This is a genomic window from Cupriavidus sp. MPR-AND1C, from assembly GCF_058809705.1.
Map to the genome: position 1 here is coordinate 1 of NZ_JBXASU010000011.1, position 54,690 is coordinate 54,690.

Below are 54,690 nucleotides of genomic sequence, written 5' to 3' on the forward strand. Positions count from 1 at the left end.
AAGGGGAGGCAGGGGGCGCGGGGGTGAGTTGTTCGCCCTTGCGGCGGCGCGCAAGCATGGACATGAAAAGTCTCGGGTCGCCCGGCCTCCAGTGGCGGATCGTTAACACAAAAAGTACACATATTTTTGTGCTAAATTATGTGCTTTATTACGGGTAATAAACGGACTGCAAGCCTGTCCATGCAGTCTGATTGGAACCCGCTACACCAGGCAACCCAAAGATATGACTGTCACACGCGCCATCTACGCTACCGCGACCGTAAGCATCACGGACCTTCGCCGCAACCCCGGTGCCATCATTGAGGAGGCCGGTAACGAACCCGTGGCAGTCCTCAATCACAATCGCCCGGCCGCATACCTGGTTCCCGCCCAGGCTTTCGAAGCACTCATGGACAGGCTCGAGGACATCGAGCTTGCAGAAATCGTTCGGCAGCGTCGCGGCGGGAAGTCCGTAAAGGTGTCGCTGGATGAGTTATGAGCTCGCCTTTCACGAAGACGCTTTGAAGGAATGGAAGAGACTCGATGCGTCGATCAAGGATCAGTTTCGAAAACAGCTCGAGAAACGTCTGGCCGAACCCCGGGTGCAGTCTGCCAAGCTCAGCGGCAAGGACATGAAAGACGTCTACAAGATCAAGCTGCGCGATGCCGGGTACCGGCTGGTGTACGAGGTCAACGATCGTACCGTCACTGTGCTAGTGCTCGCTGTTGGACGACGGGACAAGAGTGAGGCGTATCGCCGGGCCGGTGTGAGGCGATAGCGGTCACCTTGTTTATGCCCGGCCTATGGTTCGCATTTTCCATCTCGCGTGGCAACTGCATCATCCTGCCGGCTCGTGCTCCACAAGATGCACGCCAGCAACAACACCTGCACCACCAGCCGGATACCCAGCAGGCTCGGCGGAATCTTCGGGAATAGCTCGGGGTGCTGCCACATGTAGACATTGGCAGGCGTGACCGCAAGCGTCAGCAGTGCCAGGCCGTATCCCGCCGCTCGCCGGGTGGGCAGCCACAGCACCCCCATCGCGCCCGGTTGCCAGTGTGGCCCAGCAGCCCAGCAGCCCGGCGGGCCTCCCAATTCGAGATTGCTCTCCAACCTTCATCGTTTTGTCATCCGCACCACCCAGAATGCGCTCACTGTTGATGCAAGGAGTGTGGGATGACGCATGCGATTGAAGTGCGCGGCCTGTCCAAGTCGTTCCAGGCGGGACGCAAGGCGCTGGATGACGTGAGCCTTGCCGTTGCCCCTGGTGAAATGGTGGCGCTGCTGGGTGCCTCGGGCTCGGGCAAGTCCACGTTGCTGCGCCACGTGGCGGGGTTTGTCGCTGCCGATGCGGGCGGCGCTGGCGAGGTGCGGGTCAATGGCCGGGCCATCCAGCAAGGCGGCCGGCTGGCGCGTGATGTGCGCGCGGCAAGGGCAGAGATCGGTTTTGTGTTCCAGCAGTTCAACCTCGTGGGCCGCCTGCCGGTGATCACGAACGTGCTGACCGGCATGCTGCCGCGCGTGCCGCTGTGGCGCAGCCTGATCCGCTTGTTCCGTGTCGGCGAGATCGACGCAGGGCTCGAAGCGCTTGCCCAGGTTGGTATAGACGACTATGCCTTTCGGCGGGCCTCCACCCTGTCGGGCGGCCAGCAGCAGCGCGCGGCCATTGCCCGTACGTTGGTGCAGAACGCGCGGGTGATCCTGGCCGACGAGCCGATCGCTTCGCTGGATCCCGAATCCGCGCGGCGCGTGATGGAGTTGCTGGCGCAGATCAACCGGGCACGCCGCGTGGCGGTGGTGGTGTCGCTGCACCAGGTGGATGTGGCGATGCGCTATTGCCCGCGCGTGGTCGCGCTGCGCCACGGCAAGGTGGTCTACGACGGCCCGTCCGCCGCGCTCACCCCCGCCATGCTGCGCGAGCTGTATGGCACGCAAGCCGCCGAGCTGTTGCCCGATGGCGCGGGGCTGGAAGTTGCCGCGCCCGCCATGCCGCATGGCGGCCTGGCGGCGGCCTGATTGACCCCGGATTTCCTCGCAATGTTTCCCGCAAACACCCCCAACAAGGCTTTTCCTCGGAGTTCCCTCATGCTGCGCAGAACCCTTTTTGCCCTGATCGTCTCGAGCGCCGCTGGCGCGCTCTCGCTGCCCGCCTTTGCCCAGGAAGGCAAGGTCCTCAACATGGGCTTTATCTCGACGGAAACCTCGTCCAACCTGAAGTCCGCCTGGCAGCCGGTGGTCGATGACCTGAGCAAGCAGTTGGGCGTGCAGGTCAAGCCGTTCTTTGCCTCCGACTATGCTGGCATCATCGAAGCCATGCGCTTCAACAAGGTGCAGATCGCCTGGTTCGGCAACAAGTCCGCCATCGAAGCGGTGGACCGCGCCAGCGGCGAGGTGTTCGCCTCGGTGATCGACAAGGACGGCAACCCGGGCTACTGGTCGCTCCTGATCGTCAACAAGGACAGCAACCTCAAGACGCTGGATGACGTGCTCAAGCAAGGCAAGTCGCTGAGCTACGGCGCGGGCGATCCGAACTCCACCTCGGGCACCGCCGTGCCGGGCCACTACCTGTGGGGCGCCCACAAGATCGAGCCGAAGACCTTCTTCAAGACGGTGCGCGTGAGCAATCACGAAACCAACCTGCTGTCGGTGCTGAACAAACAGGTCGACGTGGCGGTCAACAACACCGAGAACATGGAGCGCTACCGCATCAACACCGGCAAGAACGCCTATGACCAGGTACGCGTGCTGTGGAAGTCGCCGCTGATCCCGGCGGATCCGCTGGTCTACCGCAAGGACCTGCCGGCCGATGTCAAGGCCAAGGTGCAGACCTTCTTCGTGAACTACGGCAAGGGTGCCGATGCCGCGCGCGAGAAGGAGAACCTCGCCAAGCTGACCTACCAGGGATTCCGCGCGTCCAACGACAACCAGCTGGTGCCGATCCGCCAGATCGAGCTGGCCCGTGAGAAGGCCAAGATCGAGTCCGACACCACGATGGCCGCGCCGGACAAGGAAAAGCGCCTTGCCGACCTGAGCAGCAAGCTGGCTGCGCTGGACAAGATCGCCGCCAGCGCGCAGTAACGCGCCCATCGTCGGCCCGCCCCAAAGCCGGGGCGGGCCGCGCACCGTCGCCTCACCTTAGCCTTAGCCTTAGCCCGAGTATCCATGCATTCTTCCGCCAACTCCACCATGATCCCAGCCACTCCGCCTCGTGCCGTCCGTGCGCCGCGTGCCAGCCTGCCTGTCATGTTCGTCTGGGCGGTGGTGCTCGCCTTGCTGGCCATGTCGTGGCAGGGCGCCGACATGCGTCCGCTCGACCTGTGGAGGGATTCCGGCAACATGGCGAAATTCGCTGCCGACTTCTTCCCGCCCAGTTTCCGTGACTGGCGCATCTACCTGGACGAGATGCTGGTGACCGTGCAGATCGCGATCTGGGGCACCTTCCTGTCCATCGTGTTTGCCGTGCCGCTGGGGCTGGCGTGTTCGGCCAATATCGTGCCGGCCTGGGTCTACCAGCCGATGCGCCGCGTGATGGACGCCTGCCGCGCCATCAATGAGATGGTGTTCGCCATGCTGTTTATCGTGGCGGTGGGGCTAGGCCCCTTCGCCGGCGTGCTCGCGCTGTGGGTGCACACCACCGGCGTGCTGGCCAAGCTGTTCTCGGAAGCCGTGGAGGCCATCGACCCGCGCCCCGTGGAAGGCGTGCGCGCCACCGGCGCCAGCGCGCTGGAAGAGGTGGCCTACGGCGTGATCCCGCAGGTGCTGCCGCTGTGGATCTCCTATGCGCTGTACCGCTTCGAATCCAATGTGCGCTCGGCCACGGTGCTAGGCATCGTCGGCGCGGGCGGCATCGGCACCGTGCTGTGGGAGATCATCCGCAGCTTCCAGTATGCCGAGACCTGCGCGGTGATCATCATCATCGTTGGCTTTGTCACGGTCATCGATTTGCTGTCCGCCCGGATCCGCAAGGCGCTGGTCTGACAGCGGCCTCAAGCCGCCACAAGCCGCCTCACGACACCAGCCCGCACACACAAATCATCATGACGATCCTCAGGCGCATCGAAATCCTCTTCTCCGGCCACGGCACCGCCTTCTATGGCGGCGAGGCCATCACCCAGACCGAACATGCGCTGCAGTGCGCGCAGCTGGCCGAGCAGGCCGGCGACCCCGAGCCGCTGATCGTCGCCAGCCTGCTGCACGACCTCGGCCACCTCGTGATGTCCGAGGACAGCACCACCGATTTGCGCCACCAGGAAGTCGGCGCCGACCTGCTGGCGGTCGGGTTTGGGCCGGAGGTGACCGAGCCGGTGCGCATGCATGTGGCCGCCAAGCGCTACCTGTGCGCTACCGAGCCGGGCTACCAGGCTATCCTGTCGCCGGCCTCGCAACACAGCCTGGCACTGCAGGGCGGCCCCTTTGGCGCGGCCCAGGCGCAGGCTTTCGTCGACCACCCCCACGGGCCGGCAGCCGTGCGCCTGCGCCGTTATGACGACCTGGCCAAGGTCGTCGGCCTTGCCACGCCGCCGCTGGAGCACTACCTGCCGATGGTGGCGCGCTGCCTGCGCCGTGCGCCCTGACCCGCATCGCACCGGCGCAATCTCACTCGGAACCGATATCCGCATGGACCTGCCTGAAGCACACCGCACCAGGGGCGGCCCGACCCTGCACGAAGTGACCGGCACCGATGCTGAACTGCTGCAGGTGGCCGCCTTGCTCGCCGAAATGGACAACGAGACGCCGCTGCCTTTGCAGCGCATGCGCGCGCTGTTCGCCCAGCTCAAGGCGATGCCGTACTATCGCTGCTACCTGATGCGCAGCGCCGCCGGCGAAGCGCTCGGCACGTTCTGCCTGCTGGTGTTCCCGGTGCTGGCGCACGACGGCCGCAGCGAGGCCATCGTGGAAAGCGTGGTGGTGACCCACGCCGCGCGCGGCACCGGCGTAGGCACGGCCATGATGCACGCCGCCATGCGGCTGGCCGAAGAGGCGGGCGCCTCAAAGCTGGTGCTGTCGTCCAGCGCGCGCCGGGTGCAGGCGCATCGGTTTTACCGGCGCCTTGGGTTTGCGGAGCACGGGACCAGCTTTAGCATAGGGTTGCCGGTGGCGGCGGTGCACCTCTGACAGTAGCGCTATCCCATCCGCTTGCCCCTACTTCGCCTGGCCGTTTCCCCCCCGGCCCCGGGCGCCTTCTCCGCCGGCGCCTCGATGCTTTCGCGAAAACGCTGCGTGACAGCGGTTTCAGCGAGCGCGTGATACGCCAGGGAAATGCCGATCGACGCATCCGGCGGCAGGTCGGAGATCGGGCGGAACACTACGCGGCCCGATGCGTGCGATGCGTTGACCGATGGCACCAGGGCCACCCCGAGCCCGCTATCCACCAGCCCTACCACGGTCTGCACCTGTACGGCTTCCTGCGCGATGTAGGGGCTGATGCCGGCGCGTGCGAACAGGTGCGACACCGCGGCTTGCAGGCCGCCCACGCGTGAGGGCGTGTAGCCGATCAGGGGACAGTCGGCGAGGTCGTGCAAGGCAACCTGCTTGTGCTTGGCCAGGGCGTGGCCGCGCGGGAGCGCGGCACAGAATACGTCGGTCTGGATCAGCTGGAAGCGGACGTTTTCCGGGCGGGCGGTGGGCACGCGCACGAAGCCCACGTCAAGCTCGCCGTTTTCCACTAGCGATAGCAGTTCGAGGTTGGTGCCTTCGCGCAACGCCAGCTTGACCTGCGGGTGGCGCTTGGCGAACGCCTGTATCAGCCGCGGCAGCAAACCGAACGTGACCGAGCCGATGAACCCGATGCGTAGCCGGCCGGCTTCGCCGGTGGCGCTCGCGCGCGCGGCCGTGCTGACTTCTTCGGCATTCTGCAGGCATTTCCTGGCGGCTTGCAGGGCGGCTTCGCCGGGGGCGGTCAGCCGTACCCCGCGGGCAGTGCGCTCGAACAAGGGCGTGCCGAGTTCTTCCTCCAGTTTGCGGATGGCGACGGAAAGCGGCGGCTGTGCCATGAAGAGCCGCTCCGCCGCCCGGCTGAAGCTGCTGGTCTCGGCGACGGCTACGAATTGCTTGAGTTGACGCAGGTCCATCCATATACCTCGTGTATAGCTAGGTGCATGCAAAGTATTGGATTAAGTATATGACATTGCTTACGATTGTTTCCGGAACAGGCACAAAGAAGCCGAGGGCGCCGGACACATGCTTGGCCGCGCCTGACCTCAGACCGGAGACAATCGATGATCAGCACGAAACGCTGGCTTGCCGCTGCCGTTGCGGCCACCGCCGCTCTCACCTTGCCCGCGCTTACCCTGGCGCAGGCTTTTCCTGCCAAGCCCGTCAAGATCGTCGTGCCTTACCCGCCGGGCGGCACCAATGACATCGTGGTGCGCCTGCTGGCGCAGAAGCTGGGTGACAGCATGGGCCAGCCGTTCGTGGTCGAAAACAAGCCCGGCGCTTCCGGCAACCTGGGTGCGGAGCAGGTGGCCCGCGCGGCGCCCGACGGCTACACGCTGCTGCTGGTGACGACGGGGCATTCGATTCACCCTTCGCTCTACAAGCACCTGCGCTACAACATCAAGACCGATCTCACGCCGGTGAGCGAGCTGACGCGCGGCCCGATGCTGGTGATGGTGACCCCGTCGCTGCCTTACAAGACGGTGCAGGACGTGATTGCCGCGGCCAAGGCCAAGCCGGGATCGATCAACTTCGGCTCGGCGGGCAACGGTTCGTCCACGCACCTGGCTACCGAGCTGCTGAGTTCGATGGCCGGCGTGAAGATGACCCACATCCCGTACAGCGGCAGCGCGCCTGCCATGGCGGACGTGATGGCGGGCAATGCCCAGCTGGTGATGGACCTGATGTTCTCGGCGCTGCCGCAGGTCAATGGCGGCAAGCTGCGTGCGATCGCCATCACCGGCGCCAAGCGCTCGCCGCTGCTGCCTGGTGTGCCAACGGTGGCAGAGTCCGGCGTGCCAGGCTTCGAGACCCTGGCGTGGAACGGGCTGATGGCGCCGGCAAACACGCCCAAGCCGATCATCGACAAGCTCAACGCCGAGATCCACAAAGCGCTGGACGCGCCGGAGATGAAGGAGCGCCTGCGCGCGCAGGGCTTCGAGCCGTCGCCGGGCACGCCAGAGCAGTTCGGCGCGTTGATCCGCGCCGAGATCGACCGTTGGGCAACGGTCGTCAAGACGTCCGGCGCCAAAGTCGAATAGGCCAGCCTTGCGAAGGCCTGGGCGGGTGCCGCCCCGGCCCGGTCGGCTCCGCCTTCACTTCTTTTCCGCGCCCTCTGCGCCGCCACCATTCTTCCTGCAAGCGATCTCGCCATGCCAGACCGTAATCCCCTTGTTCGTCTCCTTCGCCCGCGTTCCGTCGCCGTCATCGGCGCCTCGGACGATCCGCTGCGCATCGGCGGGCGGCCTATCGACTACATGCGCAGCCAGGGGTACCAGGGCCGCCTGATGCCGGTCAATCCCAATCGCGCCGCCATCCAGGGCCTGGAAGCCTACGCCAGCGTGGCTGGCCTGCCGCAGACGCCGGACGTGGCCATCGTGGCGGTGGCCGCCAAGCTGGCGCCCGCCGTGGTGGCGGAACTGGCGGCGCGCGGCACGGCGGCAGCCATTGTGTTTTCCGCAGGGTTTGCCGAGGCCGGGGCCGAGGGCGCGCGGATCCAGCAGCGCATGGTGGCCTCGGCGCGCAAATACGGCATGCGCCTGCTTGGCCCGAACTCGTTGGGCGTGGTCAATCCCGGCACCGGCTTTTACGGCAGCTTCACCTCGGTGGTGGAAATGGGCTTTCCGGTGGCCGGGCGGGTCGGCATTGCCAGCCAGTCCGGCGCGTATGGCAGCCACATCCTGGGCATTGCGCGCGATGCAGGCATCGGCGTGTCGGCCTGCGTGATGAGCGGCAACGAGAGCGACATCAGCCTGGGCGACATCGTCCACGCCATGGTGGACGACGACAACACCGATGTGATCGCGGTCTACGCCGAGGGCATCCGCGACGGGCAGCGCCTGATGCAGGCGCTGGAGGCTGCGCGCAAGGCGCGCAAGCCGGTGGTCATGATGAAGGTTGGCACCAGCGCGGTGGGCAGCGCGGCGGCGCAGTCGCACACGGCCTCCCTGGCCGGCAACGACGCGGTGACCGATGCCGTGCTGGCCGAGTTCGGCGTGGTGCGGGCGCGCTCCACCGAGCATATGCTCGACGTGGCACGGCTGGCCACGCGCCGCATCTATCCCGCCAGCAATTCCCTGGGCGTGATTACCGTCAGCGGCGGCGCCGGCGTCATTATCTCCGATGCGGCGGAAGTGGCTGGCTTGCCGATGCCGGAGATGCCCCCTGCGACCCAGGAGCGCCTGAAAGCGTTGCTGCCCTTTGCCGCGCCGCGCAACCCCGTGGACTGCACGGCGCAGTTCCTGAACGACATGACCATCGCGGGCCGCTTCACGCAAGCGGTGGTGGCCGAGGGTGGCTACCAGTCGGTGCTGGGTTTCTTTACCTACACAGGCGGCGCCGACTCGATTGCGCCGCGCCTGCGCGAGCAGCTCAAGGGCGTGCGCGACAAGCATCCGGACCGGCTGTACCTGCTGTCGGTGCTGGCCTCGCCCGAGCGTGTGCGCGAGTACGAGGCCGACGGCTTTTCCGTGTTCGAGGATCCCACCCGCGCGGTGGTGGCCATCGAAGCCATGGGCCGTTTTGGGCAAGCGTTTGAGCGCGCTCCCGGCTTGCCGCCGCCCTCGGTGCCCGCGGTGGCGCTGCCAGACAGCACGCCTGACGAGGCGCAGGCCAAGCGCGTGCTGGCGCAGGCCGGCATCGCCGTCGCCCCGGAACGCGCTTGCGCCGCGGCCGGCGAGGCGGTGGCGGCGGCCGAGGCGTTGGGCTATCCCGTGGTGCTCAAGATCCTGTCGCCGGACATCCAGCACAAGTCCGAGATCGGGGGCGTGCTGCTGAATGTCACCGATGCCGAAGGCGTGCGTGCCGGTTTCGACCTGTTGATTGCACGCGCCGAGGAGGCCATGCCGGGCGCGCGCTTCGAAGGCGTGCTGGTCGCTAAACAGCTCAGTGGCGGCGTGGAATGCATTCTCGGCATCCAGCGCGATCCCGTCTTTGGCCCGGTAGCCATGTTCGGGCTGGGCGGCATCTTTGTGGAAGTGATGAAGGACGTGGTGCTGCACCGTTGCCCGTTCGGCGAGGACGTGGCCGAGCAGATGATCCGCTCCATCAAGGGCGCGCCGCTGCTGCTGGGTGCGCGCGGCAAGCCGCCAGTGGATATCAAGGCGCTGGCGGGCATGCTGGCGCGGCTGTCCGTGTTTGCGCACCAGGCCGGCCCGCGCCTGCAATCGGTGGACCTGAATCCGGTGTTTGCGATGCCGCAAGGACAGGGCGCCTTTGCCGTCGATGCCGTGATCGAGGTGACGGAGCTGCCCCGATGATTCGCGACGCCGAAACCCTCAACGCCCGGCGCGACAGCATCCGGCGCTTTGTGCGCGTGGCCCTGAGCCAGCCGCCGGCTCCAATCTGACCCAATCTGAAGCTGCTTGCGCAGCCATCCCGACACACGTATTCCGAGGAGAACCGAATGGACCTGCAGATCAAGGGCAAGGTCGCCATCGTCACGGGCTCAGCCCGCGGGCTGGGCGCGGCTACGGCTCGCCACCTGGCGCAAGAGGGCGTCAAGGTGGTGATCACGGACATCCTGCGCGAGCAGGCCGAAGCCACGGCCGCCGCGCTGCGCGCCGACGGCTTGCAGGCGCATTGCATCGTCGCCGACATCACCAGGGGCGCCGATGTGCAGCGGCTGGTGGATGAAACCATCGCGCACTTTGGCGGGGTGCACATCCTGGTCAACAACGCTGGCTTTCCGCGCGACAAGTACCTCGTCAAGATGACCGAGGAGGACTGGGACCTGGTGATGGAGGTCATGCTCAAGGGCGCTTTCCTGGCCACCAAGGCCGTGATGCCGCGTTTGATCGAGCAAGGCTGGGGGCGGGTCATCAACATCAGCTCGCGCGCGCACTTCGGCAATCCCACGCAAGCCAATTACGCGGCGGCCAAGGCCGGGCTGATCGGCATGGCCAAGGCGCTGGCGCTGGAGCAAGGGCGCTACGGCGTGACCGTCAATTGCGTGGCGCCCGGCTTCATGGAAACCGAGATGGTGCAGGCCTTGCCCACCTACGAGACCATCAAGGAGCGCGCCGTCGCCGCGCAGCCGATCAAGCGGGTTGGCCGGCCGGGCGACATCGCCGATGCGGTGGCCTTCCTGGCTTCGGAGCGCGCCAGCTTCATTACCGGCGAGGTGCTGCACGTCACCGGTGGGCGCTATGGCTGAGATCTCGGCAGGGCCGGTGCGTTGCTCCGCCAAAGACGGCATTGCCACGCTGACGCTGGACAACCCGCCGCTGAATGTGGTCTTCCGCGGCCTGACCGAGGCGCTTGACCGTGCGCTGGACGCGCTGGCGCGCGATCCTGCCGTGCGCGCCGTGGTGCTGACCGGTGCCGGCACCCGTGCCTTCTGCGCGGGATCCGATATCGCCGAGTTCCGCCCGCTGATGCGGCCCGGGCAGATCGTGCCGGGCAAGCTCGCTTTGCAGCATGCGGTGTTTGGGCGGCTGGACGATTTCCCCAAGCCGACGGTGGCGGCGGTCAACGGCCTGGCGTTTGGCGGCGGCCTGGAGATCGCGGTCTGCTGCGACCTGATCGTGGCGGACGAGACGGCGCGCTTCGCGCTGCCCGAGATCAAGCTGGGCGTGTTCCCCGGCAGCGGCGGCCCGGTGCGCGTCACGCGGCGCGTGGGCGAAGGCCGCGCCAAGGAGCTGATGTTCCTGGGCGAACCCATCGATGCGGCCACCGCGCTGGCCTGGGGCCTGGTCAACCGCGTGGCCCCGCCGGGCCAGGCGCTGCAAGCGGCATTGGCGCTGGCCGCCACGCTGGCGCGGCGCCCGCCGCTGGCGCTGGCGCTGTGCAAGCAGGCCATCGACCTGAGCTTTGACACCACTGAAGACGAGGCCATGCGGCAGGCGCTGCCGCTATCGGACCGCGTGTTCAGTTCCAAGGAGGCGCAGGAAGGCGTGCGCGCCTTCTTCGCCAGGGAAACCCCGCGGTTCGGCACTGACGAACTGCATCATGAACAAAGGATGCCATCATGAAACGAGCCGCAATCGTCTCCCCGCTGCGCACGCCCATCGGCGCGTTCGGCGGCAGCCTGCGCAGTATCCCCGTCGAAGAACTCGGCGCTACCGTGGCGCGCGCCGTGGTCGAGCGCACGGGCCTGGATCCGGCCCGTATCGAGGATGTGGTGTTCGCCCATTCCTACGCCAACGGCGAAGTGCCTTGCACCGGGCGCTGGGTGGCGCTGCAGGCCGGCTTTCCGATCAGCGTTGCCGGCATGCAGCTGGATCGGCGCTGCGGCAGCGGCCTGCAGGCCATCGCCACGGCGGCGATGATGGTGCAGACCGGCGCCGCCGATGTCGTGATGGCTGGGGGTGTCGAGAGCATGAGCAACGTGGAGTACTACACCACCGACATGCGCTGGGGCAAGCGCGCCGGCACCGTGAAGTTCCACGACCGTCTGGAGCGCGGGCGCGAGCGCTCGCAGCCCGAAGCCCGCTTCGGCCGCATCTCCGGCATGATCGAGACCGCCGAGAACGTGGCACGCGACTATGGCATCTCGCGCGAGCAGGCCGATGCTTTTGCGCTGCGCAGCCACCAGCGCGCCGCCGAAGCGTGGTCCAGCGGCAAGTTCGCGCAGGAGGTGGTGCCGGTCAGCGTTGCGCAGCGCAAGGGCGAGGCGCTGATCGTGAGCGAGGACGAGGGCATCCGCGGGGACCTCACCATCGAGCAGCTCGCGCGGCTCAAGCCCCTGATGAAGGACGGCATCGTCACTGCCGGCAATGCCTGCCAGCAGAACGACGCCGCCGCCGCCTGCCTGATCGTGGCCGAAGACAAGCTGGAAGCGCTCGGCCTGGCGCCCATCGGCTACCTGCATAGCTGGGCCGTGGCCGGTTGCGAGCCGTCGCACATGGGTATCGGCCCCGTGCCAGCCGTCAAGAAGCTGTTCGGCAAGAACGGGCTGGGCTTCGACGACATGGGCCTGGTGGAACTGAACGAAGCCTTTGCCTGCCAGGCGCTGGCCTGCGCCAAGGGCTGGGGCTGGAACGATCCGGATCGCTTCAATGTGAACGGGTCCGGCATCTCGCTGGGGCATCCGGTGGGCGCCACCGGCGTGCGCATCATGACCTCGCTGATGCACGAACTGGGCCGGCGCGGCGCGCGCTACGGCCTGGAAACCATGTGCATCGGCGGCGGGCAGGGCATTGCAGCCGTGTTCGAACGCGCCTGACGCCGTCATTACGCCACTACGGACCGCTCCCATGACCTACCCATTGCTCAACCGGCTGCGCGTAGTCGAAAGCTCAGCATTTATCGCAGCGCCGCTGGCCGGCCTTACGCTGGCTCAGTTCGGCGCCGACGTGATCCGCGTAGACATGATCGGCGGCGGCATCGACTACATGCGCATGCCGCGCATGCCGCAGGCCGGCGGCAAGGGGCGCAGCCTGTACTGGGCCGCGCTGAACAAGGGCAAGCGAAGCATCGCGGTCGATCTGCGCAAGCCCGAAGGGCGTGAACTGGTGCAGGCCCTGGCGACGGCGCCCGGGCCGGACGCAGGCGTACTGCTGACCAATATCGGCACGCCGTGGCTTGCGCACGAGGCGCTGGCCGCGCGGCGCGCGGACATGATCAGTTGCACCATCCAGGGCAACGGCGACGGCAGCACGGCGGTGGACTACACCGTCAATTGCGCCACCGGGTATCCGGCTGTCACCGGCGGCGGGTCGCGCGAGCGGCCGGTCAACCATGTGCTGCCGGCCTGGGACATCGCCTGCGCCTACCAGGCCGCCTTTGCCGTGGTCGCCGCGGTGGAGCAGCGCCGGCGCACGGGTGCAGGCGCGGAGCTGAAGCTGGCGTTGTCCGACATGGCCTTCACCATGCTGTCGCATCTTGGCCTGCTGGCCGAGGCCGAATTGCTGCAGCAGGAGCGGGCGTCGATCGGCAATCACCTGTATGGCGCCTTCGGCCGCGACTTTGGCACGCTGGACGGCGGCCGCCTGATGGTGGCGGCGATCTCGGCTGGGCAATGGAAGGCGCTGGTGGAGGCTTGCGGCATCGCCGGGCAGGTGGCTGCGCTGGAGCAGCGCACGGGCCTGAACCTGGGCGACGAGGCCGATCGCTTTGCCTGCCGCGAGGCCATTGCCGAGCTGGTCGCACCCTGGTTTGCCACTCGCACGCAGGCCGAGGCGGAAGGCCTGCTGGAAGCGCGCAAGGTCTGCTGGGGCCGCTACAGCACGGTCGGCGAGTTGCTGGCCGGCGATCCGCGTGTCAGTCTTGCCAATCCGGTGTTCGAGCGCGTTGCGACCCCAGGGATCGGTGAACATCTGGCGGCCGGTGCGGCGGTGCGGGTTGCGTCGATGGAGCGCGAGGCAACTTTGCCTGCTGCGTTGCTGGGCACGCATACCGACCAGGTGCTGCATGAAGTCCTGGGGCTGGATGGCGCCGCCGTCGGCTGGTTGCATGATGCCGGGGTGGTGGCGGGCCCGGAGCGGGACCCTACGGCTGGCGCTGGTTCAGGCGCTGGCGCGTGCGCTCGTGCGTGATCCGCATCAACGCGCTTGCCGCATCCTCCAGCGCGCCGCTGTTGTCGATCACCGTCAGCCGGCACCCCGCCGGCACGGCGAACGGCTCGCCCGCGCGCTGCAGGCGCCGCACGATGGCTTGCTCGTCCTCGCGGCCGCGCAGCCGCAGGCGCTCTCCCAGCACGTGCAGGCGCACGCTGACCTGCACGGCGTGCAGGGCCGGATAGCGCGCATGGGCGGCGGCCAGGTGCTCGCGTGACCCATTTACGACCACGCACAAGCCCTGCGCCAGCCAGTCGTCAAGCTCGGTCCCAATGCCGTAGCACAATCCGTGGCTGCGCCAGTGCAGCGCAAAGCCGCCTTGCGCCACGCGGTGCTCGAACGCCGCGGGGGTGATCGCCACGCTGTCTTCATCGGCGCTGCTGGCGCGGGTGATCCAGCGTTGCGCCACGCGTACGCCGGCGTCATCCTGCAACTTGTCGCGCATCACGCGCAGCAGCGAGTCCTTGCCGCTGCCGGAGGGGCCCATCAGGTAGACCAGGCCGCTGCCGTCCGGGGCTTCGGCACAGGGCGCGGCGATGTCGGCGCGCGCCGCGGTGCGCATGGCCTTGGCGCTCATGCCGCGGCTTCCAGCAGAGCCGCTCCGGCGGCATCGGTGGTGCTGCCATCAAAGCCATAGTGGCGGGCGGCCAGGAAGGGCGCATCCGGTGCGCTCTGCACGAACAGGCTGACGTCGCGTACTGTCATCGCTTGCTGGAGCAACGGTCCGCTCGCGGCCTGCAGCATGGCGATGGCGCTGTCTTGCTCGGCTTCGTCGAGCAGCCCCGTGAGCGTGATGTGGAAAATAAAGGTCTCGAACGCGTATGGGTAGCCCCACGCATCCAGCATACGCCGGGCTGGCTCGCTCAGTTGCCCTGGCTTGCGGCGTGCCAGCTCGGCGGGGGTGGGCGGCGCGCGGAAGCTGTCGAACTCGCGAACCGCTGCGTCCGCCAGCGCGTGCATGCGCGCATTGGCGCTGGCGTCGCCGCCGAGGCACCAGGCCAGGAAGCCCCGCAGGTTATGCAGTGCTAGCGGTACCGCGAAGGGTTGGCGGTCCAGCGCGAAGGCGCGCATGGCGGCGTCCAGCCCGGCAGGCGTTTGGCCATCCGCCAGCCGGAACGGGGCCTTGAGCGTCGCATGCAGGCCATAGTGAGCCGGTGCTTCAGTCCAGCGGGCGATGTGGGCCATGCGGCGGGCATCGTCGGGTACGGTGCGCGCGATCGCCTCCCCTGTTTCGGCACTGCGGCCCAGCCATTGCTCGCCCACCCGCCGAAAGGGCGCGGCGGGATTGAGGTAGATGGCGTAGCGGTAAGCCTGTGGCAATGGATTGTTCGACATCGGGCTTGGCATCCTGTGCATGCGGGTCAGGCCGCGCGCCGCGCGCCGCCGGCCTGCACCAGCGGGAAGGCACGCGTGGCGTGGCGCAGCACACCGCCGACAATGGCGGCGCAGACCTGGGGCAGGGCGGGATCGCGGTCGTCGACGATGATGGCGTCGGCACGCAGGCCGGGGCTGAGCGCGCCGCGGTCGTTCATGCCGGCGGCGCGCGCCGGATTGCGCGAGACCAGGTCCCAGGCCGCCGGCAACGGCAGCACGCCGAGCTGTGCTACGCGGAACGCGGCTTGCAGGGGCGCCGGGTAGTAGTAGTCGGAGGCCAGCACGTTGCACAGCCCGGCGGCGATCATCTCGGTGGCATCCGGGGCGCCGGTGTGGCTGCCGCCGCGGATCACGTTCGGCGCGCCGAACACAGCGTGGTTGCGCAACGCGTGGGCGGCGCGGGCCACATCCACGGTGAGCGGGAATTCCGCCACGGTGCAGCCTTGCTGGTGGTAGCGCTGGCGGGTGGCGGCGTCGCCGTCGTCGTGCGAAGCGACTTGCAGGCCGGCGGCGCGGGCGGCGGCAATCAGCCGTGCCACGCCTTGGGGCACCCCGCCGGCCTGCGCGGCCGCTTGCTCCAGGCGCTGGCGGAAGATGACCGGGTCGCACTCCGCGCGGTCCGCGTACTGCGCCAGCTTGCGCGTGTCGTGCAGGCGGGTGGCCATCTGCGGCAGGTGGTCGTTGATGGCCAGGAAGCGCACCTTGCCGCTATCGATCCAGGCCAGTGCGGTTTCCAGCCCGGCCAGGTGATGCGCCTCGAAGCGCAGGTGCACATGGTGTTGCGCGCCAAGGGTGCCGCGCATGCGCTCCAGGCCGTCGAACATGCGCTGGGCGTAAGCCTCGCCGCGCAGGCCGCCCTCCCACGATAGCGTCACGCCGTGCAGCTCGGTGGTGATGCCATGGGCGAGCAACTGGCGGTCCACGTCGAACAGCGCGCTGGTGTACGGAAAGCTCACGCCGGGGCGCGGCATCACGGCACGCTCGAAGGCGTCGCCGTGAATGTCCACGATGCCAGGCAGCACCAGCAGGTCGCCCGCATCGAGGACCGGCCCAGCCGTGCTGGCCGGCCCCGCCAGGCATCCGTCGCGCAATGCGAAGGCGGCCGGCGCAATGCCGTTGGCGGTGAGAACGCGGCGGCCGCTCAGGCCGGCAAGGGTGGGGTGAGGTGCGTGATTGGTATCCATGCTGGCGACCTTAGCGCGGGCAGATGACAAACAGATGTCTAGACCAATTTGATCGGTAGGACGTGCGTTCCAAACGGCGGGCGATTGCGCATTTTAGTCCTGGTCGGCTACGGTCAGCTGAACCCAGTCGCCGGCAAAGCGCGTCACGCTGTATTGCAGCGGCGCGCCGTTCAGGTCGACGTTGAGCGCCTCCACCTGCAGGATCGGCCGCGTCTTGGGCTGGTTGAGCTGGCGGGCCACCGGCGCCGTCGGCATGGCGGCGGTGATGCGCGACCACTTGCGCGTGTAATCGGTAATGCCGTAATGGGCCAATGCCTTGGAGATCGACTGGCGCGCGCGCATCTGCGCGTCCATGTCGGCAAACCGCGTGGCATCGAAATAGTGTTCGGCCACGTCGATGGTGCGGGCTTCGGCCTTGCCCAGCATCTGCACGCGCAGGATGGGCGCGCTGCGCGTCAGGCCCAGATGCTTGGCGATATCGGGCGCGCGCAACGTTTGCGATTCCAGCACCTCGATGTGCCCGCGCATGCCCTGGCTGGCCAGGTTCTGCGAAAAACGCGTGCGCCGCCCGATGGCGTAGTCGATGGCGTGTTCCTGCACAAAGGTGCCCCGGCCTTGCTCGATGCGCACCAGCCCGTTTTGCTCCAGCTCGCCCATGGCGCGGCGGATGGTATGGCGGTTGACGGCGAAACGCGTGGCCAGCTCTGGCTCGGGCGGCAGGCGCTCGCCCGGGACATAGAGCTTGTTGCGGATGTCAAGCGCCAGGGCCTCGCCGATCTGGCGCCATACCGCAACTCCCGAACCTCGCTCGACTTCCTGTTCCACCATCGTGTCCCGCCTTTTCGTCATCCTGCGTTAATCATTTGCGTGCTTCAATAGGATGCGATTGTGCCTCAACCTGGCCATGCCGTGCACGGAGCGCAAGCGCACGGCATGGCGTCATGAAAGCTTCATCTGGCTGTGTTGTAGTTCGGCCATGGATGGTATTCTACATCTAAACGTATAGACGTATAGGGGATGTGAAATGGATCGAACCGATACCGAAGCGGGCACGCAGGCAGGGGAGGCGGCCCGGCAGCAAGCGGATCGCGCAGCTCAAGCGGCTCAAGCAGCCCGCGCCGCCTGGCTGCGCGTGCTGGCTCTGGCAGCTCCCGATGCCCTGGCGCAGGCCGTGGGCCGCCTCGGCGCGCTGCCGGCCTACCGCCTGCTGCGCAAGCCGCAGAGCGGCATGGCCATGGTGCGGGGGCGCGCCGGCGGCACGGGGGCGCAGTTCAACCTCGGTGAGGTCAGCGTGACGCGCTGCGCGGTGACGTTGGAGCCTGGCGTGGTCGGGGTGGGTTATGTGCAAGGCCGCACACACGCCCAGGCGGAGCAGATTGCCGTGCTGGATGCGCTGCTGCAGTTGCCCGATTGGCATGCGCGCGTGCAGGCCGAAGTGGTCGCGCCGTTGGCCCGGGCGCGCACGGCGCAAGGCGAACACAAAGCCGCCGTGGCGGCGCAGACAAAGGTGGAGTTTTTTACCATGGTGCGTGGAGAGGACTGAGATGTCAGGCCAAACGATTGCCGCCCAGACGGCTGGATACGACAACGTGCCCGCGGGGCGGCACGGCGCGCTTGCGCCGATGCTGCTGCCTGGCTTCGATGATGCGGTGCCATCGGCGCAGCGGACCTTCCGCGCCGCGCTGGATGCCATGTCCCACCCGGGCAGCATTGGCGAGCTGGCCGAGCCGTGCGGCGTGCCGCAGGGCTTGTCCCCGGGCTTGAGTGCACTGCTGCTCGCGCTGGTCGACAGCGATACGCCGCTGTGGCTGCCGCCCGAGACGCCCGAAGGCGTACGCGCCTTCCTGCGCTTCCATTGCGGCTGCCCGCTGGTGGCGCAAGTGGCGCAGGCGGCCTTCGTGGTAGTGCCGGCCGGCCATGCCGTGCCCGATCTGGTGGCTTGCGCCCAGGGCGATCCGGCCTACCCGGACCGCTCCGCCACGTTGCTGATCGAGGTCGCATCGCTGGACAGCGGCCCCGAGGTCACGCTGCGCGGCCCGGGCATCGAGACCCACGCCACGCTGGCCGTGCAGGGCTTGCCGGCCGATTTCTGGACCCAGTGGCAGGCTAACCATGCGCGTTTCCCGCTCGGCGTGGACGTGCTGCTGACCAGTGGCAGCGCCCTGTGCGCACTGCCGCGCACCACCCAAGCGGAGGCTTGATATGTACGTTGCCGTCAAAGGGGGCGAGCGCGCCATCCTCAATTCGTACCGCATGCTGGATGACTACCGCCGTGGCGACCGCTGCGTGCCGGAGCTGACGCTGGCGCAGGTGCGCGAGCAAATGCCGCTGGCCGTGTCGCGCGTGATGGCCGAAGGCTCGCTATATGACCCGCACCTGGCCGCGCTGGCGATCAAGCAGGCCGCGGGCGACCTGATCGAAGCCGTGTTCCTGCTGCGCGCCTATCGCACCACGCTGCCGCGCTTTGGCTATTCGGTGGCGCTCGATACTGGCGCCATGCGCTTGCAGCGCCGGATCTCGTCCACCTTCAAGGACGTGCCGGGCGGGCAGGTGCTGGGGCCGACCTACGATTACACCCAGCGCCTGCTCGACTTCACGCTGGAAGCCGAGCGCGAGAACGCGCCGCTGCAGGCCGCGGCAACCACGCTTGACACACGCATGCCACGCGTGACGGACCTGCTGCGCCAGGAATCGCTGATCGAGCCGGAGACCGTGCCCGAGCACGACCCCGCGCCGCCCGACCTCACGCGCGAGCCGCTGGAGCTGCCCGCGGCGCGTCCGGCGCGCTTGCAGAACCTGGCCCGCGCCGATGAAGGCTTCCTGCTGTCGATGGGCTACTCCACCCAGCGCGGCTACGGCAACTCGCACCCGTTCGCGGCAGAGATCCGCTACGGCGAGGTAGAAGTGGAACTGTTCGTGGAAGAGCTGGGCTTTGCCGTGACCATCGGCGAGATCGAGGTCACCGAATGCCAGATGGTGAGCCAGTTCGCCGGCAACGCGCAGGAAGGGCCGAGCTTTACGCGCGGTTACGGCCTGGTGTTCGGCTATGGCGAGCGCAAGGCCATGTCGATGGCGCTGGCTGACCGCGCCATGCGCGCCGCCGAACTGGGCGAAGCCGCCGATGCGCCTGCCAACGACGTGGAGTTCATGCTCTACCACAGCGACAACGTGGAGGCCTCCGGCTTCGTGCAGCACTTGAAGTTGCCACACTACGTGGATTTCCAGACCAATCTCGAACTGCTGCGGCGCCTGCGCGCCGAGCGCGGGCAGGACGTGCCGTCCCCGGCGCCCACGCCGCCCGGGCAAGACGAAGCCGTCATCTCCCAAGTGCTGGCGCAGGAGGCCATCGCATCATGACCGACACCAATGCCAACACCGTCGTGCGCGACGAACACTACAACTTCGGCTACCTGGACGAATCCACCAAGCGCATGCTGCGCCGCGCACTGCTCAAGGCGGTGGCGATCCCCGGCTACCAGGTGCCCTTCGGCAGCCGAGAGATGCCGCTGCCCTACGGCTGGGGCACCGGTGGCATCCAGGTCACCGCCTCCATCATTGGCGGCGACGATGTGCTCAAGGTGATCGATCAGGGCTCGGACGACACCACCAACGCCATCAATATCCGCCGCTTCTTTGGCCGCGTGACAGGCGTGCAGACCACCGAGCGCACCGCACAAGCCACGATCGTGCAGACCCGTCACCGGATTCCGGAAACACCGCTGGCGAAGGGCCAGATCATGGTGTTCCAGGTGCCCATCCCGGAGCCGCTGCGCTGGCTGGAACCGAGCGAGACCGAGACCCGCACCATGCACGCGCTGGCCGAATACGGCGCGATGCATGTCAAGCTGTACGAGGACATCGCCCGCCACGGGCGCATTGCCACCACTTACGACTACCCGGTGATGGTCAACCAGCGCTACATGATGCGGCCGTCGCCCATCCCCAAGTTCGACAACCCGAAGCTGGACTACAGCCCGGCGCTGATGCTGTTCGGCGCGGGGCGTGAGAAGCGGGTCTATGCGGTGCCACCCTTTACCAGCGTGAAGAGCCTGGACTTCGACGACCATCCGTTCGCGGTGGAGACGTGGGATGGCTGCTGCGAACTATGCGGCTCCACCGACAGTTATCTCGATGAAATCATCACCGACGACGCGGGCGGGCGCATGTTCGTCTGCTCCGATACCGAGTACTGCGCCACCCGCCAGGAGCAGGGTGAGACCGGGCCCAACGGCGCGGCAGCCAGCGCACGCAAGGAGGCCGCATGAGCCGCACCGATCCGCACCAGCCGCTGTTGTCCGTGCGCGGCCTGACCCGCACCTGGGACGGCGTGCATGGCTGCCACGATGTCAGTTTCGATCTGTTCCCCGGCGAAGTGCTGTGCGTGGTGGGCGAATCCGGCTCGGGCAAGAGCACCTTGCTGCAGGCGGTGTCCTGGCAGGCGGCGCCGGAATCCGGCAGCGTTTGCTACGACACCCGCGAGCAGGGGCTGGTTGACCTTGCCACGCTATCCGACGCCCGTCTGCGCCTGCTGGCGCGTACCGACTGGGGGTTCGTGCGCCAGAACGCGCGCGATGGCCTGCGCATGCGGGTGAGCGCCGGCGCCAATATCGCCGAGCGCCTGATGGCCGTGGGCGGGCGCCACTATGGCGCGCTGCGCGAAGTGGCCGGCACGTGGATGGAAAAGATGGAGCTCGACCTGGGCCGCCTTGACGATGCGCCGACCAGCTTCTCCGGCGGCATGCAGCAGCGCTTGCAGATCGCCCGCAACCTGGTGACGCATCCGCGCCTGGTGTTCATGGACGAGCCCACCGCCTCGCTCGACGTCTCCGTGCAGGCCCGCCTGCTCGACCTGCTGCGCCGCCTGGTGGCGGACCTTGGGCTGGCTGCCATCATCGTCACCCACGACCTTGCCGTGGCGCGCCTGCTGGCGCACCGCACGCTGGTGATGCAGGGCGGGCGCGTGGTGGAAAGCGGCCTGACCGACCAGATCCTCGACGATCCGCACCATCCGTACACCCAGTTGCTGGTGTCTTCCATTCTGCAGGGCTGATCATGACGCAAGACGGCTACAACCATCAAGGCATGGCTGCCGACGCCCAGCGCATCCAGGTGCGCGGCCTCGGCAAGACCTTCATCCTGCACAACCAGGGCGGCACGCGCCTGCCCGTGCTGCAGGCCATCGATTTCGATGCCGCCGCTGGCGAATGCCTGGTGCTGGCTGGCAGTTCCGGCGCGGGCAAGAGCACGCTGCTGCGCTGTCTGTACGGCAACTACCTGGCCACCGAAGGCAGCATCCGCATCCGTGACAACGACGCGTGGGTGGAGCTGACCCGCGCGCCGGAGCAACGCATCCTGCAATTGCGGCGCGAGGTGATCGGCTATGTCAGCCAGTTCCTTCATGTGATCCCGCGCGTGAGCACGCTCGACGTGGTGGCCGAGCCGCTGCAGCAGCGCGGCGCCAGCGCCGACGAAGCGCGCGAGCGTGCCGCGGTGCTGCTGGCGCGGCTGCAGGTGCCGGGCCGGCTGTGGAGCTTGCCGCCCGCGACGTTCTCGGGCGGTGAGCAGCAGCGCGTGAACATCGCGCGCGGGCTGATCGGCGGCCATCCGGTGCTGTTGCTCGACGAGCCGACCGCCTCGCTCGACGCGGGCAACCGCGCGGTGGTGGTGGCGTTGATCCGCGAAGCGCTGGCCGAGGGCCGGTGCCTGGTCGGCATCTTCCATGATGAAGCCGTGCGCGAGGCGGTGGCCACCAGGCTGCTGCCATTGCACCCGCCGGCTGTCCTGGAGGCCGCGCCGGCCGGCAAGCTTGCGGCTGTCGCGGGCTGAGCCATTTATCCCGATCGCAGCTATTCGCTCCCAAGCGTTTCCACTTGTTCCCAATCGTTCCCGGAACCGACCATGCTTCCTGCTTACCTGACTCATGCACGGATCGTCTTGCCCGATGGCGTGCTAGCTGACAGCGCCTTGCTGATCGATAACGGCCACATCGCGGCCATCGAGCCTGATGCCGCCGCCGTGCCGCGCACTGCCCAGGTGATCGACCTGCGTGGCCAGACGCTGCTGCCCGGCCTGGTCGACCTGCATTGCGACGCCATCGAGAAAGAAGCCGAGCCGCGCTCGCAGGTGATGTTCCCGCTGGATTTTGCCGTGGCGCAGATCGATCGCCGCAACGCCGCCGCGGGCATCACCACGCCTTACCATGCGATATCGTTCGCCGGCAACTCGTTCGGCGTGCGCAACTTCGACACCGCCGGCGAGCTCGTGCGCGCCGTGGCCGCCTTTCGCGGCCACAGCCTGGTGGATAACCGCATCCATTGCCGTTATGAAGTCACCGACGCCAGCGCGTTGCCGGTGCTGGAGCAACTGGTGGATTCCGGCCTGGTGGATCTGGTCTCGGTGATGGACCATTCGCCCGGGCAGGGCCAGTTCAAGACACTGGAGGCTTACCTGGCCTACATGATGGGCAACCACGCCATGAGCCTCGAAGAGGCCCACGCTGCCGCTGCCAGGAAACTGGTGGAGCAGGAGGGCGCACTGGACCGGGTTGAACGCCTGCTGGCACTGGCCGCGCGCACAGGGGTGCCGGCCGCGAGCCATGATGACGACTCGGCGCAGCGTATTGCCACCATGCATGCGCTGGGCGTGCGCATGAGCGAGTTCCCGATCAACCTGGAGACGGCGCAGGCCGCCAAGGCAAAGGGGCTGCCGACCATACTTGGCGCGCCCAACGTGCTGCGTGGCCAAAGCCAGAGCGGCTCCATGCGCGCCATCGACGCCATCAACGCCGGTGTGGCGGACTGCCTGTGCTCGGACTACCAGCCATCCACGCTGATTGCCGCCGCCTTTGCCGCGGAACGCCTCGCTGGCCTGAGCTTGCCACAGGCTGCCGCGCTGGTCAGCGCCAACCCGGCCGCGGCTTGCGGCTTGTCCGATCGCGGGCGCATCGGGGCCGGGCTGCGTGCCGACCTGGTGGCGGTCGCCATGGTGGCCGGCCAGCCGCTGGTGACGCATACGTGGTCATCGGGCCGGCTGGTATTTGCCGCGCGCTATCCGGCGGGCGCCCTGGCGCCTGACGGCACGGGCGTGGTCCAGATGCCGGCGTCCGACGCACCAGGCGAACCAAGGCGTGCGGCGGCATGACCATGGCGGCCGATATTGGCAACGGGTGGGCCGAATCGCCGCAGGCGGGCAGCGTGGCCGCGGTAAGCCTGAGCGCCACGCACACCTTCAGCAAGACGGTGACGCCGGTCATCCGCCTGCTGGCCGGGCTGGGCGTGGAGGGTGACGCGCATCTGGGGGAAACCGTCAAGCACCGTTCCCGCGTGGCGGTGGACCCGAGCCAGCCGAACCTGCGGCAGGTTCACCTGCTATCGGTGGAACTGCAGGCGATGCTGCTAGCCGCTGGCCATGCGGTGGCGCCGGGCGCGCTGGGCGAGAACATCACCACGCAGGGCATCGACCTGCTGGCGCTGCCAACCGGCGCGCGGTTGCACCTGGGCGAGACCGCGCTGGTCGAGATCACGGGGCTGCGCAATCCCTGCGCGCAGATCGAGCACTTCCAGCCGGGCCTGCTCGCGCGGGTCCTGGGTCGGGACGATGAAGGCAAGCTGGTGCGCAAGGCCGGCGTCATGGGTATCGTCGTGGCCGGCGGACTGGTGCGCGCGCACGACGCGATCCGCGTGACGCTGCCGCCCGAGCCTCACCGGAAGCTGGATCGGGTCTGAGCAGGGTGCGAGGATGAGGGTACGGGTGAGGGTGGAGTGGCCCCACAGTGTCTAGCGGTGCGACGCGCGGACCGTCCCGTGGAGGGAGCCGTGCCAGTCGCCCGGTATGTCGGGGAAGATCTCGCACTCGCCGCGCACGATCAGTTCCACCGTCGCGCAGACGCCCTTGACGCCGCGCGGGCCGACGCAGACCAGGCTGTGCGGGTGTTCCGAATGATTGGGAATGGCGTACACGCGCATCCCTTCCTGATAAAGGGGATGCGCGGGCAGCCTGGCGTTGAGTAGTTCGACAAAACGCAAGGGGCTTACAACCGGCTTTTCCATCTTGCTCTCCCATGGGGCATGGGCGCGACCTCCGGCGGGCTCCGGATGGGCCGAAGGTGCTTGGTGAACGGACTGGACGGGAGGCGGGGGGCCTTCCGTCCATGTCACCTGCACGAACCAGGAATGTGGCCAGGACGCCGCGACAGGCGCGGAATACGGCGCAAAAGCCGCTTACCGCGGCGATCGATTCAAGGGGCCACGCCGTAAGGTTAGGCGATTTATTGGCGGGATCAAGCTTGCCGTCGGCGTAAAAGAGCTAGTGGGGCGAAGGCGGCACTCAGCGGCCGCCACCGCCGCTCGGGAAGGCCGGCTGGCGGGCTGAGGTATATTCCACGGGTGGCAGATACGCGCCTCCTACCGATTTCCTTTTCCGCATGAACGTTACGCCACCCCTTGCCACCGCTGGTGCTGATCCCAAGGCCGCTTCCTTTGCCGCATTGCGCGCGCACTACGATGGCGTCGTCCTGCCGCTCTGGACCGGGCCGGGCTGGAACGCCACGATGCAGCTGCCCTACGAGGCGCTGTCCGGCACCGACCAGCAGCCTCTGCCGGTGGCGCGTTACCGCGCCATGGCCTGCGCGCGCCAGCTCTATGTATTTTCGCAGTGCGATGGCACCGATGGGGCCGCCCATGCCGCGCGCCTGTTCGCATCGCTCGGGGGCCGCTTTGCCGATGGCGGGCAGGGTGGCTTCATCTACAGCATCGATGCGCAGGGCCAGCCTCTGGATACCACCAAGGACCTGTACACCCACGCCTTCGTCGTCTTTGCCTGCGCGGCGTATTTCAAGCGTTCGGGCAGCGCGCAGGCGCGTGCCTTGCTGGATGGCGCCACACGGCTGATCGAGGCGCGATTCGCCACCGCGGACGGCCTGTACCATGCCGCGCTAGCGCAAGATTTTCGCCCGCTAGGCGGGCCGCCCCAGCAAAACCCGATCATGCACCTGACCGAGGCCTACCTGGCGGCGTTCGAGGTCACCGGGGAGCGTTTTTATGCGGACCGGCTGGCGGGCATTGCCGCCGCCGTGCTGGCCACCTTTGTCGATCCGGCGACGGGTTGCATTGCCGAGTTGCCGATGTGCACCGATCGCGCCGGCAACCGGGTCGAGCCCGGCCATCAGTTCGAGTGGTTTTCGCTGCTTGCCAGCGCGCCCGCGTTGTTCGAGGACTCCGGGCTTGCGCAAGCGCTGGCGCGCGCCTTCGGCTTTGCCATGCAGCATGGCGTCGACACCAGCACCATGGGCGTAGCCGCGGCGCTGCATCTGGATGGCTCGCCCAGAGACCCGATCCAGCGCATCTGGGCGCAGACCGAATTCGCGCGGGCGCTGGCGGTGCGCGGCGACAGCGTGGCGCTGGCGCACCTCCAGGCCTGGCTGAAAGCCTACCCGGCGCGATTCCTGCACGCGGGCGGCTGGCATGAGTGCCTCTCGCCGGCCGGCAAGGTGGAGCGCGCGGAGATGCCTTCGACCACGCCGTATCACCTTGCCACGGCTTACCAGGCGCTGCCGCGGGATTGACGCCCTGGCCGGTCAGCCGGCCGCGCGGCTGAGCAGGCGGTCGAACTCGCTGCGCACGATACGGTAAGACTCGCCGGAAAAGTCTTCCAGCCCGGCTCGGTTGATCACGGTGATATGGCCGCGGCTGTGGCGGATCATGTTCAGCTCCGCCAGCTTGCCCACCGCCTCGGTCACGCCCTCGCGGCGCACGCCGAGCATGTCGGCAATGGTCTGCTGGGTCACGTCGAGCTCATTGCAGGGCGAGCGGTCCAGCGCCAGCAGCAGCCAGCGGCACAACTGCGTGGTCAGCGAGTGGTGGCGGATGCAGACGGCCGTCTGCGACACCTGCGTGAGCAGCGCCTGCATATACAGCAGGGCCATGCGCTGCAGTGCGGGCAGCTCGGGGTAGATCGCGCGCAGCTCGCTCGCGGCGACGCGAAACCCGGCGCCGGTCCTGCGCACTTCGATCCGGTTGGGCATGGTTTCGGCGCCGGTCAGCGCGGGCAGGCCCACCAGCCCCTCGCGGCCCACGCAGGCCAGCTCCACGGTGGCCCCGCTTTCCTGCAGCGACATCATCGAGATCACCGCCGTGCTCGGGAAATAGAGATGCCGGATGCGTTGGCCGGAGTCGCTCAGCAGTTGCCCTGTGCGCAGGCTGACGCTGTCCAGGCGCGGCAGAAGCAAGCGGCGCTCGCGTGGTGGCAAGGCGCCCAGCAAGTGATTGCCGGACAAATCCAGTTCGGTGTCGGTCATCCCGTTGTCTCCCCAAGTCGAAAGGGTCGCGGCTGCTGCGCCAGCCGACTGGCTTTTTCTGTTCGGTATGCCACGCAGCCGGGGCTTGACCCGTTAACGTATTAAGCTTCATGCGTGCGCCTGCCGACAGTGGCCGTAGGTTGGAGATCGCCACGGTATTGGGGGGATGTGCTTTTGGCTGGATTCAACCCTGGGTTCCTACTTTTGACGTAGGAGGGTTTAGGTGGCCCGGGCGCCGCACGGGGAGGCGGCGGGCGGACCGGCGCAAAGAACCTGAAAAAAACCTGTAAGTTCCTGCGGGTGGCGGCGACGAATGGGCACATTCACCCAGTTGGAGATTGCCATGTACCCGAACCTCACCAAGTCGCCCGCCAAGTCGCTCACCAAGTCACTGTTCGCCGCCGCCATCGCCGGCGCCGTGCTTGCCCTGGGCAGCGCCCAAGCTGCCAGCCCGGCTGCCCATGGCGCCACCAGCGTGCGCGACATCTACAGCGACGGGGCGCGCACCGCGCCCGTGGATGCCTTCACCGATGGCGCACGGAGCGGGCGGTTCGATGCGTTCACCGACGGTGCCCGCGCCCGCATGGCGGATCCCTTTACCGATGGCGCGCGCATTGCCGGCCTGGACCGCACTGGTCCTTCCGCCGATCCGGCGCGCAGCATCGACCCCTTCGTCGACGGCGCGCGCAAGCTCGATACGTTCACCGATGGCGCCCGCATCGCCGGCCTGGATCGCGCTGGCGTATCCGCCGATCCGGCGCGCAGCATCGACCCGTTCGTCGACGGCGCGCGCAAGCTCGATACGTTCACCGATGGCGCCCGAATTGCCGGCCTGGATCGCGCCGGCGTATCCGCCGATCCGGCGCGCAATATCGACCCGTTCGTCGATGGGGCGCAGAAAGTGGCTGGCATGGATACCCGCGGCGTCTCGGCGTCGCCGGCCCGCAGCTTCAACGTGTACCAGGATGGCGCGGATGCGTGAGCCGCGCGCGGCCCAATGCGCCGGGGCCGGCTACTCGTCCAGCCAGGACCCGCGCAAATCGCTCTTTTGCAGCAGTTGCAGCAACGTTTCGGCGGGCCGGCTCAGGCGGCCCGCGCGCAGCGAGATGAATTCCACCTCCGGCAGCGCCGGCAGGCTGTCGCCGTTGACCAGCGGCGACAGCCCGCGCCCGGACAGGTATTGCGCGCGCACCGTAATGCCCAGCCCGCCGCGCGCGGCGGCGATACAGCCCGAGTGACTGCTGCTGGTGCAGACGATCTGCCAGCGCATCCCCGCCTTGGCCAGCGTATCGAGCACGATGGCGCGCGTGACACTGGGCTCGGGCACCAGGATCAGCGGCAGCGGCTGGCGCAGGTCCGCCACCGTGCCGGGCCGGGCTAGCCACTCCAGCTTGCCCCTGAACAACGGAGACCCGCGCCGGTCGCCTTCGCGGCGCTTGCCGATCATCAGGTCCAGCGCGCCGGCATCCATCAGCTCGTAGAGCTTGCCGGTCATGCCGATGGTGATTTCCAGTTCCACGTCCGGATGCGAGTTGCGAAACGCCGCCAGCACATTGGGCAGGGGGCCCAGCGCGAGGTCATCGGAAGTACCCAGGCGCACGCGGCCTTGCAGGCGCGGCGCGTTGAACTGGGACTCCGCGCGCGCAATGGCATCCAGGATCAGCCGCGCGTGCGCCAGCAGCGCCTCGCCGTCGGCGGTCATCGTCAAGGTGTGGGTATCGCGCACAAAGAGCCGGCGCCCGACGTGCTGCTCCAGGCGCCGGACGTGGTCGCTGACGCTGGATTGGGAGAGGCCAAGCTGGCGCCCCGCGTCAGTAAAACTGTGCGCGGCGGCTACGGTGGCGAAGGTCTTGATCCAGACAGGATTGAGCATGCCGCATTGTCATCGGATTTTCCGATGACAGTCAATATACCTAGCGGGGTTCCCGATTGGCATGGCCGGTATTAACATCGGCTGCATTCCTGGCACTGGTTTTGCCCCGGCCGCTTCTTCCGCGGTCCATTCCAGATGCCGCGCCGGTCATTGTCCCTGATTGCCGGCACTTGCCTCGAGACGTACCAGATGACCAGCCAAACCTCGCAAAAGGCCATGTTGTGGATCGTCGCAGCGGGCTTCTTCATGCAAACGCTCGACACCACCATCGTCAACACCGCGTTGCCCGCGATGGCGCGCAGCCTCAACGAAACCCCCCTCGACATGAAGCCCGTGGTGGTGGCCTACACGCTGACCATGGCCATGTTCACGCCGGCCTCGGGCTGGCTGGCCGACCGCTTCGGCACCCGTCGCGTGTACTTCGCCGCGATCCTGATCTTTGTGCTGGGCTCGCTGTTCTGCGCAGGTGCGCAGAGCCTGGACCAGCTCGTGATCGCCCGCGTGATCCAGGGCGTGGGCGGCTCCATGCTGCTGCCAATCGGCCGGCTGGCGGTGCTGCGCAGCGTCCGCGGCGAGCAATACATCGCGGCGCTGGCCTTTGTCTCGGTGGCGGGGCAGGTCGGGCCGATCTTTGGCCCGGTGCTGGGCGGCTGGATCGTGCAGTCGGTGGCCTGGCACTGGATCTTCCTGATCAATGTGCCCGTGGGCGCCATCGGGCTGCTGGCGGTATTGCGCTACCTGCCCGACCACACCGTTGGCCGTGCGCCACCGTTCGACTTTGTTGGCTGCGGCTTGTTGTCGCTTTGCATGGTGGCGTTCTCGCTGGCGCTGGACACCCCGCACGAGGCTAGCCACGCGGCATGGAGCGGCAGCCTGTTCGCGCTGAGCCTGCTTTCCGCGCTGCTTTACATCCCGCATGCGCGGCGCCGTCAAAACCCGCTGTTCCGGCTGGCGCTACTGCGCGAGCCCAATTTCAGCGTGGGCCTGGCCGGTAACCTCGTGTGCCGCATCGGCTCGGGCGCGGTGCCGTTCCTGATGCCGTTGCTGCTGCAGTTGCAGATGGGGTATTCCCCGCTGCATTCGGGGCTGATGCTGCTGCCGGCCGCACTGGCCGGCGTGGTCGCCAAGCGCTGGATCGTGCCGCTGGTCAAGCGTTTTGGCTATGACAACTTCCTGCTGGTCAACACGGTATTGGTAGGTGGCTCGATCGCTTCGTTCGCGGCGATTGCGCCCGGCTGGCCCGTGGGCCTTGCCATTGCGCAGCTCGCCCTGTTCGGGGCCACCAATTCCATGCAGTTCGCTGCCATGAACAGCGTGACGCTCAAGGGTTTGAGCGTGGAAGACGCGGGCAGCGGCAACAGCCTGTTCTCGATGGTGCAGATGCTGGCAATCGGCCTCGGGGTCACCATCGGCGGCGGGCTGGTCAGCATGTTTACCGCCCAGATGGGCGTGGCCGGCACAGCTTACCGGCTGGCGTTCTTTACCGTGGGCATGATCACGCTGCTATCGGCGCTGGTGTTCCGCCGGCTCGATGTCGAGACACTCGACAAGAGCCGCAGCCCGGCCAGTGTAGCCAGCCGCTGACGCGCCATGGCGCGACGCGATGCGTCGCGCACCGGCTTGCCCGCTCATCATTCAGTCACGCCGTTCTCATGCAGCAACCGCTCGCATTCGTCGAGCAGGTCGTGTGCAAAGGCCGACTGGTAATTGGGGTCCAGTGCTTCCATCATTTCGTGAGCGGTGTACAGCCCGGCCTCGCGCGAGAGCGTGCCGGCGAGCTGGCGCGCGAACTGATCGCTCAGTTGCGACAGCAAGCGCCGCTCGGCCAGCGCCAGTTGCAGCCTGGAACGCGACAGCCACAGGCTCGCGAGGGTGGCGCCCTGGGCATCGGTCATCCATTGGCGGTGTTCGTAGAATGCCGACAAGCGCTCGGCGGCGAGTGCAAACAGCAAGGCCTTGCGGGTATTGAAGTCGAGCTTGAGCGCGGGGGCTGGCGTGGGAGCCGAAGCGCCGGGGGGAGAGGTTTTCATGATGACTTGCAAATCGTGCGGTGGGGCGCGAGCCTACCACGCTATCCGCTATCCGATGTGGGGGCGACGTCCGTGCGGGTCAGGATTTCCCGGCCGCCGCGAAGCGCGCATTCAGCCAGGCGCCGATCGCCTTGATCTCTTCCAAGCAGACCGAGTGAGACATGCGGTAGGTGTGCCATTCCACCTTGCAGCCCAGTTTTTCCACGGTGTCGCGCGCCAGCAGGCCGAGCTGCACGGCCACCACATCGTCCTCGGTGCCATGTCCGGCAAAGATCGGCGTGGCGCGGTTGGCCTCGCTGAACTCGGCGGCAAGCATTCCCGGCGCGGGGATATAGGTGGAAAGGGCGATGATGCCGCCCAGCGCTTCGGGATGCGTCAGGGCTGTGGTATAGGCCACGGCCCCGCCTTGCGAGAACCCCGCCAGCACCACGCGGTGGCTGGGCACGCCGCGCTGGTTCTCCCGCGCGATCAGGGCGCGGATGGCATCGCGGGAGACCCGGATGCCGGCCTCGTCCGCATGGCGGCGGGCGTCATCGAGCGACTGGATGTCGTACCACGCCGGCATGACGTAGCCGCCGTTGCAGGTAACCGGGATGGCCGGCGCATTGGGAAACACGAAACGCACGCCGGGCGCGTACGCCAGGCCCAGCTCCGGCACCACGGGCACGAAATCGCTGCCGTCGGCACCTAGCCCGTGCATCCAGATGACCGACCACGTGGGTGACGGCGTGGTTTCGATTTCAATGGCTGGCAGCAGTGCGCTCATTTCGATGTTCCTTGTTCCCATATCCTGATCGGGCCCCCTTGCCGGCACGGCGAGCGTGCTGGGTGCCACTGCCCGGTGCGGGGCAATGCGTCTGTGCGGATGGCACTGGGGTGGCCGCGTGAGGCGGCAAGTATCGCACAGCGCCGGCGCGGTGCCGGCGGCTGGGCAATCGGGAACGCTTCAGCAAGCGCCGCGTGTCATGCGAGCGGATGGCCGCAGCGGCTTCAAGCCGCGCGGCCATGGCCTGACGGCAAACCGTCAGGCTGCTGAAGGTACGGTAGGCACCGTGATGAGGCCGGGCGCGGAGCGGGGCGCTTGCGCATGCTCCGCGGCGACGGGGGCGCGCCGCTTGTCCACGACGCTCTCGACGCCAGAGGCGGCCACCTCTTCCAGGAAGGCGACGAGGTCGCGGTAGTAGTCGACCTGCATCTGTGCCTCCAGCAGGCGACGTTCGGCTTGGAATAAGGTAAGCCGCATTTGCTGCAATTCCCTTGCTGCGATTTTCTCCGGGGTGGGCGGACTAAACATGTCTGCAAGCGAACGCATGGCAACCTCCCGCTATCGACGGCTTCGAATTGAAGCTTCTGCCATGCAACCAATATAGTAAATAAACGCGCATTTCAGGCCCTGTCGCGCGCCGTCCACACGGTCGATTGCCGGCGCGCGGCGGCAGGAGTAGATTGATCGTCCGGTGTTTGCAAGGCAGCTGACAGTGCTTACATGGCAAGCGTTCCCGGCTCCGGCTGTTTCATTTTTTCCAGGTAGCCGTGGATCTGCGCGACCACCGCCGCGCCTTCGCCCACGGCCGCTGCCACCCGCTTGGTGGACCCCGAGCGCACGTCTCCGATTGCAAAGATGCCTGGCACACTGGTCTCCAGCGTGGATGCCGGCATGGTGCCTTCATGCGCCGTGTCTGTGCCGGTCAGCACGAATCCCTTTGCGTCCACGCGCACATTGCAGCTGGCGAGCCATCCCGTATTGGGATCGGCGCCGGTAAACAGGAACAGATGCCGGACCGGCACCTCGGTCACACGATCGCTGCCGCGCGAGCGATAGGCGATGGTGGCCAGGCGTTCTTCCCCGCCCAGGGCTACGATCTCCGTGCCGGTATGCAGTTCGATATTGGGCTGGGCCGCGATGCGCTCGATCAGGTAGCGCGACATGCTGGCCTCCAGCCCCGATGCCCGGATGAGAATGTGCACGCGCTTGGCGTGCGCGGCCAGGAATACAGCGGCCTGCCCTGCGGAATTGCCGCCGCCCACCAGCACGACCTCTTCGCCGCTGCACAGGCGGGCTTCCACCGGGGAAGCCCAGTAGTAGACGCCGCGTCCTTCATAGCGATCGAGTGCGGCGATGGCGGGGTGGCGATAAGCCGCGCCGCTGGCAATGACCACGGTCCTGGCTGCAATCTTGCGGCCATCGCTCAATTCGATGCGCTGCGGATGCGTGCCGCAATGCAGGGCCGTCACCTGCAAGGGAATGGCAAGGTGCGCGCCGAACTTCTGGGCTTGCACAAAGGCCCGGCCGGCCAATGCTTGCCCGGAAATACCCGTGGGGAAGCCCAGATAGTTCTCGATGCGCGAGCTGGCGCCGGCCTGGCCGCCAGGTGCAAGGCTGTCGAACACCGCAACGCACAGGCCCTCGGACGCGGCATACACCGCGGTGGCGAGACCCGCCGGACCGGCACCCACCACGATCACATCGTAGATATAGTCCGGGTCGAATTCGGGCAGCAGGCCCAGGCAGGTGGCAAGCTGGCCCGCGTCCGGGCATCGCAGCACCGCGCCGCCGGGGCAGATCACCAGGGGAAAGTCGCCGGGCGCGGCGGCGGTGAAATCGAGCAGGGAGCACGCATCGGGATCGGTATCCGCGTCGACCACGGTATGGGGATAGCCGTTGCGCCGCAGGAACGCCTGCAGGTGCAGCAGGTGCGCGTCGCTGCTGCGGCCCAGCAGCGTCGGACCATTGCCGCGCTCGATCAGGCCAACGCGGCGCAGGATCAGCGCACGCATGATGCGCTCGCCCAGTTCGGCTTGCGCGACCATCAGTGCGCGCAGCCGATCGGGTGGAATCGAGATGGCCTCGACGTCCTCCAGCGCCAGGCCGTCGACCAGCGCGGGCTTGCCCGATAGCTGCCCCACTTCGGCAAGGAAGCTGCCCGGTCCGTGCTCGCCGACCACCGACGCACGGTCTCGCGCGTCGCGCTGCAAGACGCGCACGCGGCCCCGCAGTATCACCACCATGCCGTGGGCGGGGTCGCCGGTGCGAAACAGGTATTCATTGGCGCGCCACTGCCGCAGTGTGCCGAAATGCTGGAGTCCCACGATCTCGGCGGCGGTAAGCAGGGGCCACATCTGGTGGCGCCGCGACTCCATTGGGGAGAACGCTGCGGTGGCTGCCTCCTGCTCGATGGCCAGCCCCGCGGCAACGATGGCTTGCGGGTCAGGGGGTTCCAGGCTTCCGATAGCGTTGTCTGCGTTGTCTGCGCTCATGGCTGTAAGGCCTCCCGGTGGCACCGCGCTGGCGCCGGTGCGGATGAGTCGAGTGCTGCCGATGCGTGGGCGGGGATGCTCGGGCATGGCCCGGAGAGTTTGCTCGCGATGCCGCGATGCGGCAATCCCTCGTTGTCCGCGCACCCCCAAAAGCGTAGTACACGCGCGGCGTCAAGGGCTTGTAGTTCTGAATAGTGACTCATAAATACCTTTTCAGTTGGTGCCGCTTATGTCATTGGTGGATATCGTAAGTACAACCTAGTAAAAACCCTTGACTATCTACTTACAGGTAGATAAGATGTGTCCCATGGATGCCGCAACAAGGTAACGCTAAACAGACATGGCCCAGCCAGCCGGTTTCCAATGCAGCAAACAAGTAACAAAGACGAAAGTCATTTTTTTTGCTCCGCTTCTCTACCTAGTGATAGGTAAGAAGGCAAAAAAACGACGAACCAGCTAAAACCCGGTCCCCGCGGCCAAAGCAGACCCCCGGACCCATGCTTCGATTGGAGAACATCATGAACACCAAGCTTTTTGCCAAGTCCCTGCTCACCGCCGCCACCCTCGCCGCAGCGTTCGCTGCTGGCCATGCCCAGGCCGCCGCAACCGTTACCGCCGACAAGTACGGCTATGAATACCGCACCCGCGACGTCTACAGCGATGGCGCCCGCAGCGGCAAGTTCGATGCTTTCACCGAAGGCGCGCGCGCGGGCAAGGCCGATCCGTTCACCGATGGTGCCCGCGTTGGCAAGACCGATCCGTACACGGAAGGCTTCCGTACCGTCGCAGGCCTGGATCGCAGCGGCGTGTCGTCCGAACCCAGCCGCAAGTTCGACCCGTACACCGACGGCGCCCGCAACGACAAGCGCAACCCGTACTTCGACGGTGCCCGTAGCGGCGCACGGGACGTGTACACCGACGGCGCAAGGGCCTGAGTCAAAACCGGCACCTCTCAGGTCTCGATGACCGAGGTGCCGGACTGCATGCATCACCCCGTGGCGTCACCGTAACGACGCGCGGATACCAGGAGCGCATCATGAACCGTTGGCAGAGTTTCCGGATGTTGGCAGGCTGGGCGCTGGTTTGCGTTGCCAGCGGCTCCATGGCCACCGTAGTGGCACAGGCACTGCCGGCCTGAGGGTCCCTGGGATCCACGGCATCCGTGGTAAAGAAGGCATATCGCGGCGTCCCCACGCTGCCTGCGAATCGGCGCGCCCATTGTGGCGCGCCGAAGCTTTTTCCGGGCCGCTTGAGGCAGGGCAGGTCAATGCATTCTGTCTAGCTTGCCAGGCGCTTGCTCCATCCGCGCGCAATGCCCGTTGTGAGGGCGGTGCCGGCCAGGATCACGGCGCAGCCCGGCAGCATCGACGGGGTGATGCGCTCTCCCAGGAACAGCGCACCCCACAACACACCGAAGGCCGGGATCAGGAATAGCGCGGTCATTGCCCGCGCGGGTCCCGCCTTGGCGATCAAGCGAAAGAAGAGCACATAGGCCAGCGCGGTGCAGGCGGCGGTCAACGCGCCCAGCGCCAGCCACGCGTGCGCACTTGGCTGCGTGGCCGGCCACAGCCAGGCTGCAGGCGCGCACAGCAGCAGAGCCGATGCGAGCTGGCTGCCCGCTGCCACCGTCAGCGGCGGCACGTCCGCCAGGTACTTGCGGGTGAAGTTGGCGGAGAAGCCATAGAGCAGGGCAGCGGCCAGGCAGGCCAGCGCAGCCAGGCCGGCGGCCTTGCCCGCGGCGCCTTGCTGCAGCCCAGCCTTATCCCACACTAGCCACAACACGCCGGCGAAGCCCAGGGCCAGCCCGGCTATGCGCGGCGCTTCCAGGTTTTCACGCAGCCACAGCCAGCCGATCAGCGCGGTAAACAGTGGCGTGGCCGCGGTGAACATGGCGGAAAGCCCGGCGGGAATGGTCAGCGCGGCAAAGCTGAACAGCACGAATGGCAGCGCGGAATTCGTGATCCCTACCACGGCGATCGCCCACCAGCGGCGGCGCAGGCAGGCCAGCCCGCCCCGCCAGGCCAGCAGCGGGAGCAGCAGCAGGGCCGCACCGCCGGCGCGCGCGCCCGCCAGCGGCACGGCGCCGAACTCACCCGCACCCAGACGGATAAACAGGTAGGAGGCGCCCCACAGGGCGGCCAGCGACAGCAACATCGAAAGCTCGGAGCGTTTCATTTCCAGGCACCTCATGGGGGATGACAGGGCCAGGATAAGACGGCAAACTGGTACCAGAAAAGAGCCAGAAATTAGGAAATTTATGGATCCAGAGTTCGCCTTCCCGATCCGCTTGCCGGCACCCGGCTCGCGCCATTTGCTGCGTAGCCTGCACGGCCAGCTTAAGGAGGCAATCCTGGACGGGCGCCTGCGCCCCGGCTTGCGCCTGCCTGCTACGCGCGCGCTGGCCCAGGCCTGCGGCGTGTCGCGCAACACCGTGGTGGCCGCCTACGACCTGCTATTGAGCGAGGGCTATGTGGTGGCGCGCGATCGTGGCGGCACCTATGTGGCGGGGTTGTTGGCACCCGCGCGCGAGCCAGCCCCGCAGCCTGGCGCGCCCGGGGATGAGCGCCGGCTGGCCGCGTTCTGGCGCGCGCCGCCCTTGCCGCCTCGGGAAGCTTCGCCGCTGGTGCCGCGCTTTGATTTTCGCGTAGGCGTGCCAGGCCTGTCGGCATTCCGGGCAGACCTGTGGGGGCGCCTGACGGCGCGCGCAATGCGCACGATGGCCCATGCGCCGGTGGCCTATGCCGACCCGCAGGGGCAGCCCGCGTTGCGCGAGGCCATTGCCAGCCACGTCTCGTTCGCGCGCGCGGTCGCCTGCCAGGGTGGCGACGTGGTGGTCACGGCGGGCGCGCAGCAGGCCTTCGACCTGCTGGCCCGCGTTCTGGTGACGCCCGGGCGCACCGTGGTAGCGGTGGAGGACCCGGGCTACCCACCGGCCCGCGCGGCCTTTGCCGCCGCCGGCGCCCGGATCGTGCCGGTGCCGGTGGACGCGCAAGGGCTGGTGGTGGACCGGCTGCCTGCCGATGCGCGGGTGATCTACGTCACGCCATCGCACCAGTTTCCCCTTGGCCATGCCATGTCAGCGGCGCGGCGCGCGGCCTTGCTTGCGTTCGCGCAGGCGCACGGCGCGGTCATCGTCGAGGACGACTACGATGGCGAGTTTCGCCACGGCGAGCGCCCGCTCGACGCCTTGCAGACCCTCGATCGCGCCGAATCCGTGTGCTACGTCGGGACATTCTCCAAGAGCCTGTTTCCTACGCTGCGGCTGGGCTTCGCGGTGGCCCCACGGTGGGCCCGCCAGGCGCTCACGCTGGCCAAGCAGTGCAGCGACTGGCATTGCGCTGCCACCGCGCAGGACACGCTCGCCGCGTTCATCGCCGAAGGGCACCTGGCGCGCCACGTTCGCAAGATGCGCCGGCTCTATGGCGTGCGCCGCCAACTGCTGCTGGATACGCTGCGCGCGGATTTCAGCGGCCGGCTCGATCCGGTGCCCTGCGCCGCCGGGCTGCATCTGGCCGCGCTATGCGTTGGCCATGCCGATCCAGAACCGCTGGCGCAGCGCGCGAGGGAGCAGGGCGTTTGGGTCTGGACCACGCAGGAGTACTACCTTGGCCCGCAGGATCGCCCGGGCTTGCTGTTCGGCTTCGGCGCGATCGACGAAGCGGGCATCGCGGCGGGGCTAAAGGCGCTGCGCAAGCTTTGGTGAGGGCCGGCGCGGTCGAGGCTGGATGCTCGGCACGCGAACCTATCACAGCGTGAGCATGGCCAGCCCGATGGCGCGAACTTCGCGCTAACTCCGCGGTGACCGCGGCGCCTTCTTCGGCGGCGCGCCAAGGGCGCCGGACGCGGCGGCCTGCACGATGCGGCGGAAGGTGGGGCATTCCATGTGGCTAGGCGCCGGACAGGCGGCGGCGTGGCGCAGGCCGTCGCGCATGGCGCTGAGCTTCCTGATCGTCCTGTCCAGTTCATCCGCCTTGGCCGCGAGCATTTGCCGGTCGATGCGCGGCTGCCCCTGCGGCGCGAACATGAGGGCAATTTCGTTGAGCGCGAAGCCGGCGGCGCGCCCCAGCGCGATCAGCGCCAGCCGTTCCAGCACGCCGGCATCGAACAGGCGGCGCAGCCCGCGCCTGCCGGTAGAGGCAATCAACCCCTTTTCCTCATAGAACCGCAGCGTCGATGCGGGAACGCCGGACTGCTGCGCCACTTCGGCTATGTCTAGGCTTTTCACCCTCTTGACCTCAAGTCAACTTGAACTGGCACAGTCTAGCTTCCGCTCCCTGGGGCAGCAAAGGAAAACGATCATGGATGTCACACAACGAGCCGAAAGCGAGCAGGCGGCGCTCTGGAGGGGCCGCTCCGGGCGCGCCTGGGTCGAGGCGCAGGCGCCGCTCGACCAGATGTTCAAGCCCTTCGAAGACCTGCTCGTCAAAGCGGCCTGCACCGGAGCCGGGCGCCGGGTACTGGATGTGGGCTGCGGTACCGGCGGCACCACGCTGGCCGTAGCGCGCCGGCTCGGCGCGAAGGGCCATTGCACCGGCGCCGACATTTCGGATCCGATGATCGCCGCCGCGCGGGCGCGCGCCGAACGCGAAGACATCACCGCACGCTTCATCTGCGCCGACGTGCAGAACCATGCCTTCGAGCCTGCAAGCTTCGATTTGATCATCTCGCGCTTCGGCGTCATGTTTTTCGACAACCCGGTCCTGGCCTTCAAGAACCTGCGCCGCGCCGCGCGGGACGGCGCAGATCTCTGCTTTGTCGCGTGGCGCAGTGCCGCGGAAAATCCGTTCATGACGACGGCCGAGCGCGCCGCTGCGCCGCTGCTGCCGAGCCTGCCCGCCCGCCGGCCAGGTGCGCCGGGACAGTTCTCCTTCGCGCACGGGCATCGGGTCTCTTCCGTGCTGGAGGAGAGCGGCTGGGCCGAGATCGACATCCGGCCGCTCAACGTGGAATGCACCTTCCCCGAGAGCGAACTGGTCGGCTACCTGTCCCGGCTCGGCCCCGTTGGCCTGATCTTGCAGGAGGCGGACGAGCGCACGCGCGCGCAAGTCATGGAAACGGTCCGCGCCGCCTTCGATCCCTATGTGCACGGCCCTGAGGTTCGCTACACCGCGGCTTGCTGGATGGTCCGCGCCCGGGCGCCTGCGTCAGCCGCGCCGAAGGAGGCAGCCAATGCCTGAGGCAGTCGACTATCTGATGTTTGCGCTGCTGATCGGTGCGGGCGCAACGGCGGTGATGGACATCTGGGCGGCCGCCCGCGAGCGGCTGCTCGGCATTCGGCCATTGGACTATGCGCTGGTGGGCCGCTGGCTCGCCCATCTGGTGCGCGGGCGTGTTTGTCACGACCCCATTGCGGCTTCCCCGTCCGTGCAGGGCGAGCGCCTCCTTGGCTGGATCGCCCACTACCTGATCGGCATTGCATTCGCGGCTACGCTGTTAGCTTTCTGGGGCCTTGGCTGGGCGCGTCATCCAACGCTTGGCCCGGCGCTGGTTGTGGGAATCGGCAGCGTGGCGGCACCGTTTTTCGTGATGCAGCCAGCCATGGGGGCGGGCATTGCCGCCAGCCGTACTCCGCGCCCGGGCGTCGCGCGCTTCCATAGCGTCGTCACGCACGGGATATTCGGCCTGGGCCTTTATGGGGCCGGTTGGGTGGCAAGTTGGCTGGACACGCTGGCATGGCGGAGTGTCTGGTAGCGCTTGCGTGCCCATCTGGTCCCCGATCCGATGGGCGCTGCCAAAAAGCGATTCAGCGGTTTATTCGCTTAATCCATCGAAACTATCCATTTACCTTATATTGCCGCGCTCCCTACACTTTGCGCCAACGCCCCCCTTAGCAGGGCGTACGACAAGAGAGGAGCAAGTATGGAGACCACCTTGGCGCGCCGCACGGCGGCGCTGGCGCTAGCTTTGCCGTTGCTCGCCTGCGGCGGCAACGATGACAGCGCGAACACGGGCACCGCCGCCACGTCCAATCCGGCGGCCACCCCGGGCATGACGCTGACCATCACCGCGCGGGAAGACATGCCCGGCACCTACGGCAACGCAGGCGCCTACGAAAAACTCACCGGCACGCTCAAGGGTGAGGTCGATCCCGCCGATGCGCATAACGCCATCATCCAGGACCTGGCGCTGGCTCCGGTGAATGGCCGCGGACTTGTGGAGTACACCACGGAATTCGTCATGCTCAAGCCCAAGGACATGAGCAAGGCGGGTGGCGTGCTGCGTTACGACGCGCCCAATCGCGGCAATATCCTGACCATGCCGAACCCCACCGCGGTGCCCGGGGATTCGCTTTACTTCGAGCGCGGCTACGTGCTGCTGTACTCGGCCTGGCAGGGCGATGTGCCGAAGAGCTCGGCGGCAAGGCTCACGCTGGCGGTGCCGGTGGCAAAGAACAAGGACGGCAGCAGCATTACCGGCCCGTATGCGGCGGAGCTGATCCCGAGCGTTGCCAGCCCATCGATGAGCCTGCCGGGCGGCGTGTTCAACAGCACGATGATTCCCTATGCGCCGGCCAGCCTCGACAACACCTTGCCGGGCTACACGCTGACGCGGCGCATAAACGAGACCGACCCGCGCGTGGCGATTCCCGCCACGGACTGGAAGTTCGCCACCTGCGATAACGCAGGCAACCCCTTCCCAGGCAAGGCCGACGCTGCGAACATTTGCCTCAAGGGCGGTTTCGTTCCGGGCTACCTCTACGAGATCACCTACGTGGCGAAAGACCCGAAGGTGATGGGTGTGGGCCTGGCGGCGCTGCGCGACACCATTACGTTTTTCCGGCACCAGGCCGCGGATTCGGCGGGCACGCCTAATCCGGTGGCGGGCGCGGTGCGCTTTGCCATCGGGCAGGGCACCTCGCAATCTGGCAACGCGATGAAGACCTTCCTGCATCTTGGCTTTAACCAGGCACTGGATGGCAGCAAGGTGTTCGACGGCATCTACGCGCACGTGGCCGCGCGCCAGACCAATATCAACACGCGCTTCGCCATGCCGGGCGGCGGCGGTGGCCTGCGCACCGACCATCGCGCTTTCGGGCAGACCGCGCCGCGCGGGCTGGCCGCCGACTACCAGGACACGCTGGCGGGCCGCACTGGCGGCGTCATGCAGCGCTGCACCGCTACGCAGACTTGCCCGAAGTTCTTCCTCGGCCTGTCGGGCACGGAGTTCTGGCAGTTGCAGGGCTCGCCGGTGCTGACCGATCCCTACGGCTTTGCCGACCTGAAGCAGCCTGACAATGCGCGCATCTACTACTACGCCAGCACGCAGCACGGCGGCAAGTCGCCGCTGATCAGCTACGCGCCAGCGTCGACGGTGTACCCGGCAGGGTCCATGGTCGATTTTGCCGATACCTTCCGCGCGCTGTTCGTCGCGCTGGAAGACTGGGTGGCTCGTGATGTCGCGCCGCCGGCCAGCCAGGTTCCGGCCATCGCCGATGGCACGCTGGTGCGGCCCGATCAGCTGACCTTCCCCGTGACCAAGGGCATTACCTGGGCCGGCGCGGGCAGCAATACAGCGATTCCCGCGCTGCAGTACCTGGCGCGCTATAACGGCTTCCCGCTGCTCGATTACGGCCCGACCTATCGCCCGCAGGATGAGTCCGGCATCCCGACCTTGCTGCCGCCGTCGTACATGGGGCGGGACTACGCCATCATGGTGCCGCAGGTGGATGCGCAGACCGGGCTGACCAAGGCCGGCATCCATGCCGTCGACGTGGACGCGCCAGTGGGCACCAGCCTGGAGTTCAACTACGTGGCCACGCCGGGCATTGTGGATCTGGTCAACCTGAGCGGCAGCTACATTCCCTTCCACAAGACCGAGGCCGCGCGCATTGCGGCTGGCGATACGCGGCCCTCGCTGGAGTCGCTCTACACCGACCAGGCCGGCTACGTGGCCAAGGTGCAGAGCGTGGCCGCCGGGCTGGTGGCCAGGCGCTTTTTGCTGCAGGCGGATGCCGACCGGCGCGTGGCGAGCGCGCAGGCGAATCCTGTGTTGCCCTGAGGGAAGGGGCATTTGAAGGGGCCGTGATGCGGCGGGCGGGGCGCTCCGCCGCGCCTAGCCCGGAAGCCTCGCTGCGGTTCCTGCGCCTTGCCATCCGGGCTCCGCGGCGAAGCGCTCCGCAAGGAAGTCCAGCATGGTGCGCAGGATTGCCGGCATTTGCCGGCGCGATGCGTAGATGCCGTGGATGCCAAGCGCCTGCGGTTGCCATCCGGGCAGCAGGGCCACCAGTTGCCCGCTGCGCAGCAGCGGTGCGGCGGAGTAGAGCGGCTGCATGGCAATGCCGGCGCCCGCCACGGCGGCGGCCAGCAGCACGCTCGATTCATTGGCGCTGAGGTTGCCCTGCACCGGCACCGCCAGCGTTTGCCCCGCGCGTTCCAGTTGCCACAGGCTCTTGCCGAAGTACGAGTAGGTAAGGCAGTTGTGCATGGCGAGGTCCTGCGCCTGGCGTGGCATGCCGTGGGCGGCGATGTAGGCAGGCGCGGCGCAGATCACCGAGGCGCAGCTTGCCAGCGGGCGCGCGATCAGGTTGGGGTCGAGGTCGTTGGTGATGCGGATCGCCAGGTCGATGCGGGCCTCCACCAGGTTGACCGCCTGGCTGCCGATATGCAGGTCGACGGCGGTTTCCGGATAGCGCTTCAGGTAGGCCGTCACGGCCGCGGCCAGCACGGACTCGGCCAGCGATTGCGCGCAACTGATGCGCAGCATGCCGCGCGGCATGCCCGCGCGCTCATGCTCGGGCCGCGCCATCTGGGCGGCGATCTCCAGCATCTGGCGGCAGCGCGCCAGCGCTTGCTCCCCGGCGGGCGTCAGGCTCAGGCTGCGTGTGGAGCGGTGCAGCAGGCGTTGCTCGGCCCAGGTTTCCATCTGCGCGAGATAACGGGTGACCATGGCGCGCGACATGTCCAGTGCCTCGGCGGCGGCCGTCATGCTGCCGCGTTCGGCAATGGCGACGAAGACTTCGGCGGCGGTGATGCGGTCCATGGAATGAGTTGGCCGGTGACGCTGCTGTAGCTTGTCGGCCTAGTTGATCGATTAATGCAACAAAGATGTTCATTCTATGGGGTTTTTGTACCGGTCTGTGCAAATTAAGCTGGCGGCTTCCTGGATCCCCAGCCACGTGAGACTCCCGATGCCCTCCAGCCTGACCCTGAACCGATTCCTGCGCGGCCTTGCCGCAGCCTTGTGCCTGGGCATCGTCGCCAGCACGCCCGCGATGGCCGCAGCCGCGCTCAAGCTGGAGGTCTACAACCCCGGCACCAGGAGCATTTTCCCGGTCTCGTCCGAACTCGTCACCGGCGCGCACGACGCGGTGCTGATCGACGCGCAGTTCCAGCGCAACGACGCCGAGGCGCTGGTTGCGCGCATCCGCGCCAGCGGCAAGAACCTCACCACCATCTACATCAGCCACAGCGATCCGGATTTCTACTTCGGGCTGGACGTGCTCAAGGCCGCGTTCCCGGCGGCCAGGATCGTCGCCACGCCGCAAACGGTGGCGGCCATCCAGGCATCCATGGCGGGCAAGCAGGCTTACTGGACTCCGATCCTGAAGGACAATGCGCCCAAGGCGCTGGTGCTGCCCGAGCCGCTGGCCGGCAATGCCATCGAGCTCGAGGGCAGCAAGCTGGAAGTGCTGGGGCTGGACGGCCCGGCGCCGGAGCGCACGGTGGTGTGGATTCCGTCGCTCAAGACCGTGGCCGGCGGCGTGGTGGTCTTTGGCAAGAGCCACGTCTGGGTGGCCGATACGCAAACACCGGCCTCGCGCCAGCACTGGATCGCCATGCTCGATCGCATCGCGGCGAAGAAGCCAGCGCGGGTCGTGCCCGGGCACTATCTGGACGATGCGCCGCAGACGCTGGCGTCGGTGCGCTTCACGCGGGATTACCTGCGCACGTTCGAGCAAGAGGCGGCGCGCGCGCCGGATGCCAAGGCGCTGAGCGCGGCGATGCAAAAGCACTATCCGCAGCTGGGCGGCCTGGACTCGCTTGATCTGAGCGCCAAGGTCATCAAGGGCGAAATGCAGTGGCCTGCAAAATAACGGCTGCGCGCCAGGCCGCGTTTCGCGTTTCGCGATGCGCATGACGCCAGCATCAAATCTCAGGAAGCATTGATCATGTCCGGTCTCACCCTGCATTACATCTACGACCCGCTGTGCGGCTGGTGCTACGGCGCCGCGCCGCTGGTGCGTGCTGCGCGCGCCGTGCCTGGCCTCGCGCTCGCGCTGCACGGCGGCGGCATGCTCACGGGCGCCAACCGCCGCCGCATCACGGCGCAATGGCGCGACTACGTGATGCCGCACGACCGCCGCATCGCCGCGCTCACCGGCCAGCCGTTCGGCGAGCGCTATTTCGAAGGCTTGCTGCGCGACGAGAGCGCGGTGATGGACTCCGCTGCGCCCACCACCGCGATCCTGGCCGCGCAGGCGCTGGGCGGCGTGCAGGCTGCTGCAGATCTGCTGGCGCGCCTGCAGCATGCGCACTACGTGGACGGCCTGCGTATTGCCGATGCGCAGGTGCTGGCCGATCTTGCCGGGCAGGCCGGACTGGACCCGCAGCGCTTTGCCGGCCTTTGCCTGGACATTGGCGGTGACAAGACGCAGGCGCATATGGCCGCCAGCCGCGCGCTGCTGAACCGTCTGGGCGGGCATGGCTTCCCCACGTTTGCGCTGCAAAAAGGCACCGATCAATTTGCGGTGCTGGACGTAGGCCCGTTCCTTGGCGACGCGGGTGCGTGGCAGGAGAGCCTGGCGCGGGCGGTTGCGCAGCAGGGCGCAAGCATGGAGGCGGACGGCCAGGATGGCGCCGGCGGCCCGGTTTGCGGCGCGCAGGGTTGCGCTTTGCCGGCGCAAGGGTAAATTTCGCGCCCGCATTGCCGTTATACCAATCGACGTCCCGGCACACAGGCTGCGCCGGTTCCGTCGATTGTCGTTTGCGCGCGGCTTGTCCTTTCGTCTGGATGAGCGCTGCGCGAGACGGCATCGACCCTACACCCGCACCCTGCATGCCGCACATCCAAGGCCCTCCCGGCGAGACCGAACTTTTTCGCACGCTTGTACTCGGCGTGACCGATTACGCTATCTACGCGCTGGATCCCGCTGGAACCGTGAGCAGTTGGAACCCCGGTGCGCAGCGAGCCAAGGGATACACCCGGGATGAAATCCTGGGCGCGCATTTCTCGTGCTTCTACACGCCGGAGGATCGCGCTGCGGGGTTGCCCGAGCAGGCGTTGCGGCAAGCGCGCGAGGCAGGCCGCTTCGCGGCGGAAGGCTGCTGGCGCTTGCGCAAGGATGGTTCCCGCTTCTGGGCCCATGTGCTGATCACGCCGATCTTCGATCGCAAGGGCAAGCAGCTTGGCTATGCCAAGGTCACGCGCGACATGACGCAGCAAAAGGCCGACGCCGAGCGCATTGCGGAGGTGACACGCACGCTGGACCTGGCGCTGGAGAACATGTCGCAGGGGCTGTGCCTGTTCGATCCGCATGGCACGATCATCCTGACCAATCGCCGCATGGACGAGATATTTCGCGGCGCGGGCGCGGCGCTGGTGCCAGGCGCGGATTTTCTCGCCCTGTGCCGCGCGATGGCGGGTGTGCGCGAGCGCGAAATCGCAGCACCGGGCGTGCTTGCCATCCGCCTTGGCGGCAATGCGCAGGCCGAGGCCGGCCAGCCTGACGACCGCGCCGAGCAATACGCGCAGGCGCTTTGCGAGCGGCACCGCGAGATCCTGCGCCGCCACCAGCAATGGCGCAGCGTGGAGGCGTTGCCCGACGGGCGCGCCATAGCGCTGTCGCACAGCGTCATGGCTGACGGCTCGTGGGTGACCACCTGCGAGGACGTGACCGAGCAGCGCCGCATCGAAGCCAAGATCCAGTACATGGCGCGCCACGACGGGCTCACCGGCCTGCCCAACCGCAGCTATTTCAACGACTACCTGGACGAAGAACTGCAGCGCGCGCAGAAGCAGGGCACCCGGGTGGCAACGCTCGGCATCGACCTGGATCGCTTCAAGGAAATCAACGACCTGCACGGGCATGCGGCCGGCGACACCGTGCTGCGGGCGGTGTCCCAGCGCATCGCCAGCCAGCTGGAGCCGGGCGAGTTCATCGCCCGCATCGGCGGCGATGAGTTCATTGCCGTGAAGCGTTTCGAGCGGCAGGCCGAGCTGAGCGACTTCAGTGCGCGCCTGGTGACATGCGTGAGCGAGCCGGTGCGGCTCGATGGCTTTGACCTGACCACGGGCGCGAGCATCGGGATTGCTATCTATCCCGGCGACGGCACCCATCGCGACCAGCTGGTCAGCAATACCGACCTGGCGATGTACCGCGCCAAGGGCAGCTTGTCCGAATCGATCTGCTTCTACGAAAGCCGGATGGACGAGGCCGAGCGCGAACGGCGCGCGCTGGCCGGCGAGCTGTGGACCGCCATTGCCGCCAACCAGTTCGTGCTGGCCTACCAGGTGCAGACCGCCATTGCCAGCGGCGAGGCCATCGGCTGCGAGGTGCTGTTGCGCTGGCATCATCCCGAACGCGGGCTGATCGCGCCCGACAGCTTCATCCCCCTGGCCGAAGAATGCGGCGCCATCCTGCCGATCGGCGAATGGGTGCTGCGCACCGCATGCCAGCAAGCCGCGCAGTGGACGTTCCCGCGCAAGATCTCGGTCAACCTGTCGCCGGTGCAGATCACCCACGGCAACCTGGTCACGCTGGTGGCGCAAGTGCTGGAGGAGACCGGGCTGGCGGCTGGACGGCTGGAACTCGAAATTACCGAGTCGACCATCATCGGCGACAAGGAACGGGCGCTCGACATATTGCGCCGCATCAAGGCGCTGGGCGTGACCATTGCCATCGACGATTTCGGCACGGGCTACTCGTCGCTCGACACCTTGCGCTCTTTTCCGTTCGACAAGATCAAACTGGACCGCACCTTTATCGCGGAAATTTCCGACAGCCAGCAGGCCAAGGCCATCATCCGCGCCATTCTGGCGCTGGGCCAGAGCCTGGCGATCCCGGTGCTGGCCGAAGGCGTGGAGACCGACGAGCAGCTTAGCCTGCTGCAGGCCGAGGGCTGCGACGAGGCGCAGGGATTCCTGCTCGGGCGCCCGCAGTCGCTCGAGCATTTCCGCCGCGCCCACGCCGTGGTCGGGCCGCGGCTGGTAACGGCGCAGACACCGGAACGCTAGGCGGCGCATCCGGCGCATGCGATGCATCATGCGCGCGTGTCGTGATCTGTGCGCTTCACTGCGGTCCCGTCCGCACGCGGCGCCTTTGCGCGGCGGTGGAACTCGCCCGCGCGCCAGCCACTCTCATTGCTTGTTGGCAGCCAACCGCGCTGCCGCACGGGTAAAAACCGGGAGTGGCCGTGGCACCACGCATCACCATCGAAGGCGGCCACCCGGCCGGCCAGCCTCATGTGCGCGAGGTGGGCGACCCCACCGGTGGCCAGACGCTCGCCCCGCACCGCTTGGCAGGCTGTGCGCACGCCGATCCGCTCACGCCCGCCGATCGCTACCAGGAGTTGTTCGTGGCGGTGCAGATGGGGCGCATTTTTCCCGACAGCAAGACCTTCACCGACGCCATGCCCCGGCAGGACCCGGCCACCATCCTGGCCGCCTACCGCGCTCGCGCCGACGCTGCCGGCTTCGACCTTGCCGCCTTTGTGCACGCGCATTTCGCGCTGCCCGAAGTGCCGCGCAGCTGCTACGAGTCCGACCCCAACCAGCCGCTGGCCGACCATATCGACGGGCTGTGGGCGGTGCTGACCCGGCATCCCGCGCAGCACCCGCCGCAATGCTCGCTATTACCGCTGCCGCACCCCTACGTGGTGCCGGGCGGGCGTTTCTCCGAGCTTTACTACTGGGATTCGTACTTCACCATGCTGGGCCTGGCCGCCAGCGGGCAGGGCGGCTTGTTGCGCGGCATGGCGGAGAACTTCTCCTACCTGCTTGATACCTATGGCGTGATCCCCAACGGTACCCGCAGCTACTACCTGAGCCGCTCGCAGCCGCCGGTGTTCGCGCTGATGGTGGAGCTGTTCGAGGACCAGGGCGTGCAACCCGAGCTGGGTTTCCTGCCACAGTTGCGCAAGGAGTACGCTTTCTGGATGCGGGGCGCCGACTGCCTTGCGCCGGGGCAGGCATGCCGGCGGGTGGTCAGGCTGGCCGACGGCAGCCTGCTGAACCGCTACTGGGACGAGCGCGATACCCCGCGCGAGGAAGCCTTTATCGAAGACACCGGCACGGCCGCATTGGCGGCGCGGCCGGCCGCCGAGGTATTCCGCGACCTGCGCGCCGCAGCCGAATCGGGCTGGGACTTCAGCTCGCGCTGGCAGGAACCCGGCGGCGGGCTGGAGACGGTTCGCACCACGGCGATCCTGCCGGTGGATCTCAATTGCCTGTTGTTCAAGCTGGAGCACAAGCTCGCCGAACTGGCCCAGGCCGCCGGCGATGCCGACGCACCGGTCTTCGCCCAGCGCGCGCAGGCCCGCCGGGAGGCCATCGACCGGCTCATGTGGCGCGAGGCCGAGGGCGCCTACTTCGATTTCGACTGGCAACGCCACCACGCCCGCGCCAACCTGACGGCGGCGACCGTGGTGCCGCTCTACGTCGGCGCGGCCACCCCCGCGCAGGCGGCGCGAGTGGCGCAAACCGTGGCCGCGAGGCTGCTGCAGCCCGGCGGCATTGCCACCACGGAGCGCGTCAGCGGCCAGCAGTGGGACCTGCCCAACGGCTGGGCGCCGCTGCAATGGCTGGCGATTGGCGGGTTTGCGTGCTGCGGGCAAGCGGCGCTTGCGCACGAGATCGCCCATCGCTGGCTGGTGACCGTGGCAAGCCTTTACCAGCGTGAGTACAAGCTGGTGGAGAAATACGCCCTGCAGCCCGGAGAAGATGGCGCGGTAGGCGGCGGGGGCGGCGAGTATCCGCTGCAGGACGGCTTTGGCTGGACCAACGGTGTGGTGCGCAGGCTGCTGCAGGACCACCCTGCGCATGTGGCGTGCCGCTGCCGCGCGGGCGTGAAGTCCGTGCATCCATGAAAGCGTGAAGGCATGAGGGCATGGTTTCAGCGATGGCTGGCACTGGTTGTTGCCAGCCACCGCGCCACCGCGGCAGCCAGCCAGGCTGGATCGTCGTGCGGCAAATCGTGCCCCGCCCAGGGATGGCGGCGGTGCTGCGCGCCCCAAGCTTCGGCCAGGCGCGCGGAGCACACCGGGTCGACCAGATGATCCGCCGCCGACGACAGTACCAGCGTCGGGCAGGCCGGCGGCGCACCCGGCGCGTGATAGCGTGCCGCGGCCCACAGCTGGCGCAGGGCATTGGCCCGGCATACCGGTGCGCTGCCGCGAATCGCGCACCATTGCGCCACATCCGTCGCGAAGGCCGCGCTCGCGTTGCAGGTCAGCCGGTAGATGATGCGCTCGCAGTAAGGGGCGTTGTGCCAGCGCAGCGCCATGCCAAAGAGCGCCGGCCAGTTGCGCGGTGGCAGCCGCTCGGCCACGCTGCAAAAGGGCCGCATGCTGGTGTTGATCAGCACCAGCGCGCCGATCTCCTCGGGGTGCTGCCGCGCCCACTGCGCCGCCACCATGGCGCCCAGCGACATCGCCAGCAGCCGGTATGGCCGCACCAGCCCCTGCCTGGCGGCACGCTCGCGCAGGAACGCCACCATCGCAGCCACGTTGGCTGGCGCGCGCCCGGGCGCCTCAACGCCATTGCCAGGCAGGTCCAGCATGGTGACGGGTCCGATACCAGCGTGGGTCTGCAGCACGCCCGGCAAGACGCCCCAGTGGCGGGTTTCGCGCGTCAGGCCGCGCAGCAATATCCAGTCGCTCATCCGGGCGGCCCCCAGGGCCACTGCGCGTTGGCGCGGTCGAGCAATTCCTGGCGGCGTTGCCCGCGTGGCAGCCAGCGCTCGGGCGCATAGGCCACGCGGGCGAGGAAATCCAGCAGGTTGGCATGCCGGCGCAGCACGCGCGCGGTGCGGTGCGCCTTGACCGGGTTGAAGAATCCCTGGCGCGAGAACAACTGGCGGGGATTCTTCTTGATCCACAGCCAGGAACCCAGCTCCAGCGTCATCGGCAGGAAGATATTGCCTGGCGGCGTGTGGTCGTAGGCCCAGTCCCACAGGTCGCCGTGCAGCAGGTATTGGCAGCTCTGCGGCTCGAAGGCATAGCCATGGTGGGGATGTGCCTGCTCGAGCATGGTCTTGAGGGCAAACATCTCAGGCAGGTGCGGCATCGGCGCGGCGGTGCGCGCGTAGGGAAACCAGATGCTGTCGCTCCAGCCGTAGCCCGAGTGGCAATCCAGCGCGAAGCTCAAGGGCCGACCCTGCAACTGCTGCGCCACGACTTGCAGCATGGCAGTGCTTTCCGCCTCCATGGGCGCACCGAGCTTGCCGCGGTACCACGGCAGCCACGCCCCCACGCGCTGGCCGCCAGCCAGCGGCGGCACCCGGCCAACCGCGTCCTGCGGCGCGTTGCGCATCAGGTCCACGCCATTGGGGTTGGCGCGCGCGCCCGCCCACATGCCGCCCGGGTTGACGATCGGCATGAACAGCAGCCGCACGGATTGCAGCTGGCGCTCCAGCAGTTCGTCCCACTCCAGGCGCCACAGCAGCATGCGCATGTAGTCGAGCAGCAGATGCGTGCCGATGCGCTCCAGGCCATGGATGCCGGCAAAAAAACCGATGGCGGGCGCATGCGGATCGTTCGACCCGATGCTGGCGGTGTACAAGGGAAAGCACTGGCCGCCTGCCTGCACCTCCCCGACGCGGCAGGCATCCAGGCGGCTGGCGCCGGCTTCCAGGATGCCCTCCAGTTGCTGCATTTCAGCAAAACTGCCTGCGTTGGGTGGCTGCGCCATGGGCGAGGGCGGCTCCTTGGGGGCGATGCGACGGTCGATTGTCAGGGCTTCAACGTCAATATAGGCGCTGGCGGCCGGTCGGGTTACAAAAGCGTGCCCGCCATCATCCCCCGGTTTTGTGAAAGCCCCGTGACTGGCGCCGGGTGTCACCGGTGTCAGGCCGTGGCCAGCGCCGGCTCGGCCGAAGCAAACAGCATCAGCAGGGGCCAGCCGCGCGTGTTGGCCAGCGCGCGCAGCGCGGCATCCGGGTTGGTGGCCACCGGGTGGCTCACGGCTTCGAGCAGCGGAATGTCGTTGCGCGAGTCGCTGTAGAACACGGTGCGCTCGAAGTGCGCCCACGCCATGCCGAGCGATTCCAGCCACTGCGCCACGCGTGCGATCTTGCCCACCCCGAAGCTCGGCACGCCGTCTACCGCACCCGTGAAATTGCCCGACGCGTCGCGTGCGGCCTCCACCGCCAGCAGGTGCGCCACGCCCAGCGCCTCGGCGATCGGCTCGGTGACGAAGCGGCAGGTGGCGGTGACGATGCAGCACAGATCGCCGGCGTCCTGGTGCGTGGCCAGCAGCGCGCGCGCCTCGGGGCGGAGGGCCGGCGCGATCACGTCGCGCATGAAGCCGCTGCGCAGGCCCTCCAGCTGTGCGTGTGGATGACGCGCCAGCAGGCCCAGGGCGAAGGCGGCGTGGCGGTGGATGTCCAGGCGTCCGGCGCTGTACTCGGCCAGCCACAGCGCGTTGTTGGCCTCGACTTCGGCGGCATCCGCCGCGCCGGCCTCCACCAGGTAGCGTGCCCATTCATATTCGCTATCCAGCGGTAGCAAGGTGTGGTCGAGGTCAAACAAGGCAAGGCAGGACATGCGCCGTCTCCGGTCGGAAAAGCGGCAAGGATGCCCATCGGCAATGACCCACGGATGAAGCGCGGCGCAAGAATCCCGATACGGCTATCAGGGATTTTTGCCGCCTTTGGCGAAATTGCCGAGGTTGCCGAGGCCGCCGGGGTTGCCGGGGTTGCCCATGGCGCCTACGCTGCCTTGCACGGCGCGAGGCAATCCAGGAAGGCCCCGATCAGCCGCGTATGCGTGCGGCCCTGCAGGCAATAGAGGTATTCGTGCAGCACGGGCGGCTGGCTGGCAAACGGCACAACGCACAGCGCCGGGTCGCGCGGCACTTCCCCCAGCGGCACCACGCTTGCGCCAAGGCCCCGGCGAATGGCTTCGTAGATGGCTTCGCGGCTGCCGATGACGGTGCTGGCCGGCAGCGGCAAGCCGGCGCCGTCCAGCGCGGTCTCGGTGGCCTTGCGCGTCATCGACCCGTGCTCGCGGATCAGCAGGTGGCAGGTTGCCAGCTGCGCCAGGCTGACGCTGGGCGCGCGCGCCAGCGGATGGGCGGGGTTGACCACCAGCACCATTGGGTCGGTGGCCAGCGTGATGCGGGCCAGCCGATCGTCCTCGACGGCGTGCGAGGAAACAGCGACGTCGATGCGGTACTCGATCAGCGCATCCAGCATCTGCTGCGAGTTGCCGATATCGATGCTGATCTCGATGGCGGGATAGCGCTCGCGAAACGCGGCTACGCTCTTCAGGATGTAATAGGGCCCGGTAGCGCCAATGCGCAGATGGCCGAGATGCAGGTTGCCGGCATTGCGCAGCAGGAAATCCGCGCTGCCTTCGTGCTGCATCAACTGTTCCACCACCGGCATCAGGGCCACGCCGACGTCGCTCAGGTCGACCCGGCCAGCGCGCCGGTAGAACAGCTCCACGCCGTAGTTCTCTTCCAGCTGGCGGATGCGGCCCGTGACCGTGGGCTGGCTTACGCGCAGTTGCTTGGCGGCAGTGGTGATGCTGCCTTGCCGTGCCACTTCATAGAACGTCGTCAGCAGGTCGCCGAGCATGGGGGGTTTCCGTGGGAATAAGGCAAGCGCGCCAGTCTAGCGGCGTTTTATGACAGTTCATGTGACAGCGCACCATCGCGCCGCCGTTGGCGCGGCAGTGCGATGGTGCAAAGGATGGAAAGCGCGGGCGGCGGCAGGAGCAGGTGCTCCTGCCCCCCCCCCCCCCCCCCCCCCCCCCCCCCCCCCGGCTTCGCTCAGGGCACGGCCCGTGCGGGCTTGCCCAGCGCCGGGTCGGACACCCCGTCGGCGCCGGTTTCCAGGCGGCCGGCAAAGCGGCGCCGGAAGCTGCCCTGGGTGGTGGTCACGACGAAGTCATACCAGTTGCCCTGCAGGCCCACCGGCCAGTGCTGGTCGAGCTGCTTGCCGGCCGGAATGTCGAAGGTCCAGGGGCCGTCTTCGCGGTAGGCGGCGGGCGTGACGGTGAAGGTGCAGGCCTTGGCGCCGGTGTTGATCATGGTCAGGTAGACGGCGGCATTGGCGATGTCGTAGCACACCCGGATTTCCGGCGCGGTGCCGCCCGCGGCGACCACGGTGCTCACGTCGCCCTGGAAGGCGCGATGAAAGCCGTTCGGGCCCAGCACCCACAGGTCGTATTTGCCGTTGTCAGCGGTGAAGACGTCCCAGCTGTCATTAACCTGTTTGCCCGGCTCGACCGCATAGCGGCGCGGCACGCGGTCCAGGTGCAGGCGGTCGTACACGTGGAAGACGGCGGCGGCGGTGCCGGTGTTGCTCAGCAGCAGCCACATGGCCTTGGCGCCCGGATCCTCGCGGCCGCTCACATGCAGCTCGTAGGGCAGCGCGCGCGAGGGCCGCGTGCCCACCGGCTGGGTGGCCGGGTTGGCGGTCTGGAAGGCGACGGTCGGCAGCGCAACCGGTGCCATGCCTTCCTGATCCGTGCGCACCTTGTCGGCAACGGTCTTGGTGCGGTTGGGGATCACAGGCAGCGCCGCGCTGTTCGGGCTGACGAAGTTGAACGCTGACAGCATGTCGCCGCAGATCGCGCGGCGGTATGGGCTGATGTTGGTCTCGGCCACACCGAAGCGTGCCTCCAGGAAACGCAGCACCGAGGTGTGGTCGAACACCTGCGAGTTGACCCAGCCACCGCGGCTCCACGGCGAGACCACGTACATCGGCACGCGCGGGCCAGGGCCGTAGGGATGCATGTCGGTGTGGTACTCACCGTCGGTGGCGACGGTGGACTTGCCGGCGAGCACGCCGTTGGCGTCGTAGGCAGGCGCGCAGGGTGGCGGCACATGGTCGAAGAAGCCGTCGTTCTCGTCGAAGTTGATCAGGAGCACGGTCTTGCTCCAGACGGCCGGGTTGGCCGTCAGCGCATTGAGCACTTCCTGCGTGTACCAGGCGCCTTGCACCGGGCTGGACGGCCCCGGGTGCTCGGAGTAGGTCGCCGGCGCCACGATCCACGATACCTGCGGCAGGCTGCCCGCGGCGATGTCGTCCTTCAGCGCTTGCAGGAAGCCGCCGTCCGGCATGGTGTTGCCGATGCCCTTGATAAGCGGGTTGATGACGTCGTCGGCGATGGTATAGGCCGGGTAGGGGCTGCCGTTGGACGTATTGCCCCGCGCCTCGTTGGCCTTGCGGTACTGCACGAAGCCAGCCAGCGGGTTGTCGGTGAAGTTGTCCGGCATGTTCTGGTACAGCTTCCAGCTTACGCCCGCCGCCTGCAGGCGTTCTGGATACGTGGTCCAGCGGTAGCCGCCGGTGGAAGCGCCCATGGAGTCGCCACTGTTGTCGATCACCGGGCCGCCATTGGCACCGGTGGGGTCGTTGGTGCCGGTCCAGTGGAACAGGCGGTTGGTGTTGGTGCCACCATGGAAGCCGCAGTGGTAGGCGTCGCACAGCGTGAAGGCGTTGGCGAGTGCGAACTGGAAGTCCAGCTCGGTCTGGGTGTAGTAGCCCATCGACTGGGTGTTCTTGTAGGTGGGCCACTTGTTCATGCGGCCCAGGTCCCAGGCATTCTGGGCGTCGGGGTAGCTGTGCGGCGTGCCGCTGACGCGTTGCGCATTGCCGGCCGTGCTGTCGAGGTGGTAAGGCTGCACGATGCGGTTGGTGTAGGCCTGCTGCCAGACGTTGAGGCCGCCGGCCAGCGGGATCGGGAAACGATCGCCGAAGCCGCGCACGCCCTGCAGGGTGCCGAAGTAATTGTCGAAGGAGCGGTTTTCCTGCATCAGGATCACCACGTGCTCCACGTCGCGGATGGTGCCGGTGGCGTTGTTGGCGGGAATCGCCAGCGCGCGCCGGATCGACGGCGGGAAGGCGGCCAGCGCCGCGGTGGCGGCGGCGCTGCCGCCGGC

At 67.6% G+C, this 54,690-nt stretch carries 54 protein-coding genes (1 of these 54 only partly in view); 33 read left to right on the plus strand and 21 right to left on the minus strand.

Features of this window, described 5'->3' with window-relative positions; translation table 11 throughout:
- The first annotated feature begins 223 nt into the window (after positions 1-223).
- Both AC1RWI_RS08915 and AC1RWI_RS08920 read left to right on the plus strand, forming a co-directional pair.
- Positions 224-478 (plus strand): type II toxin-antitoxin system Phd/YefM family antitoxin, encoded by a 255-nt coding sequence (locus AC1RWI_RS08915; RefSeq protein ID WP_043354770.1) that lies wholly within the window; start codon positions 224-226, stop codon positions 476-478.
- Complete coding sequence (locus tag AC1RWI_RS08920) at positions 468-758, plus strand: type II toxin-antitoxin system RelE family toxin (protein WP_043354772.1); 291 nt, start codon at positions 468-470, stop codon at positions 756-758. The genes AC1RWI_RS08915 and AC1RWI_RS08920 overlap by 11 nt, the downstream gene beginning before the upstream one ends.
- Before the next feature lie 23 nt (positions 759-781).
- On the opposite strand, the gene AC1RWI_RS08925 is transcribed toward AC1RWI_RS08920, so the two are convergent.
- On the minus strand, positions 782-1,093 hold the full coding sequence (locus tag AC1RWI_RS08925; protein WP_144409983.1) for a DoxX family protein: 312 nt from the start codon (positions 1,091-1,093) through the stop codon (positions 782-784).
- A 63-nt stretch (positions 1,094-1,156) separates the two neighbouring features.
- On the opposite strand from AC1RWI_RS08925, the gene phnC reads away from it, so the two are divergent.
- From phnC to AC1RWI_RS08950, 5 genes are all read left to right on the plus strand, one after another.
- The gene (phnC, locus tag AC1RWI_RS08930) at positions 1,157-1,996 is read left to right on the plus strand and encodes a phosphonate ABC transporter ATP-binding protein (RefSeq protein ID WP_043354773.1); all 840 of its coding nucleotides are present in this window, start codon (positions 1,157-1,159) and stop codon (positions 1,994-1,996) included.
- A gap of 69 nt (positions 1,997-2,065) precedes the next feature.
- Positions 2,066-3,058 (plus strand): phosphonate ABC transporter substrate-binding protein, encoded by a 993-nt coding sequence (gene phnD / locus AC1RWI_RS08935; RefSeq protein ID WP_043354775.1) that lies wholly within the window; start codon positions 2,066-2,068, stop codon positions 3,056-3,058.
- A gap of 108 nt (positions 3,059-3,166) precedes the next feature.
- Entirely contained in the window at positions 3,167-3,958 is a 792-nt protein-coding gene (phnE, locus tag AC1RWI_RS08940; RefSeq protein WP_492865909.1) for a phosphonate ABC transporter, permease protein PhnE, read from the plus strand.
- Between the two features lie 59 nt (positions 3,959-4,017).
- Entirely contained in the window at positions 4,018-4,554 is a 537-nt protein-coding gene (locus tag AC1RWI_RS08945; RefSeq protein WP_043354779.1) for a phosphonate degradation HD-domain oxygenase, read from the plus strand.
- A gap of 43 nt (positions 4,555-4,597) precedes the next feature.
- Positions 4,598-5,095, plus strand: coding sequence for a GNAT family N-acetyltransferase (locus AC1RWI_RS08950; protein ID WP_492865807.1), 498 nt, complete (start codon positions 4,598-4,600; stop codon positions 5,093-5,095).
- Positions 5,096-5,103: 8 nt separating this feature from the next.
- Here the strand turns inward: AC1RWI_RS08950 and AC1RWI_RS08955 are convergent, their stop codons facing one another.
- The gene (locus AC1RWI_RS08955) at positions 5,104-6,051 is read right to left on the minus strand and encodes a LysR family transcriptional regulator (RefSeq protein WP_492865809.1); all 948 of its coding nucleotides are present in this window, start codon (positions 6,049-6,051) and stop codon (positions 5,104-5,106) included.
- A 147-nt stretch (positions 6,052-6,198) separates the two neighbouring features.
- On the opposite strand from AC1RWI_RS08955, the gene AC1RWI_RS08960 reads away from it, so the two are divergent.
- From AC1RWI_RS08960 to AC1RWI_RS08985, 6 genes are all read left to right on the plus strand, one after another.
- On the plus strand, positions 6,199-7,176 hold the full coding sequence (locus AC1RWI_RS08960) for a tripartite tricarboxylate transporter substrate binding protein (RefSeq protein ID WP_043354783.1): 978 nt from the start codon (positions 6,199-6,201) through the stop codon (positions 7,174-7,176).
- A gap of 111 nt (positions 7,177-7,287) precedes the next feature.
- The gene (locus tag AC1RWI_RS08965) at positions 7,288-9,393 is read left to right on the plus strand and encodes an acetate--CoA ligase family protein (protein WP_492865811.1); all 2,106 of its coding nucleotides are present in this window, start codon (positions 7,288-7,290) and stop codon (positions 9,391-9,393) included.
- Between the two features lie 146 nt (positions 9,394-9,539).
- Positions 9,540-10,289, plus strand: coding sequence for a 3-oxoacyl-ACP reductase FabG (fabG, locus tag AC1RWI_RS08970; RefSeq protein WP_043354787.1), 750 nt, complete (start codon positions 9,540-9,542; stop codon positions 10,287-10,289).
- Positions 10,282-11,106: an enoyl-CoA hydratase/isomerase family protein gene (locus AC1RWI_RS08975; protein WP_052495031.1), complete on the plus strand. Its 825-nt coding sequence runs from the start codon at positions 10,282-10,284 to the stop codon at positions 11,104-11,106. Before fabG ends, AC1RWI_RS08975 begins: the two co-directional genes overlap by 8 nt.
- Positions 11,103-12,299 carry an acetyl-CoA C-acetyltransferase gene (locus AC1RWI_RS08980; RefSeq protein WP_043354788.1) on the plus strand — a complete coding sequence of 399 codons (1,197 nt, stop codon included), beginning with the start codon at positions 11,103-11,105 and terminating at the stop codon, positions 12,297-12,299. The genes AC1RWI_RS08975 and AC1RWI_RS08980 overlap by 4 nt, the downstream gene beginning before the upstream one ends.
- Before the next feature lie 31 nt (positions 12,300-12,330).
- Positions 12,331-13,611 (plus strand): CoA transferase, encoded by a 1,281-nt coding sequence (locus AC1RWI_RS08985; protein WP_492865814.1) that lies wholly within the window; start codon positions 12,331-12,333, stop codon positions 13,609-13,611.
- On the opposite strand, the gene phnN is transcribed toward AC1RWI_RS08985, so the two are convergent.
- The 4 genes from phnN to phnF form a co-directional block, all read right to left on the minus strand.
- Positions 13,565-14,194 (minus strand): phosphonate metabolism protein/1,5-bisphosphokinase (PRPP-forming) PhnN, encoded by a 630-nt coding sequence (gene phnN / locus AC1RWI_RS08990; protein ID WP_052495264.1) that lies wholly within the window; start codon positions 14,192-14,194, stop codon positions 13,565-13,567. The two genes, AC1RWI_RS08985 and phnN, sit on opposite strands and share 47 nt — an antisense overlap.
- 11 nt (positions 14,195-14,205) lie before the next feature.
- The gene (locus tag AC1RWI_RS08995; protein ID WP_492865816.1) at positions 14,206-14,967 is read right to left on the minus strand and encodes a DUF1045 domain-containing protein; all 762 of its coding nucleotides are present in this window, start codon (positions 14,965-14,967) and stop codon (positions 14,206-14,208) included.
- A 26-nt stretch (positions 14,968-14,993) separates the two neighbouring features.
- Positions 14,994-16,190, minus strand: a complete 1,197-nt coding sequence (locus AC1RWI_RS09000) for an alpha-D-ribose 1-methylphosphonate 5-triphosphate diphosphatase (RefSeq protein WP_043354791.1) — start codon at positions 16,188-16,190, stop codon at positions 14,994-14,996.
- A gap of 93 nt (positions 16,191-16,283) precedes the next feature.
- Complete coding sequence (gene phnF / locus AC1RWI_RS09005) at positions 16,284-17,018, minus strand: phosphonate metabolism transcriptional regulator PhnF (protein ID WP_492865911.1); 735 nt, start codon at positions 17,016-17,018, stop codon at positions 16,284-16,286.
- Positions 17,019-17,214: 196 nt separating this feature from the next.
- Here phnF and phnG point away from each other — a divergent pair, with 196 nt between their 5' ends.
- The 8 genes from phnG (at position 17,215) to AC1RWI_RS09045 (ending at position 23,914) form a co-directional block, all read left to right on the plus strand.
- The gene (phnG, locus tag AC1RWI_RS09010) at positions 17,215-17,733 is read left to right on the plus strand and encodes a phosphonate C-P lyase system protein PhnG (RefSeq protein ID WP_043354795.1); all 519 of its coding nucleotides are present in this window, start codon (positions 17,215-17,217) and stop codon (positions 17,731-17,733) included.
- 79 nt (positions 17,734-17,812) lie between these two features.
- Positions 17,813-18,391 carry a phosphonate C-P lyase system protein PhnH gene (gene phnH, locus AC1RWI_RS09015; protein WP_492865913.1) on the plus strand — a complete coding sequence of 193 codons (579 nt, stop codon included), beginning with the start codon at positions 17,813-17,815 and terminating at the stop codon, positions 18,389-18,391.
- 1 nt (position 18,392) lies between these two features.
- Positions 18,393-19,547 (plus strand): carbon-phosphorus lyase complex subunit, encoded by a 1,155-nt coding sequence (locus tag AC1RWI_RS09020; protein WP_043354796.1) that lies wholly within the window; start codon positions 18,393-18,395, stop codon positions 19,545-19,547.
- Entirely contained in the window at positions 19,544-20,455 is a 912-nt protein-coding gene (locus tag AC1RWI_RS09025) for an alpha-D-ribose 1-methylphosphonate 5-phosphate C-P-lyase PhnJ (RefSeq protein ID WP_043354798.1), read from the plus strand. The genes AC1RWI_RS09020 and AC1RWI_RS09025 overlap by 4 nt, the downstream gene beginning before the upstream one ends.
- On the plus strand, positions 20,452-21,240 hold the full coding sequence (phnK, locus tag AC1RWI_RS09030; protein ID WP_043354800.1) for a phosphonate C-P lyase system protein PhnK: 789 nt from the start codon (positions 20,452-20,454) through the stop codon (positions 21,238-21,240). Before AC1RWI_RS09025 ends, phnK begins: the two co-directional genes overlap by 4 nt.
- A gap of 2 nt (positions 21,241-21,242) precedes the next feature.
- Positions 21,243-22,016: a phosphonate C-P lyase system protein PhnL gene (phnL, locus tag AC1RWI_RS09035; protein WP_419188914.1), complete on the plus strand. Its 774-nt coding sequence runs from the start codon at positions 21,243-21,245 to the stop codon at positions 22,014-22,016.
- 72 nt (positions 22,017-22,088) lie between these two features.
- Entirely contained in the window at positions 22,089-23,330 is a 1,242-nt protein-coding gene (locus tag AC1RWI_RS09040) for an alpha-D-ribose 1-methylphosphonate 5-triphosphate diphosphatase (RefSeq protein ID WP_492865820.1), read from the plus strand.
- Positions 23,327-23,914: an MOSC domain-containing protein gene (locus AC1RWI_RS09045; protein WP_236702214.1), complete on the plus strand. Its 588-nt coding sequence runs from the start codon at positions 23,327-23,329 to the stop codon at positions 23,912-23,914. Before AC1RWI_RS09040 ends, AC1RWI_RS09045 begins: the two co-directional genes overlap by 4 nt.
- 51 nt (positions 23,915-23,965) lie before the next feature.
- On the opposite strand, the gene AC1RWI_RS09050 is transcribed toward AC1RWI_RS09045, so the two are convergent.
- Positions 23,966-24,238, minus strand: a complete 273-nt coding sequence (locus AC1RWI_RS09050) for a hypothetical protein (RefSeq protein WP_043354803.1) — start codon at positions 24,236-24,238, stop codon at positions 23,966-23,968.
- A gap of 374 nt (positions 24,239-24,612) precedes the next feature.
- Here AC1RWI_RS09050 and AC1RWI_RS09055 point away from each other — a divergent pair, with 374 nt between their 5' ends.
- Positions 24,613-25,752, plus strand: coding sequence for an AGE family epimerase/isomerase (locus AC1RWI_RS09055; protein WP_043354805.1), 1,140 nt, complete (start codon positions 24,613-24,615; stop codon positions 25,750-25,752).
- Positions 25,753-25,764: 12 nt separating this feature from the next.
- Here the strand turns inward: AC1RWI_RS09055 and AC1RWI_RS09060 are convergent, their stop codons facing one another.
- Positions 25,765-26,484 carry a Crp/Fnr family transcriptional regulator gene (locus tag AC1RWI_RS09060; protein WP_043354807.1) on the minus strand — a complete coding sequence of 240 codons (720 nt, stop codon included), beginning with the start codon at positions 26,482-26,484 and terminating at the stop codon, positions 25,765-25,767.
- Positions 26,485-26,827: 343 nt separating this feature from the next.
- Between AC1RWI_RS09060 and AC1RWI_RS09065 the strand changes: the two genes are divergently transcribed.
- On the plus strand, positions 26,828-27,466 hold the full coding sequence (locus tag AC1RWI_RS09065) for a copper resistance protein CopQ (protein ID WP_492865824.1): 639 nt from the start codon (positions 26,828-26,830) through the stop codon (positions 27,464-27,466).
- A 30-nt stretch (positions 27,467-27,496) separates the two neighbouring features.
- On the opposite strand, the gene AC1RWI_RS09070 is transcribed toward AC1RWI_RS09065, so the two are convergent.
- Entirely contained in the window at positions 27,497-28,357 is an 861-nt protein-coding gene (locus AC1RWI_RS09070) for a LysR family transcriptional regulator (protein ID WP_043354809.1), read from the minus strand.
- Positions 28,358-28,492: 135 nt separating this feature from the next.
- On the opposite strand from AC1RWI_RS09070, the gene mdtD reads away from it, so the two are divergent.
- The gene (gene mdtD / locus AC1RWI_RS09075) at positions 28,493-29,941 is read left to right on the plus strand and encodes a multidrug transporter subunit MdtD (RefSeq protein WP_492865826.1); all 1,449 of its coding nucleotides are present in this window, start codon (positions 28,493-28,495) and stop codon (positions 29,939-29,941) included.
- Positions 29,942-29,988: 47 nt separating this feature from the next.
- Here mdtD and AC1RWI_RS09080 read toward each other — a convergent pair whose 3' ends face one another.
- The 4 genes from AC1RWI_RS09080 to AC1RWI_RS09095 form a co-directional block, all read right to left on the minus strand.
- On the minus strand, positions 29,989-30,387 hold the full coding sequence (locus AC1RWI_RS09080) for a hypothetical protein (protein ID WP_492865828.1): 399 nt from the start codon (positions 30,385-30,387) through the stop codon (positions 29,989-29,991).
- A 79-nt stretch (positions 30,388-30,466) separates the two neighbouring features.
- Positions 30,467-31,153, minus strand: a complete 687-nt coding sequence (locus AC1RWI_RS09085; protein ID WP_492865830.1) for an alpha/beta hydrolase — start codon at positions 31,151-31,153, stop codon at positions 30,467-30,469.
- A 258-nt stretch (positions 31,154-31,411) separates the two neighbouring features.
- On the minus strand, positions 31,412-31,699 hold the full coding sequence (locus AC1RWI_RS09090; RefSeq protein WP_043354816.1) for a hypothetical protein: 288 nt from the start codon (positions 31,697-31,699) through the stop codon (positions 31,412-31,414).
- 170 nt (positions 31,700-31,869) lie between these two features.
- Entirely contained in the window at positions 31,870-33,645 is a 1,776-nt protein-coding gene (locus AC1RWI_RS09095; RefSeq protein WP_043354818.1) for an FAD-dependent oxidoreductase, read from the minus strand.
- Positions 33,646-34,163: 518 nt separating this feature from the next.
- On the opposite strand from AC1RWI_RS09095, the gene AC1RWI_RS09100 reads away from it, so the two are divergent.
- Entirely contained in the window at positions 34,164-34,580 is a 417-nt protein-coding gene (locus AC1RWI_RS09100; RefSeq protein ID WP_043354819.1) for a hypothetical protein, read from the plus strand.
- A 343-nt stretch (positions 34,581-34,923) separates the two neighbouring features.
- Here AC1RWI_RS09100 and AC1RWI_RS09105 read toward each other — a convergent pair whose 3' ends face one another.
- On the minus strand, positions 34,924-35,820 hold the full coding sequence (locus AC1RWI_RS09105) for a DMT family transporter (RefSeq protein WP_043354820.1): 897 nt from the start codon (positions 35,818-35,820) through the stop codon (positions 34,924-34,926).
- Positions 35,821-35,902: 82 nt separating this feature from the next.
- Between AC1RWI_RS09105 and pdxR the strand changes: the two genes are divergently transcribed.
- Positions 35,903-37,348 carry a MocR-like pyridoxine biosynthesis transcription factor PdxR gene (gene pdxR, locus AC1RWI_RS09110; protein WP_492865833.1) on the plus strand — a complete coding sequence of 482 codons (1,446 nt, stop codon included), beginning with the start codon at positions 35,903-35,905 and terminating at the stop codon, positions 37,346-37,348.
- 84 nt (positions 37,349-37,432) lie between these two features.
- Here the strand turns inward: pdxR and AC1RWI_RS09115 are convergent, their stop codons facing one another.
- On the minus strand, positions 37,433-37,870 hold the full coding sequence (locus AC1RWI_RS09115) for a helix-turn-helix domain-containing protein (RefSeq protein WP_043354824.1): 438 nt from the start codon (positions 37,868-37,870) through the stop codon (positions 37,433-37,435).
- Positions 37,871-37,943: 73 nt separating this feature from the next.
- Between AC1RWI_RS09115 and AC1RWI_RS09120 the strand changes: the two genes are divergently transcribed.
- The 3 genes from AC1RWI_RS09120 to AC1RWI_RS09130 all read left to right on the plus strand — a co-directional run bounded on the left by AC1RWI_RS09120 (position 37,944) and on the right by AC1RWI_RS09130 (position 41,643).
- A complete protein-coding gene (locus AC1RWI_RS09120; RefSeq protein WP_492865915.1) occupies positions 37,944-38,822 on the plus strand; it encodes a class I SAM-dependent methyltransferase in 879 nt (292 codons plus the stop codon).
- Positions 38,815-39,336, plus strand: a complete 522-nt coding sequence (locus AC1RWI_RS09125; protein WP_492865835.1) for a DUF2938 domain-containing protein — start codon at positions 38,815-38,817, stop codon at positions 39,334-39,336. The genes AC1RWI_RS09120 and AC1RWI_RS09125 overlap by 8 nt, the downstream gene beginning before the upstream one ends.
- Before the next feature lie 168 nt (positions 39,337-39,504).
- Positions 39,505-41,643: an alpha/beta hydrolase domain-containing protein gene (locus AC1RWI_RS09130; protein WP_492865837.1), complete on the plus strand. Its 2,139-nt coding sequence runs from the start codon at positions 39,505-39,507 to the stop codon at positions 41,641-41,643.
- Between the two features lie 54 nt (positions 41,644-41,697).
- Here AC1RWI_RS09130 and AC1RWI_RS09135 read toward each other — a convergent pair whose 3' ends face one another.
- A complete protein-coding gene (locus AC1RWI_RS09135) occupies positions 41,698-42,624 on the minus strand; it encodes a LysR family transcriptional regulator (protein WP_043354831.1) in 927 nt (308 codons plus the stop codon).
- Between the two features lie 148 nt (positions 42,625-42,772).
- Here AC1RWI_RS09135 and AC1RWI_RS09140 point away from each other — a divergent pair, with 148 nt between their 5' ends.
- The 4 genes from AC1RWI_RS09140 to treF all read left to right on the plus strand — a co-directional run bounded on the left by AC1RWI_RS09140 (position 42,773) and on the right by treF (position 48,668).
- The gene (locus tag AC1RWI_RS09140) at positions 42,773-43,678 is read left to right on the plus strand and encodes an MBL fold metallo-hydrolase (protein WP_043354833.1); all 906 of its coding nucleotides are present in this window, start codon (positions 42,773-42,775) and stop codon (positions 43,676-43,678) included.
- Between the two features lie 75 nt (positions 43,679-43,753).
- Complete coding sequence (locus AC1RWI_RS09145; RefSeq protein WP_492865839.1) at positions 43,754-44,494, plus strand: DsbA family protein; 741 nt, start codon at positions 43,754-43,756, stop codon at positions 44,492-44,494.
- A 146-nt stretch (positions 44,495-44,640) separates the two neighbouring features.
- Positions 44,641-46,818: a sensor domain-containing protein gene (locus AC1RWI_RS09150; protein ID WP_492865841.1), complete on the plus strand. Its 2,178-nt coding sequence runs from the start codon at positions 44,641-44,643 to the stop codon at positions 46,816-46,818.
- 179 nt (positions 46,819-46,997) lie between these two features.
- A complete protein-coding gene (treF, locus tag AC1RWI_RS09155; RefSeq protein WP_492865843.1) occupies positions 46,998-48,668 on the plus strand; it encodes an alpha,alpha-trehalase TreF in 1,671 nt (556 codons plus the stop codon).
- A 26-nt stretch (positions 48,669-48,694) separates the two neighbouring features.
- Here treF and AC1RWI_RS09160 read toward each other — a convergent pair whose 3' ends face one another.
- From AC1RWI_RS09160 to AC1RWI_RS09180, 5 genes are all read right to left on the minus strand, one after another.
- Positions 48,695-49,462: an alpha/beta fold hydrolase gene (locus AC1RWI_RS09160; protein ID WP_492865845.1), complete on the minus strand. Its 768-nt coding sequence runs from the start codon at positions 49,460-49,462 to the stop codon at positions 48,695-48,697.
- Positions 49,459-50,490 (minus strand): M14 family zinc carboxypeptidase, encoded by a 1,032-nt coding sequence (locus AC1RWI_RS09165; RefSeq protein ID WP_492865847.1) that lies wholly within the window; start codon positions 50,488-50,490, stop codon positions 49,459-49,461. Before AC1RWI_RS09165 ends, AC1RWI_RS09160 begins: the two co-directional genes overlap by 4 nt.
- Positions 50,491-50,645: 155 nt before the next feature.
- Positions 50,646-51,344: an HAD family hydrolase gene (locus AC1RWI_RS09170; protein WP_492865849.1), complete on the minus strand. Its 699-nt coding sequence runs from the start codon at positions 51,342-51,344 to the stop codon at positions 50,646-50,648.
- A 164-nt stretch (positions 51,345-51,508) separates the two neighbouring features.
- Entirely contained in the window at positions 51,509-52,378 is an 870-nt protein-coding gene (locus AC1RWI_RS09175; protein WP_492865851.1) for a LysR substrate-binding domain-containing protein, read from the minus strand.
- A 194-nt stretch (positions 52,379-52,572) separates the two neighbouring features.
- A protein-coding gene (locus AC1RWI_RS09180; protein ID WP_043354842.1) for a phosphocholine-specific phospholipase C crosses the window boundary here: on the minus strand, positions 52,573-54,690 show its 3' portion. Its footprint extends 36 nt past the window's final position; only the last 2,118 of its 2,154 coding nucleotides appear in the window; its start codon lies off the right edge, out of view — the gene reads right to left on this strand; it ends in the stop codon at positions 52,573-52,575.

Excerpts from the sequence above, each read along its gene's own strand:
- AC1RWI_RS08945 (WP_043354779.1), top strand. The coding sequence starts at position 4,018 with ATGACGATCCTCAGGCGCATCGAAATCCTCTTCTCCGGCCACGGCACC.
- AC1RWI_RS09095 (WP_043354818.1), bottom strand. The coding sequence starts at position 33,645 with ATGAGCGCAGACAACGCAGACAACGCTATCGGAAGCCTGGAACCCCCT.
- AC1RWI_RS09120 (WP_492865915.1), top strand. The coding sequence starts at position 37,944 with ATGGATGTCACACAACGAGCCGAAAGCGAGCAGGCGGCGCTCTGGAGG.
- AC1RWI_RS08980 (WP_043354788.1), top strand. The coding sequence starts at position 11,103 with ATGAAACGAGCCGCAATCGTCTCCCCGCTGCGCACGCCCATCGGCGCG.
- AC1RWI_RS09125 (WP_492865835.1), top strand. The coding sequence starts at position 38,815 with ATGCCTGAGGCAGTCGACTATCTGATGTTTGCGCTGCTGATCGGTGCG.
- mdtD (WP_492865826.1), top strand. The coding sequence starts at position 28,493 with ATGCCGCGCCGGTCATTGTCCCTGATTGCCGGCACTTGCCTCGAGACG.
- pdxR (WP_492865833.1), top strand. The coding sequence starts at position 35,903 with ATGGATCCAGAGTTCGCCTTCCCGATCCGCTTGCCGGCACCCGGCTCG.
- AC1RWI_RS08950 (WP_492865807.1), top strand. The coding sequence starts at position 4,598 with ATGGACCTGCCTGAAGCACACCGCACCAGGGGCGGCCCGACCCTGCAC.
- AC1RWI_RS09100 (WP_043354819.1), top strand. The coding sequence starts at position 34,164 with ATGAACACCAAGCTTTTTGCCAAGTCCCTGCTCACCGCCGCCACCCTC.
- AC1RWI_RS09060 (WP_043354807.1), bottom strand. The coding sequence starts at position 26,484 with ATGACCGACACCGAACTGGATTTGTCCGGCAATCACTTGCTGGGCGCC.
- AC1RWI_RS09170 (WP_492865849.1), bottom strand. The coding sequence starts at position 51,344 with ATGTCCTGCCTTGCCTTGTTTGACCTCGACCACACCTTGCTACCGCTG.
- AC1RWI_RS09090 (WP_043354816.1), bottom strand. The coding sequence starts at position 31,699 with ATGCGTTCGCTTGCAGACATGTTTAGTCCGCCCACCCCGGAGAAAATC.
- AC1RWI_RS08995 (WP_492865816.1), bottom strand. The coding sequence starts at position 14,967 with ATGTCGAACAATCCATTGCCACAGGCTTACCGCTACGCCATCTACCTC.
- AC1RWI_RS09065 (WP_492865824.1), top strand. The coding sequence starts at position 26,828 with ATGTACCCGAACCTCACCAAGTCGCCCGCCAAGTCGCTCACCAAGTCA.
- AC1RWI_RS08955 (WP_492865809.1), bottom strand. The coding sequence starts at position 6,051 with ATGGACCTGCGTCAACTCAAGCAATTCGTAGCCGTCGCCGAGACCAGC.
- phnN (WP_052495264.1), bottom strand. The coding sequence starts at position 14,194 with ATGCGCACCGCGGCGCGCGCCGACATCGCCGCGCCCTGTGCCGAAGCC.
- AC1RWI_RS09175 (WP_492865851.1), bottom strand. The coding sequence starts at position 52,378 with ATGCTCGGCGACCTGCTGACGACGTTCTATGAAGTGGCACGGCAAGGC.
- AC1RWI_RS09080 (WP_492865828.1), bottom strand. The coding sequence starts at position 30,387 with ATGAAAACCTCTCCCCCCGGCGCTTCGGCTCCCACGCCAGCCCCCGCG.
- phnD (WP_043354775.1), top strand. The coding sequence starts at position 2,066 with ATGCTGCGCAGAACCCTTTTTGCCCTGATCGTCTCGAGCGCCGCTGGC.
- AC1RWI_RS09140 (WP_043354833.1), top strand. The coding sequence starts at position 42,773 with ATGCCCTCCAGCCTGACCCTGAACCGATTCCTGCGCGGCCTTGCCGCA.
- phnL (WP_419188914.1), top strand. The coding sequence starts at position 21,243 with ATGACGCAAGACGGCTACAACCATCAAGGCATGGCTGCCGACGCCCAG.
- AC1RWI_RS09150 (WP_492865841.1), top strand. The coding sequence starts at position 44,641 with ATGCCGCACATCCAAGGCCCTCCCGGCGAGACCGAACTTTTTCGCACG.
- AC1RWI_RS09070 (WP_043354809.1), bottom strand. The coding sequence starts at position 28,357 with ATGCTCAATCCTGTCTGGATCAAGACCTTCGCCACCGTAGCCGCCGCG.
- AC1RWI_RS09000 (WP_043354791.1), bottom strand. The coding sequence starts at position 16,190 with ATGGATACCAATCACGCACCTCACCCCACCCTTGCCGGCCTGAGCGGC.
- AC1RWI_RS09130 (WP_492865837.1), top strand. The coding sequence starts at position 39,505 with ATGGAGACCACCTTGGCGCGCCGCACGGCGGCGCTGGCGCTAGCTTTG.
- AC1RWI_RS09165 (WP_492865847.1), bottom strand. The coding sequence starts at position 50,490 with ATGGCGCAGCCACCCAACGCAGGCAGTTTTGCTGAAATGCAGCAACTG.
- phnE (WP_492865909.1), top strand. The coding sequence starts at position 3,167 with ATGATCCCAGCCACTCCGCCTCGTGCCGTCCGTGCGCCGCGTGCCAGC.
- AC1RWI_RS09025 (WP_043354798.1), top strand. The coding sequence starts at position 19,544 with ATGACCGACACCAATGCCAACACCGTCGTGCGCGACGAACACTACAAC.
- AC1RWI_RS09040 (WP_492865820.1), top strand. The coding sequence starts at position 22,089 with ATGCTTCCTGCTTACCTGACTCATGCACGGATCGTCTTGCCCGATGGC.
- phnG (WP_043354795.1), top strand. The coding sequence starts at position 17,215 with ATGGATCGAACCGATACCGAAGCGGGCACGCAGGCAGGGGAGGCGGCC.
- AC1RWI_RS09020 (WP_043354796.1), top strand. The coding sequence starts at position 18,393 with ATGTACGTTGCCGTCAAAGGGGGCGAGCGCGCCATCCTCAATTCGTAC.
- phnK (WP_043354800.1), top strand. The coding sequence starts at position 20,452 with ATGAGCCGCACCGATCCGCACCAGCCGCTGTTGTCCGTGCGCGGCCTG.
- AC1RWI_RS08985 (WP_492865814.1), top strand. The coding sequence starts at position 12,331 with ATGACCTACCCATTGCTCAACCGGCTGCGCGTAGTCGAAAGCTCAGCA.
- AC1RWI_RS09045 (WP_236702214.1), top strand. The coding sequence starts at position 23,327 with ATGACCATGGCGGCCGATATTGGCAACGGGTGGGCCGAATCGCCGCAG.
- AC1RWI_RS08975 (WP_052495031.1), top strand. The coding sequence starts at position 10,282 with ATGGCTGAGATCTCGGCAGGGCCGGTGCGTTGCTCCGCCAAAGACGGC.
- AC1RWI_RS08965 (WP_492865811.1), top strand. The coding sequence starts at position 7,288 with ATGCCAGACCGTAATCCCCTTGTTCGTCTCCTTCGCCCGCGTTCCGTC.
- AC1RWI_RS09135 (WP_043354831.1), bottom strand. The coding sequence starts at position 42,624 with ATGGACCGCATCACCGCCGCCGAAGTCTTCGTCGCCATTGCCGAACGC.
- AC1RWI_RS09160 (WP_492865845.1), bottom strand. The coding sequence starts at position 49,462 with ATGAGCGACTGGATATTGCTGCGCGGCCTGACGCGCGAAACCCGCCAC.
- fabG (WP_043354787.1), top strand. The coding sequence starts at position 9,540 with ATGGACCTGCAGATCAAGGGCAAGGTCGCCATCGTCACGGGCTCAGCC.
- AC1RWI_RS09105 (WP_043354820.1), bottom strand. The coding sequence starts at position 35,820 with ATGAAACGCTCCGAGCTTTCGATGTTGCTGTCGCTGGCCGCCCTGTGG.
- AC1RWI_RS08915 (WP_043354770.1), top strand. The coding sequence starts at position 224 with ATGACTGTCACACGCGCCATCTACGCTACCGCGACCGTAAGCATCACG.
- AC1RWI_RS09145 (WP_492865839.1), top strand. The coding sequence starts at position 43,754 with ATGTCCGGTCTCACCCTGCATTACATCTACGACCCGCTGTGCGGCTGG.
- AC1RWI_RS09050 (WP_043354803.1), bottom strand. The coding sequence starts at position 24,238 with ATGGAAAAGCCGGTTGTAAGCCCCTTGCGTTTTGTCGAACTACTCAAC.
- AC1RWI_RS09055 (WP_043354805.1), top strand. The coding sequence starts at position 24,613 with ATGAACGTTACGCCACCCCTTGCCACCGCTGGTGCTGATCCCAAGGCC.
- AC1RWI_RS08920 (WP_043354772.1), top strand. The coding sequence starts at position 468 with ATGAGTTATGAGCTCGCCTTTCACGAAGACGCTTTGAAGGAATGGAAG.
- phnC (WP_043354773.1), top strand. The coding sequence starts at position 1,157 with ATGACGCATGCGATTGAAGTGCGCGGCCTGTCCAAGTCGTTCCAGGCG.
- AC1RWI_RS08960 (WP_043354783.1), top strand. The coding sequence starts at position 6,199 with ATGATCAGCACGAAACGCTGGCTTGCCGCTGCCGTTGCGGCCACCGCC.
- AC1RWI_RS09085 (WP_492865830.1), bottom strand. The coding sequence starts at position 31,153 with ATGAGCGCACTGCTGCCAGCCATTGAAATCGAAACCACGCCGTCACCC.
- phnH (WP_492865913.1), top strand. The coding sequence starts at position 17,813 with ATGCTGCTGCCTGGCTTCGATGATGCGGTGCCATCGGCGCAGCGGACC.
- phnF (WP_492865911.1), bottom strand. The coding sequence starts at position 17,018 with ATGGTGGAACAGGAAGTCGAGCGAGGTTCGGGAGTTGCGGTATGGCGC.